Here is a 55757-nt window from a genome sequence, read left to right as displayed (position 1 = left end):
CGCCACCCCATTCATGCCGCGGTCGTCTGCTGCCGTTCAACAAGCCGGCCGCGTTCGAAGCGGGCTCCGGCGCGGACAAGGGCGACGAGGTGGGGTGCGTTCACGGCCCGCCACCGCTGCTGCGCGGACTCGACGAGCTTGAAGACCATGGCCAGGGCAGCGGTGCGGGAGCCGGCGCCTCGGGTGACCTTGGTCCGCAGGCGGACGGTGGCGAACGTGGACTCGATCGGATTCGTGGTCCGCAGATGGATCCAGTGCTCGGCTGGGAGGTCGAAGAACGCCAGCAGTTCCTCTTGATCGTCAGTGATCTTCTTGACGGCCTTGGGGAACTTCGCGCTGTAGAGCTGGGCAAATGTCTTGATCGCGGCCTCGGCGTGGTCGCGGTCCTCGGCGTTGTAGATGTCCTGGACCGCCTTCTTCGCCCCCGGCTGCGCGGACTTCGGCATGGAGTCGAGGACATTGGCCGTCTTGTGAACCCAGCACCTTTGCTCGCGGGTGTCGGGGAACACCTCGGCCAGCGCCTTCCAAAAGCCCAGGGCACCGTCCCCGACCGCCAGGACCGGGGCGCGCATGCCCCGGCGGGCGCAGTCGCGCAGCAGGTCCGCCCAGGACTCGCCCGATTCGCGGTAGCCGTCCTTGAGCGCGACCAGCTCCTTGGAGCCATCCGCGCGCACGCCGATGAGTACGAGCACACATGCCTTGGCTTCCTCCAGGCGGACATTGAGGTGGATGCCATCGGCCCACACGTACACGTACACGTAGTCGACCTCGGACAGGTCGCGGTCCATGAAGGCGGCGTGGTCGGCCTGCCACTGCTGGGTCAGGCGGGTGACCGTGGCCGGCGAGAGCCCGGCCGAGCTGCCGAGGAACTGTTCGAGTGCGGGCACGAAGTCGCCGGAGGACAGGCCGTGCAGGTAGAGCAGGGGCAGTACCTCGCTGATCTTCGGGGACTTACGGCACCACGGCGGCAGGATCGCGGAGGAGAACCGGTTGCGCTCGCCGGTTGCGGCGTCGATGCGCTTGTCGTTCACCCGCGGGGCCTTCACCTCGACCGCCCCGGCCGCGGTGGTGACCTTCCGGGGCTGGTGGTAGCCGTTGCGCACGCGTCCTTGCCATGCACAGCGCGCGTGCGACACCTATACATGCGGCCTCGGTTGCCGCCAGGAACGTGGTGTGCGGACCTGAAAAGGGGAGGAAGACAAGGGGAAACCCTTCACAAGGGTGGCCCCGGCACGCGCACGCGGGCGCGGAGGAAGTGGAGAAGGTCAGCCGGAGACCACAGGAGTGGACGTGAACGTGATGAAGTTCTGGATGAGAGCACCGCTCATCGACTCGACAGCCATCAGTCACACACCTCCTGGTTCTGCTACGACTGGACACAGCGGCATCGGCCGCAGTGAGGAACGCGGTTACCGTAGCCGCCCCGGTAAACGGTGCCAAGTGCTTTCCAGAGTCGCGGTGTTGGCGCCCGTCGCTGGTACAGCCTGCCGTAGTGTGCGGCCCTCGGCCCGTCCCGCAGACTCTTCACATGCGTGAGCGATGCAGAGAAGCGTGGCGGGGCAGTCGGTACCTCCTGGTCGGCCTGGTCTCGGCGATGGCGACGATGCTCGTACCGGCCCTCCTGGCCGTTGGGGCGTTGTCGTCCGCCTTCGGGCTCGGGCTGGTCCTGTTCCCCCGGATGATGATGGGCCTGCGGCAGTGGACCGAGTGGCACCGGCGGCGTGCCGCCGCGCTGCTCGGGGTCTCCGTTTCGGCGCGCCGTACGACCCTGCCCAAGGGGATACGCGCGCAGTGGCGGCAAGTGGTGAAAGACCCCGAGAGCAGGCGCGACGGCCGGTGGGTGCTGCGGCACATCGCGACGGGCATCCCGGCAGGGCTGGCCGCGCTGCTCTGTGTCGTTACGGTGGTGTACACGGCGGTCGCGACTCCGCTGTGGTGGGCGTTTCCGGACGGGGAGTTCCTGCTGCTGGGCTACACCGTGACCGGGTGGGGCAGCGCGCTCACCCTCGGCGCCGTACAGACTGCCGCCGCCTGGGCGGCGACCTCGTGGGCGTTGCCCCGGCTGGCGCGCGCCCACGCGCGTAGGTGTGTCGCCGCGCTGGAGCCGTCCGTGGAGGACCGGCTCACCGAACGCGTCGGCGAACTGACCGAGACCCGGGCCGGGGCGCTCGATGCCCATGGCGCCGAGCTGCGGCGTATCGAGCGTGATCTGCACGACGGCACGCAGGCCCGGCTCGTGGCCATCGCCATGCAGTTGGGTATCGCCCGGGAGTCGCTCGACGACGAATCGGGAGCGCTGCCCATGCTGCTCAAGGCGGCTCATGAGGGGGCCGAAGAGGCCATGACGGAACTCCGCGATGTCATCCGCACCATGTATCCGCCGATCCTCGCCGACCGTGGTCTGGAGGGCGCGCTGGCCGCGGTGGCCGCGCGGGCGGGCATCCCGGCGGAGGTGGAGCTGGGCGAGCTCGGCCGGCTGCCGGCCGCCGTCGAGGCCGCCGCATACTTCATCGTGACCGAGACGCTCACCAACGCCACCAAGCACAGCTGCGCGACCCGCGTACTGGTGCGGCTGAGCAGGCAGGACGGCAGCCTGCTGATAGAGGTCACCGACGACGGGCTCGGCGGGGTGGACGAGAGCCTCGGCACCGGCGTCATCGGGATCCGGCGACGGGCAGCGGCGCTGGACGGAACCGTGCTCGTCGCCAGCCCGGCCGGCGGGCCGACCCTTGTCACGGTGGAGCTGCCGTGCGCGTCGTGATCGCCGAGGACAACGTCCTGCTCTCCGCGGGCCTGGAACTGCTCCTGGGCACCAAGGGCATCGAGGTGGCCGCCGTCGTCACCGACGGGCCCGGACTGATGGCAGCCGTGGAGTGCGAGCAGCCGGACGTCGTCATCGCCGACGTACGGCTGCCCCCGTCGTTCCGCGACGAGGGCATCAGAGCGGCGCTGGAGCTACGGCGGGCGCATCCCGGACTGCCCGTGCTGGTCCTGTCGCAGTACGTGGAGAAGGTGTACGCCCGCGAACTGCTCTCCGACGGATCCGGCGGCGTCGGCTATCTGCTCAAGGACCGGGTGAGCCGGGTCGGCGAGTTCGTCGACGGTCTGCGCCGGGTCGCCGCGGGCGGCACCGTCATGGACCCCGAGGTCATCACCCAGCTCATGGCCGAGGCCGGCAGGAACGGCGTCGCCTCCCTCACCCACCGCGAGCGCGAGGTGCTCGGGCTGATGGCGCAGGGCCTCGGCAACAGCGAGATCGGCAAGCGGCTCTTCGTCACCGACAACGCCGTGCACAAACACGTCGGCAATATCTTCGCCAAGCTCGGCCTTCCCGTCGCCGACGGAGGCCACCGCCGGGTGCTGGCCGTGCTCGCCTTTCTCAACAGCGGGCCCTGACGCCTGACCCCTGTGGATGGGATCATGGGACTCTCGAACAAGGAGTTACGACGCGTGTCCCCTTCTTCCTTTCCGACACTCTTTCCGGCACTCTTTCCGGCCCTTGTCACGGGCTCGCGACAGCCCGCCCTCCGCTTCGGTGACCGGTCCCTGAGCCACGCCGAGCTGGCCGCGGCGGCGGGCGCGCCGGCCGCCCGGATCGCCGGCGCGCGGCGGGTCGCCGTGTGGGCGACCCCGACCCTGGAGACCGCGGTGGGGGTGGTGGCCGCGCTGCTGGCGGGTGTGGCCGCCGTACCGATCAATCCGAAGACCGGCGAGCAGGAGCTGGCGCACATCCTCGCGGACAGCGCGCCGTCGCGGGTGCTGGCCGAGCCGGGGGCCGTACTGCCCGCGGCACTGGGCGATCTGATCCGTACGGACATCGAGATCGGCGCGGCGGCGCGTACGGCCCCGACGGCGTTGCCCGCGGAGCCTTCGCCCGAGGCGCCCGCACTGATCGTCTACACCTCGGGGACGACGGGCCCGCCCAAGGGCGTCGTGCTGCCGCGCCGCGCGATCGTCTCGACGCTGGACGCGCTGGAGGACGCCTGGCAGTGGACCGCCGGCGATGTCCTGGTGCACGGCCTGCCGCTGTTCCATGTGCACGGTCTGATCCTGGGCATCCTCGGACCGCTGCGGCGGGGCGGGGAGGTGCGGCACCTGGGGAGGTTCACGGTCGAGGGCGTGGCGCGGGAGCTCACGGCCGGTGGCACGATGCTCTTCGGCGTACCGACGATGTACCACCGGCTGGCCGAGGCCCTCGACACCGATCGCGAGTTGGCGAAGGCACTCGCGGGCGCGCGGCTGCTGGTGTCGGGGTCCGCCGCCCTGCCCGTGCGCGACCATGAGCGGATCGCGGCGGCCACCGGGCGCCGGGTCGTCGAGCGGTACGGGATGACGGAGACCCTGATGAACACCTCCGTACGCGCCGACGGCGAGCAACGTCCCGGGACGGTCGGCGTACCGCTGAACGGCGTCGAGCTGCGGCTGGTGGACGAGAGCGACGGCATCGGCGAGATCCAGGTGCGCGGGCCGAACCTCTTCACGGAGTATCTGAACCGGCCCGACGCGACCGAGGCGGCCTTCGACGGCGACTGGTTCCGTACGGGTGACATGGCGAGCCTCGACCCGGACGGCTACGTACGGATCGTGGGCCGTAAGGCCACCGACCTCATCAAGAGCGGCGGCTACAAGATCGGCGCGGGCGAGATCGAGAACGCGCTGCTGGACCATCCGGGCGTGCGCGAGGCGGCGGTGACCGGGGAGCCGGACGCGGACCTGGGCGAGCGGATCATCGCCTGGATTGTGCCCGCGGATGCCCAGTCCCCGCCGGGGCAGCGGGAGTTGGCGGACCATGTGGCCGCGCAGCTCGCCCCGCACAAGCGGCCGCGCGAGGTGCGCTATCTGGAGGCCCTGCCCCGTAACGACATGGGCAAGATCATGAAGCGGGCGCTTGTTCCATGACCGATCGGGCGAGCGCGCGTGAGGCGATTGCCTCGGTGACCGACATCGAGGCGTTCAGGGAACTGGCCGCTCCCGGGGGTGCGTACGCCGCTCCTCCCGATGGGCCGATCGGCTGGGCCGGGTACGACGCGCTGCGGGCGCGGGCCGCGGCTCGTACGGGCGAGACGGAGTCCGTCGTCTGCGGGACCGGGCGGATCGGGGCCACCGAGGCGGTGCTGATCTCCTTCGAGTTCGGCTTCCTGGGCGGCTCGCTGGGCGAGCGGACCGGCGACCGGCTGGAGGCGGCGCACACGCATGCGCGGGAGCGGGGGCTGCCCGTCGTCTCGCTGATCGCGACGGGCGGCAGCCGGATGCAGGAGGGGATGCGGGCGCTGGTCCAGCTCCAGCGGGTGGCGCGGCAGTCCACGCTGACCCGGGACGCGGGCCTGCCGCAGCTCGCGGTGGTGCGCGACCCGACGACGGGCGGCGGCTGGGCCACGCTGGGCGCGGGCGCGGACGTCATCCTGGCACTGCCCGGCGCGCAGATCGGCTTCGCGGGGTCACGGGTGCGGCCGGCGGACGCGGACCCGGCGGCGTACACGGCGGAAGCGCAGCTGGCGGCGGGCGCGATTGACGCGGTGGTACGCGAGGAGGAGCTGGCCACGACGCTCGACGGCTGGCTGACGCTGCTGACGGGCGGGCCGGGGGAAAGGGGCGCAGGGCTTGGCCCCGAGCATGTGCGGGTTACGGACGCCACGGAGGGCGCGGACGCGGTGCGGGCCGGGCACACGACCGAGCCCCCCGACCCCGGCCGCGACCAGACCGCCGCAGAGGCGATACCCGAGGGCCGCACGGCCCAGACGCCCGGCGCGGGCCCCGCCCGCCTCCCCGCTCCGCCGCCCCGCGGCCTCGGGCGGGCGCGGCTTCCGGGCACTGGCTGGGATGCCGTCCTCCAGGCCCGTTCCCCCGAGCGGCCCCCCGCCACCGCCTACCTCGACGCCTACTTCACCCACCGCCAGGCCATCTCCGGCGACCGCTGCGGCTCCACCGACCCCGGGATGCTCTGTGGCTTCGGGCTGCACGACGGACGTACCGTCGCCTACGCCGCGCAGTGCGGCACCGCCACCCTCCCGGCCGGGTACCGGACCGCCGCCCGGCTCATCCGGCTCGCCGAGCGGCTCGGCATACCCGTACTGACCCTGATCGACACGCCGGGCGCCGCCAACGGCGCCGAGGCCGAGCGGGCGGGCGCGGGTGCGGCCATCGCCGAGGTGTTCGCCGCCGTGGCCGCCGCCCGTGTCCCCGTCACCTCCCTCGTCATCGGCGAGGGCGGCTCCGGCGGGGCGCTCGCGCTCGCCGCGCCCGGCAACACCTGGGTCACACCCGACAGTTACTTCTCCGTCATCGCCCCCGAGCTCGCCGCCGCGATCCTCAAGCGCGGCCCGCAGGAGACCCGCGCCACCGCCGGGCAGCTCCGGCTGCGCCCACAGGACCTCGTGGATCTCGGGGTGGCCCGTGGGGTCGTACCGGTCGTGCAACCGGAGGAGTGACCCCGCGCCACGCCCCTCAACCGAACCGCGTACGGAAGGTATCCATCCGCTCACTCCATGTGGCGAGCCGCGATGATCGCCCCTAGCTTCGGTTTTATGACGAAACGACAGATCACCTGCCTCGCATGCATCGCAGCCGCCACCATTTCGGGACTGGGGGCCGCCGCGCCGACCGCCGGCGCGGACTCCCCTGTGGTCCGTCCGGGGCAGTCCATCCAGCGGGCGGTCAACGCCGCCAAGCCCGGTGACACCATCACCATCGCGCCCGGCGTCTACCGCGAAAGCGTCCTTGTCACCAAACCCGGCCTGACCCTGCGCGGGTCGGGCACGGAAACCGTGATCATCCCGGCGGCGAAGCCACCCAAAGGCACGCCCAAGGCCAAGAGCACCTGCGCGCAAGGCGCCAACGGCATCTGCGTCATGGGTACGGCGGACCGGAACCTCAACCACGTCACCATCCGCTCACTGACCGTTGCGGGCTTCAAGGAGAGCGGCATCTGGGCCTCCCGCACCGACCGGCTGACGGTCCTGAATGTAACGGCCCGGAACAACGGCATCTGGGGCATCGCCCAGGAGAGATCCACCCGCGGGCAGTTCCGTAACAACACCGCCCGCGTCAACGGAGACGCCGGGCTCTTCCTCGCGAACAGCATCGACCAGGAAGGCGGGGCGACCGACACCAACCATGCGCTGATCAGGGGAAACGAGCTGTCAGGAAACCGCATCGGCGTCACGGTCAGGCGGCTCAGAAACCTCGACCTCAGCTACAACACCATCACCGGGAACTGCGCCGGGGTGTTCGTCGTGGGCGACGAGTCGAAACCCGCGGCCGGGGCGATGACCATCACCGACAACAAAATCGTCGAGAACAACAAATCCTGCCCCGCCACCGAGCGCCTTCCTGCGCTCCAGGGCTCCGGCATCGTCCTCACCGGCTCCGAGTCCACCCTCATCCACTCGAACCGGGTCATGAAGAACGCGGGCCGCTCGCCGCTCTCGGGCGGAATCGTGCTGTTCCAGAGCTTCGTGGGCGCGGTCAACAGCGCCAACGTCATCCGGGACAACGACGTACGCGGCAACAGCCCGGCCGACCTGGCCAACCGGGGCAAGGGAACGGGCAACACGTTCACCGGCAACTCGTGCGCGGCTTCCGAACCCGCCGGGATGTGCTGACCGGCGTTCCCTCACCACTCGTCAGGAGAATCGAGACGGTATGACCACCGTAAGCGCCAGACCACCCACCCACTCCTCCCCGTCCACTCCACTGGCCGCCCCGCTGACCACCACCACTCCCCCCAACGGCGGCGGCACACAGTCGGCCATGCGCCTGCGCGAGCTCGTCTTCGGGGCCGCCTGCGCCGCTTCCGTACGGGCGGTGGCCCGGCTCGGCGTCGCCGACGCGCTCGGCGAGTCGCCCGCCACCGCCGAGACGCTCGCCGCCGCGGTGACCTGCGAACCGCAGCCCCTGCGCCGGCTGCTGCGCGCCCTGTCCTGCTACGGCGTGTTCACCGAGACCGAAGACGGTACGTTCGCCCACACCGACATGTCGCGGATGCTGCGCGACGACGCCCCCAACAGCCTGCGCTACATCGCCCTGTGGTGCACGGAGCCGTGGACCTGGGACGCCTGGCCCCGGCTGGACGAGGCGGTGCGTTCCGGCGCGAGTGTCTTCCCCGAGCTGTACGGCAAGGGATTCTTCGAGTATCTGCACCAGGAGGCGCACGAGTCGGCGCAGGTGTTCAACCGCGCCATGACCACCTCCAGCAAACAGTCCGCACTGGACGTCGCGGAACACCTCGACCTCAGCGGAGTGTCCGTGGTCGCGGACATCGGCGGCGGCCAGGGACACGTACTGGCGAGTCTGCTGGAGAAATACCCGGACGTCCGGGGCACGCTGCTCGATCTGCCCGATGTGGTGGCGAAGGCGGATCCCCGGCTGCGTAACGGCGGCTCGCTGGCCGAGCGTGCGCGGATCGTTCCCGGGGACTGCCGCCAGGACATCCCGGTCGAGGCGGATCTCTACATCATCAAGAACATCCTGGAGTGGGACGACGACTCCACTCACCGGACTCTGCGCAACGTCGTCGCGGCGGCCCGGCCGGGGGCCAGGGTCGTGGTCATCGAGAACCTCGTCGACGACACTCCCTCGATGAAGTTCACCACGGCCATGGACCTGCTTCTGCTGCTCAACGTCGGGGGCGCGAAACACACCCGCGCGAGCATGGAGGAGAGGACGACGAAGGCGGGGCTCCTGCTCCGCGAGGTCCGGCCGGTCAATCCGTATCTCCACGCCTTCGAATGCGCTGTTCCTTAACCGGTCGCGACAACGCCCCGGGTCCGCCTCACAGGAGGCGGACCCGGGGCGTTGTTCGCGCGTCTACCGGCTGGAGCCTTCGCGGTCCCACCGGTAGAACTCCCGGGCCATCGCGTCCTTCGGGCTCCGCCACGTCTCCGGGTCGTACGGGCTGACGTAGGCGGTGAGCTGGTCGCTGATGTCCCGGAAGACCGGGTGCTCCGCCACCTTCGCGATCGCGGGGCCGGGCGGCATCTCGGACTCGATCATGTGCATGTATACGTCGCCGAACTGGAAAAGGCGCCGCCGGGTGACTCCGACGAGGTGCGGCAGTTCGCCGGCGTCGGAGGCCGCGAAGATTTTGGCGATGTCGGGCGCCGACTCCGGCGCCATCCGGGCGACGATCAGGGCGTGGTGCATCAGAGGGTCTCCTTTCCGTAGGAACTCAGACAGGCTCAGAGGAGCTCAGAGGGAGCCGACGGCGGCTGTGCGGCTCTCGCGGTCCCGCTGCTCGATCTTGCTCCGGATGAGTTCCATCTGGATGCGGGAGTTGCGGTTGATGTTGTCGGTCATCCACGCGTCGTCGACCGGGGCGTCCGACTTCATCGCGAAGTCCTGCGTCCACCGCATCAGCGTGCCTGCCGGGACCTGCGAGTACTCCCACACGATGTCCATGTACTCGAAGGGACCGGTCTCGACCCGGCGGGCCGTCACCTTCGCCGCCTTGCGGTCGGTCGTGCGCTCCGAGACCCAGCTCCAGATCTTGCCGTTCTCGTCCGGGTGCATGGTCAGGCGGAAGGTCGTCGTGTCGCCGTCCCGCTTCATGATGTCGACGGACGCGTACTCGCTGAACAGCCGCGGCCAGTTCGCCAGGTCGTTGGTCATGTCCCAGACCAGGTCCAGGGGAGCGGCGATGGTGACGTCGTTCTTGGTGTGTCCGGACATATCAGGCTCCAGTCATCAGAGTGTTGTTGACAAGGTCGAGGAACTCCTGCGGGGTCTTGCACCGGTCCGCGTCCGGAGGCAGCGGACGACCGTGCCGGTTCTCCAGCTCACCGACGATGCCGAGCAGCCCCAGCGAGTCGAGGCCGAACTCGTCGAAGCGGGCGGTGGGGCGGCCCGCCAGGTCAATGGGGTCGACCGTGAGACCCGCGCCCTTCTTCATCAGGGCGGCCAGGTCTTCGATGGTCAGTCGATCGTTCATGGGTGCTTCTCCTTCTCATCGCTCATCGCTCATCGCTTCTCACGAGGGGGTGGGGGTGGCGCCGCGCAGCACCAGCGCCGTGTTCGAGCCCATGAGTCCACGGCTCAGCACCAGGGCCGTACGCAGCTCGGCGGGCCGGGCCCGGCTGGTCACGACATCGAGGTCGTGGCACACCTCGAAGACGTTCGGGGTCGGCGGTATGAGGCCGTACTCCATGGAAAGTACGGCGGCGGCCACATCCAGCACGGGCCCGCCGCAGTACGCCCGTCCCATGCCGGTCTTGGGCGCGGTCACCGGCACGCGGTGGCCGTGCGCGCCCAGCGCGTCGGCGATCGCCAGCGCTTCGGCGCGGTCGGCCTCCGCCACGCCGAGGGCGTCCGCGAACACCACGTCGACGTCCTCGGGCGCGCAGCGGGCCTCGGCCAGCGCGCCCCGTATCGCCTGGGCCAGGCCGTCCCGGGACTCCGCCCACCGGGACGGCCCGGTGAATGTCGCGGTGTGACCTGCCACATAGGCGCGGGGGTTGGCGCCGCGGCGGAGGGCCGCCGTCTCCTCCTCGACCACGAGCATCGCGCCGCCCTCGGCGGGTACGAAGCCGCAGGCGTCGGCGGTGAAGGGCCGGTAGGCGCACGTCGGGTCCTCGCGGGTGGACAGGTCCTCGTAGCCGAGCTGGCAGACCACCGAGTAGGGGGCCAGCGGGGCTTCCGCCGCGCCGACGACGACCGCGTCGCCGCCGCGGCGAATGATCCTGGCGGCGTGCGCGAACGCGTCGAGCCCGCCCGCTTCGTCGCTGGCCACGACGCCGCAGGGGCCCTTGAAGCCGCCGCGGATGGATATCTGGCCGGTGGACGCGGCGTAGAACCAGGCGATGGACTGGTACGGGCCGACAAAGCGCGAGCCCTCTCCCCACAGCCGCTGCAGTTCGCGCTGCCCGAACTCGCCGCCGCCGGAACCGGCGGCGGTCACCACGCCCACGGCGAAGGGCGAGCCTTCGTAGTCGGCGCGGCCGAGCCGCGCGTCGTCCATCGCGATATCGGCCGCGGCCATCGCGAAGTGCGTGAACCGGTCGGTCTGGACGAGGAAACGCTCCTCGATCAGCTCGCGGGGCTGAAAGTCGCGTACCTCTCCGGCGATGCGGAGGGGCAGATGCTCACAGCCCTCGCGGGTGACCCGGTCGAGGACGCTGACGCCCTCCTGGGTGGACTTCCAGAAGGCCTCGGTGCCCGCGCCGTTGGGGGCGATGACGCCGATGCCGGTGACGACAGCGCGCCGGTCCTGACCGTCCGCGCGCCGGCCCTGCCCATCGTGCAGGTCCTGCCCATCGTGCCGAGGCTGCCCATCGTGCCCATCGCGCCCATCGTGCCCAGAGGTCATGGTGTCGTCCTCCCACTCGGTCGGGTCATGACGACCGCGGACTGGAAACCGCCGAATCCGCTGCCGACCGAGAGCACACTGCTCAGCTTCCGGGGGCGGGCGGTGCGCGGCACATAGTCGAGGTCGCACTCGGGGTCGGGGGTCTCGTAGTTGGCCGTCGGCGGCACCACCTGACGGTCCATGGCCAGGACGCACGCCACGAGTTCGATCGCGCCGATCGCGCCCAGCGAGTGGCCCACCATGGACTTGATGGAGCTCATGGGGGTGTTGTACGCGTGGTCGCCGAGCGAGCGTTTCACCGCCGCCGTCTCGTGCCGGTCGTTCTGCTTGGTGCCGGAGCCGTGCGCGTTGACGTAGTCGATCTGTGAACGGTCGACACGGGCGTGGTCGAGCGCGCTGTCGATGGCCCGCGCCATTTCCAGGCCCTCGGTGGTCAGCCCGGTCATGTGGTAGGCGTTGCCGAAGGTGGCGTAGCCCCCTATCTCGCAGTACACGGTCGCGCCGCGGGCGCGGGCGTGTGCCAGCTCCTCCAGGACGAGGACCGCGCCGCCCTCGCCCATGACGAACCCGTCCCTGTTGGCGTCGAACGGCCGGGAGGCGTGGGCCGGGTCGTCGTTGTTCGGCGAGGTCGCCTTGATCGCGTCGAAGCACGCCACCGTGATAGGTGAGATGGGCGAGTCCGACGCGCCCGCTATACACACATCGACCCGGCCCTCCTCTATGGAGTGGAAGGCATAGCCGATCGCGTCGAGTCCCGAGGTGCAGCCCGTCGAAACGGTCTGTACGGGGCCGTGGGCGCCGACCTGTTCGGCGACCGCCGAGGCGAGTGAGCTCGGCGAGAACGCGCGCTGCAGATGCGGCCCGGCCGGGCGGTGGTCCACGTCCCAGCGGGCGCCCGAGCCGCTGACGGCGACGTAGTCCTGTTCGAGGCGCGTGGTGCCGCCGACCGCGGTGCCCAGCGACACCCCGATCCGCCAGGGGTCTTCCCGCTCCGGGTCGAGACCGGCGTCGCGTACCGCCTCCCGCGCGGCCACCAGCGCGAACTGGATGTACCGGTCGGACTTCGCCACCTCGTCCTGGCCGAGACCGTGGGCCGCGGGGTCGAAGTCGATCTCGGCGGCGATGCGGGAGCGGAAGCCCTTCGGGTTGAAGAGCGTGATGCCCCGGGTCGCCGTACGGCCGTTCGCGAGCAGGTCCCAGAAGGCCGGGACGCCGACTCCGCCAGGGGCGACGATACCGACCCCGGTGACCGCCACCCGCCGGTTCACGAAGCGGCCCCAGTCCGTTCCGGCGGCATGCCCTGAGCCGTGCCCGCGGCGTGCTCGATGACTTGGGCGACTCCGGTGACTGCGCTGTCTTCGCTGTCTTCTGTGTCTACGTGTCCGAGTTCGGGGCGTGGTGCGAGCGGGCCGAGGTGGAAGACCATGCGGGCCTCCACATCGCCGATGTTACGGAACCGGTGGCGCATGTTCAGCGGGATCAGCAGGCCCTGGTCGGGCCGCATCGCGTGCGTCTCCCCGTCCAGATCCACCTCCAGCCGCCCGCTCACGACGTACACGAACTCCTCGGAGTACGGGTGGTAGTGCTCGCCGATGCGTTCGCCCGGCTGCATGATGGCCAGGCCCATGAAGCCGCTGGTGGCGCCCACCGCTGTGGGCGTGAGCATGGCGCGCAGGTCGCCTCCGCGCCTGCGGTTGGGCTGGGTCTCGCTGAGGTCCACGATGCGTGGACGGTGCGTGGTCATGACTGCTTCCTCCAGGTGCGGTCAGAATTCCGGCGGGTCTCCGGCAATCGAGACCGGCGGTCAGGATTCCGGTGAATCCGGTGAATCCGGTGACGCGGACCGGTCGGTGATCGGGTCCATGTCGTATTGGTCGAGGAAACGCGAGATCCCCTCGTCGGTGGTCGGCATGGCACCCTTCTGGCCGGGCGCGAGCAGCCGGGCCAGCGTGGCCGCCTTCCGGGGCCCGTTGACGCCGAGCGCCAGGGCGGGCTTCGCGGTGAGCGGGCCGCTCACATCGATGAGCCGCACAACGATGTCGTCGCGCTGGAAGATGGTCGAGCTGTGGACGGGGCTTCCCGCGCCGTCGGCCGCCGCCACGTCCTGCTTGGCGAGCAGCCGGGCCAGCGTCATCCCGCAGCCCTCCTTGGCCGGGTAGTACAGCGCGTGTCTGTGTACGTCGGACGGCACCGGCCCGTCGGCCGACACATGGTGCACCGCGGGCAGCGCGGCCCGGGTGAAGAACATCCGGGCGGAGTCGGGGTCGTTGAGGTCCCGGTCCTGCTCCAGATACGGGTTGATGGCCTCCTCGACCTCCCTGACCTCGGGCTGCCGTGCGACGTGGCGCAGTGCCGCGAGGAGGTCGCCCTCCACCTCGATCGCCCGTACGACGCGGTTGCCGTGCATGAAGAGCGAGGTGCGGCGCAGCCGGGTCGACTCGTCGACCCTGGCCGCCGGGGAGGTGTACCCGGCCAGGATCTTCGCGACCTTGTCCTCCCTGCCGGGTTTGACGGTGAAGGTGAGCGCGTGCCGGACGACCCCGTCCCCGAGCCGGGGCGCGGTCTGGAGTCCGCCCTTGGTCACGCCGGGCACGGCGGCGAAGCCGCGTCCGGTCTCGCGCAGGACGCTGTACCGCAGCGACCGGGTGTCGCGTACGCAGTTGTGCAGCGGCTGCACTGTCTCGACGTGCTCCTCACTGTTCACCCAGGCCAGGAAGGGCGGCGCGCTCTCCCATTCGCTGGTGATGAGCCACTGCGAGGGGTTCTCGATCGACTGGCACAGCTGATCGCTGATGTGACCGGGAACCGACGCCACTTGGTTGCGGAGGTGCTCGTACGCCTCGAGGAACTGCTTCTGGGCACCGTCATAGAGGTCCAGCAGCAGAACGACCCGAAGCCTGGAGCCGTCGAAGGCGGACTGCGATATCCGTTCGGACAGGGTTGTCATCACTCTCACACTCCTTCACGACAGCGCGGCCGCCACCTGGCGTGGCCCCTCGTCAGTCGTCGGCGGAATCCGCCCGGGTCAACGACCCCGCGGATACGGACGGCCCGTTTCCCAGGTACGGGGGCGGGGCTCCCAGAATCGATCGTGGTCCGGTACCACGAGCAGCGCGAGAGGTGAGAACCAAGCGGGTGAATGCGCGAGGGAACCGCCTCCGCAGAGGGCATGGAAGTTCCGAGCAACGGGAGACAAAGAGGAACTGAAGCCACTGATGGTCTGGAGCAACTGATGGAAGCGAACGTCGACTACCGCGTACCGGTCCTCATCGTGGGCGGGTCCCTGGTGGGCCTGTCCACGTCCCTGTTCCTGGGCCGCCACGGCGTCAGACACCTGCTGGTCGAGAAGCACTCGGGCACCTCGACGCATCCGCGCGGGCGCGGCAACAACGTACGGACGATGGAGGTGTTCCGGAGCGCGCGGGTGGAGCCGGAGATCCGGGAGGCCGCGTCGGTCCTCGCGGAGAACCACGGAATCCTCCAGGCCGGATCGCTGACGGGCGAGGACGACCAGAACTGGCTGTTCAGGGAGATCGACCCCGGTGGCGCGCTGGCCCGCTTCAGCCCCACCAGCTGGTGCCTGTGCAGCCAGAACGACGTCGAGCCCGTGCTGCTCGCCCGCGCCCGTCAGCAGGCCGGCGCCGATGTGCGGTTCTCCACCGAAATGATCTCGTTCAGCCAGGACGCGACGGGTGTGAGCGCGGTCCTGAAAGACCGGAAGACCGGGGAGCAGTCCACTGTGCGCGCGGACTACCTCGTCGCCGCCGACGGGCCGCGCAGCCCCATCAGGGAACAGCTCCGCATCGGCCAGAGCGGCAACGGCGACCTGTTCCACAACGTCAGCATCACCTTCCGCTCCCGGGGGCTCGCCGACGTACTGGGAGAGAGGCGGTTCATCGTCTGCTATCTGACCAACCCGGAGGCGGACGGGGCCCTGTTGCCGGTGGACAACCGGGAAGCGTGGGTGTTCCACGCGCCCTGGCACCCCGAGCAGGGCGAGACGCTGGAACACTTCACGGACGAGCGCTGCGCCGAGCACATCCGCACGGCGGTCGGCGAGCCCTCTCTGGACGTCGAGATCACCGGCAAGGCACCGTGGCACGCCGCGGAGCGGGTCGCCGACCGGTACTCCTTCGGCCGGGTCTTCCTCGCCGGGGACTCGGCCCATGAGATGTCCCCCACCGGGGCGTTCGGCTCCAACACCGGCATCCAGGACGCCCACAACCTGGCCTGGAAGCTCGCGACGGTGCTGTCGGGCGCGGCGGGGCCGGGGCTGCTCGACACGTACGAACAGGAGCGGCAGCCGGTGGCGCGGGCGACGAGCGAGCGCGCGTCGGCACGGTCCGCGGAACACAGCCACCCCGGCTACGCGCCCACCGCCATGCCCGGCGGCGGGCGGCAGGGCGGGATGCTCACGGTCGCCATGGGCTACAGCTACCCGCAAGGCGCGGTCGTGGGCGCGGACCCGGACCGTCCCGTCGTGCCCGAGCGGATGCGGCTGAACGGCGAACCGGGCACGCGGGCACCGCATATGTGGGTCACCGGGCCCGAAGGGCGCCAGTCCCTCCTCGACCTGTACGAGCGGTCCTTCGTGCTGCTCAGCGGCGCGGGCACGCCCTGGCGCACGGCGGGGCGGAAGATCGCGGACCGGCTGGCCGTACGGCTGGAGGCGTACGCGATCGGCAGCGGTCCTGACGCGGACCTGGTTCCGGGGGGCGCGGGCGAGGCCGTGGCGGACTGGGCGGTGCTCCATGGCACGACACCCGAGGGCGCGGTGCTCGTACGCCCGGACGGTTTTGTGGCCTGGCGCTCGGAGGACGCGGTGTCCGATCCGGTGGCGACCCTCCAGAAGGTGATGACCAGCCTGCTGCACCGGAGCTGACCCCGCTGCTCCCGCTCTTCCCGCTCTTCCCGCTGCTCCCGCTGCTCCCGCCGTCGCGAATTTCCGCCCGGGCTCGGCAGACGGAGGCGTTGTCCGTATGGTGGCGTGCACATGGGGGCGTGCACGCGACCCCTCCGCCTTGCGGTGTGCGGATAGCCCGGCGTATGCGGGAGGTGTAGAAAGAGTCCATGGCCGCACGCTACGGCCGTCGGCGCTCGGTTCTGCGCATGCGAACTGTCGCCGGCCAGGTCTTTCTCCTGCAGGTGGCGATCGTGGTGCTGCTGGTCGCCGCCGCCATGACCGCGCTCGTGCTCCAGTCCCGCAGCGACAGTGAACGCGAGGCCCGCAACCGGTCCGTCGCCGTGGCGGAGACCTTCGCGAACGCCCCCGGCATGGAGGAAGCGCTGAACGCGCCGAACCCCACGGCGGTGCTGCAACCCCGCGCCGAGGAGGCCCGTAAACGGTCGGGCGTCGACTTCATCGTCGTACTGAACACCGACGGCATCCGCTATACCCACCCCCTCACCGACCGGATCGGAAAGAAGTTCGTCGGCAATCTCCGGCCCGCGCTGGCCGGCGGCATCGTCACCGAGAAGATCACCGGCACGATCGGGCCCCTGGTGCAGGCGGTGGTGCCCATCATCGGCGCCGACGGCAAGGTGGTGGGCCTGGTCTCCGCCGGGATCACCATCGAGAAGGTCAGCGGCGTCGTAGAAGAGCAGATTCCGCTCCTGCTCGGCGCCGCCGCCGGGATCCTCGCCCTCACCACGGGCGGGACGGCCCTGGTCAGCAGACGGCTGCGCCGCCAGACCCATGGCCTCGGGCCGTCCGAGATGACGCGGATGTACGAGCACCACGACGCGGTCCTGCACGCTGTACGGGAAGGGGTGGTCATCGTCGGCGGCGACGGGCGGATGCTCCTCGCCAACGACGAGGCGCGACGGCTGCTCGATCTGCCCCCGGAGGTGGAAGGGATCCCGGTCGCCGAGCTCGGTCTGGACCCGGCCACCGCCCGGCTGCTGGCCTCGGGGCGGATCGCCAACGACGAGGTGTACGTGGTCGGGGACCGGCTGCTCGCCGTCAACCAGCGGACCACCGACCAGGCGGGCGGGCCGCCCGGCACGGTGGCGACCCTGCGCGACACCACCGAGCTGCAGGCGCTCACCGGCAGCGCGGATGTGGCGCGGGGGCGCCTGAAGCTGCTGTATGACGCGGGCACGGAGATCGGCACCACCCTCGACGTCGTACGGACCTGTGAGGAACTGGCCGAGTTCGCCGCGGCCCGGTTCGCCGATTTCGTCACCGTTGATCTGGTGGAGGCGGTGCTGCGCGGCGAGGAGCCGACGGTCGCGGGCGGGGGCGCGGAGATGCGCCGTACGGCTTTCAGCGGCCTGCGCTACGACAGCGGGTTCTACCCGCTGGGCAAGCTCTTCCGCTTCAGTCCGGGCACCCCGGTCGGTTCCGGCGTCAGCGCGGGCGAATCGGTCCTGGAGCCGGATCTGGCGGCCCTCACCGGCTGGCAGGAGCAGGATCCGGAGCGGGCCCGGAAGCTGGTCGAGTACGGCATCCACTCGATGATCGCGGTGCCGCTGCGGGCGCGCGGCGTGATTCTGGGCGTGGTGGTGTTCTGGCGCTCTCAGAAGCCGCAGCCGTTCGAGGCGGAGGACCTGTCCGTCGCCGAGGAGCTGGTGGCCCGCGCAGCGGTGAGCGTCGACAACGCGCGGCGCTACACCCGCGAACACACCATGGCGGTGACGCTGCAGCGCAGCCTGCTGCCGCGCGGTCTGCCGGAGCAGAACGCCATCGACGTCGCCTACCGGTATCTGCCCGCGCAGGCGGGTCTCGGCGGGCTGGGGGGTGTCGGCGGGGACTGGTTCGACATCATCCCGCTGCCGGGCGCGCGGGTGGCGCTGGTGGTGGGCGATGTCGTCGGCCACGGGCTGCACGCCGCCGCCACCATGGGCCGGCTGCGCACCGCGGTCCACAACTTCTCCGCGCTGGACCTGCCGCCGGACGAACTGCTGTGGCACCTTGACGAACTGGTCGCCCGTATCGACCAGGACGAGGCGGCGGACGGCAGCGACACGGTGGTCACCGGAGCGACCTGCCTCTACGCGATCTACGACCCGGTGTCGGGCCGCTGCACGATGGCGCGGGCCGGACACCTCCAGCCGCTGCTGCTGCACCCGGACGGCAGCGCGGAGTTCGCGGAGGTACCCGGCGGCCCGCCGCTGGGTCTCGGGGGGCTGCCCTTCGAGACCCTGGACGTGGTGCTGGAGCAGGACAGCCACCTGGTGCTGTACACGGACGGCCTGGTGGAGGACCGGCACCGGGACATCGACGAGGGCCTGACCCTGCTGCTCCGCACCCTGGCCGACCACCCCGCGCGCACCCCGGACGAAACATGCGAGGCGGCCCTGCGCGCCCTGCTGCCGGAGAACCCGCGCGACGACATCGCGCTGCTGGTCGGACGTACGCGGGTGCTGGACACCGAGCGGGTGGCCGACTGGGAGGTGCCGCCGGAGCCTGCGGCGGTGTCACGGATACGGGCGGCGGTGGCCGGGAAGCTGGCGGAGTGGGGGCTGACGGAGGAGGCCTTCACCACGGAGCTGATACTCAGCGAGCTGGTGACCAACGCGATCCGTTACGCCATAGGCCCGATCCATGTACGGCTGATCCGTGACCGGAACCTGATCTGCGAGGTCTACGACCACAGCAGTACGTCTCCTCATCTGCGGCAGGCGGCGATCACGGACGAGGGCGGGCGGGGGCTGTTCCTGGTGGCGCAGTTCGCGGAACGGTGGGGCACGAGGTACACGGCGGCGGGGAAGGTCATCTGGGCGGAACAGCCGCTGCATCCGGCGCTGCCGGATCACCGCATACCGTAGGCAGTTGGACGTTCGTGACGCGGCATACCGTCCTGCCGCAGCAGAAGTCAGCACCCGTCGATGGTCGACCGGTGCTCCACATACTCGATGACCGTGCCGTCGGCATGGCGGGCGGTGAACCCGGCGCCGGTCGGAACCGAGTGAAGCGGATCAAGTATCTCCGCACCCTCGGCAGTCAGCCGGGCGAGGTATGTCTCGGCCGAGTCGACCAACAGCGTGCCAGTCGTACCCCGGAACGACTCCAGGGTCTCCTCCGTGCCCTCGATGAGGAGAAAGCCGCCTACGGCCGCGAGCGCCAGCTGCTTCGCCGGATACGTGAACCACATGTCGCGCTTCGTATCGAGCAGCCCTTCATAGAAGGTCGTGACGGACTCCAAGGTGCCGGGTCCGGTGAAGACCCGGATGAAGGCGCGCGGCTCGGCCAGGCCGGAGGAGTCGTTGCTGCGCCGCCAGACGACGGCGGTAGGGGTGCTGGGAGTACTGGGGGTGCTGAGGGCATCGCTGGTATGGCTCATGTGGACAGCTTCGCGGCCCGCCGCGTGCCCAGCCAGACAGGTATTTGTACGGTGAGCCAGAGTCATAGGCTGAGTTCATGGCGGCAGCGGTGGACGAGACGGCACAGACGGTCCTCCGACGTGAATTGGGCAGCTTTCTGCGAGCCCACCGCGAGCGCCTGACCCCCAGCGACGTCGGGCTGCCCAGCACTCCCCGGAGGCGCACCTCAGGACTGCGCCGCGAGGAAGTGGCGGCCCTGTCCGGAGTCTCGGTGGCCTGGTACACCTGGGTTGAACAGGGACGCGTGGACACCTCACGGCAGGTCCTGGACGCCGTGGCCCGCGCACTGCGGATGGACAGCACGGCCCGTCGGCATGCGCTGGCCCTCGCCGGATTTGTCACGGAGCCGCCGGAAGCGGGTACGGACGTCTCCTTCGACCCCGCCTTCCGTACGATGCTGGACAGCTGGCCGGACAGCCCGGCACTGCTGCTGGACTCCACGCTGGACATCCTCGCGTGGAACACGGCATACACAGCGGTGTGGCCCGACCCGACCGCCCTGCCGCCGGAGCGGCGCAATCTGCTGATGCTGCTGATTGGCGACGCCCGCCATCAGCGCCTGCTGCCTGACTGGCAACCGGTGTTCATGGATCTGTACCGGCACTTCCGCACCCGCGCCGACCAGCAGCCTCCAGCCGCCAGGAGCCGGCAGCTGACGGCCCGCATGCGCACCGAGCGGCCGGACCTGGAGGCGTGGTGGGCGTGCCGCTCGGTCGGCGACTTCACATCCCGCACCATCGAACTCCTACCGCAGGCGGGCCCGCCGCGCACCTACAGCATGACGCTGCTGCTCACTTCGGAGCCCCAGGGCGGGGCAGTCCTGGTGCAGACGCCGACCTGACCGGGCGTCCCAGGCGTCCCATGAGAGACCGTGCGATTGCGGGTGAGCCGACATCAGCTTAGCGTTCAGGTGCTCGGAGAATCCGACATGTGGGACATAAGTCACCATATCGGCTTCTCGTTGATGTCATTGTGCGGAGGATTCATGTCGATAATGACTGGGACGCAACCCCAGCAGCAGCTCGGCCAGCAGCAGGGCATGGGCCAGCCCCAGATCGCCCAGACGGTTCAGCAGGCGATTCAGCAGGCCTGTCAGCAAACGGCCCAAGAGGTCGCGCAGCGAGTGCAGCAGACACTCCAGCAGCTCCAGCAGATCCAGGCGCAGCTCCAGCAGCAGGGCCTCGCCCAGCACGCGCACCCGTACCTGGCTGTCGCGCTGCACCGGTCGCTGCACAGCGGTATCCGGCAGGCGGTGGAGCAGTCCGTGCAGCAGGCGCTGCCGACCGCGATCGTGGCGCTGGTTCAGCAGAGCCAGCAGGGCCAGGGTCAGGGCCAAGGCCAGCAGGGCATGGGTCAGCAGGGCCAGGGCCAGGGCCAGCCGGGTATGGCTCAGCAGGGCATGGGCCAGCAGTGGGGCGGTGGCTTCGGCCAGCAGCCTTACCAGCCCTACCAGCAGTTCCAGCAGCCCAGTTACGGCTTTGGTCAGATGGGGCAGCAGCCGTTCAACATCGGCTGACGCCTAGTCACGGTGCGGTGTGCCCGGAAGGAATGGTTCCGGGCACACCGCACCACCGTGGAGCGCGGCCCGCCCGGTCGCTGGATCAGAAGCAGAGGAACGACGTAGGCGTGGTGAAGGTGGACGTGATGGTCAAGAACAGGCCGGAAAACGGCACTGCCAGCGGGTCCGAGGGTGCGGCGGCGAGTGGACCCGGGCGTGCGCGCCGGGAAGAGGAGCCGTCCGAGAAAGGCGCCCGGCAAGCACACTCGGTGCGGTCGCGCCGGGAGCGGTATCTGGTGACGCCGCTGCCTCAGCATCTGCTCCCGCCCGGGGTGGCTGCGCTCAGCATGGACGCCGTGTGTGACCGGCTGAACCGGATGCCAGAAGTCAAGGTGACCCGTAGACTCCGGCCGTCGGAGAAGCTCGACTCGGCCGGGCTGTACCCCTCCTGCCCGGAAATCGCGGTGGTCGAGGCGGCCGGGGACCAGGTGCCGGCGATGCGGTCGGTACTCGTCCACGTGGAGCCGGACCTGCCGTTGGGCGGAACCGGCCCGGTCCCTTCGCCCGCCCTGGGGGGCCTGCCGCTGAGCGATCCGGGGCTGGTCGCGCCGCTGGAACACGCGGTGGAGATCTCGTTGCGTGTCTGCGGCCCGGAGGACGAACCGCTGGCCGGGGCCGGGGTGTTCCTGATCGGGTCGTCATGGCCGATCCAGGGCATCACCGGCGCCGACGGGACAGCCACCGTCGTACTCGCGACGGAGACCCCACAGTCCATCCAGGCCCTGTACGTCCGGCCCGCGGGCGGCTATGTGGACCGCTGGATCATCCGCCCGGATCTGTCGGTGACTCAGGAGAACCTGGTCACTCTCACGCCACTGGCCAAGGTGTACCCGGGACTTGACGAGCGGCAGCAGTACGGCTGGGGCCAGCAGGCCATGCGGCTGGACCGGCTGCCGCCCACGTTCCGCGCTTTCGGGATCAAGATCGCGGTCATCGGTTCGGGCATCGCCGCCGAGCACAGCGACCTGAAGGACCAGGTGCGTTCCGGGGTGGACATCGTCGGCGGTACGGAACGGGGCTGGGCCCACGACATGGTGGGCACCGGCACCCACGCGGCGGGCATCATCGCCGGGGCGGACACCGGCACGGGCGTCATCGGCATCGCCGTCGACGCCCAGATCGAGGCCTGCCAGGTGCTGCCCGGCGGCTCCTTCAGCGACCTGATCGCGGCTCTCGACCACTGCATCGAACACGAGGTCGACATCGTCCACATCGGCGTGGCCACCCCGTACTCTTCGGCGCTGGTCTCCCGCAAACTGGCCGATGCCACCGCGGCAGGGATCGCCTGCATCGCCCCGGCGGGTGACACCGCCGGCCCGGTCGCCTTCCCGGGCTCGCTGCCCACCGTGTTCACCGTCGGCGCGCTGGGAGCCTTCGGCTCCTATCCTCCGGACACATCCCAAGCCACCCACGGGGGCACGCCCTTGACCCCGGAAGGGCTGTTCGCCGCGCGATTCTCCTGCTACGGCCCGGAGGTCAACGCGGTCGCTCCCGGTGTGGCGGTGCTGTCCAGCTCACCGCACGGCGGATACACGGCATTGGACGGCACCAGCACCGCCTCGGCCCACATCGCCGGTCTGGCTGCCCTCGTTCTCGCCCACCACGAGGATTTCCGCAGCGAGCTGTCGCCACGCGGACCCGGCCGGGTGCAGCACTTGTTCGAGATCATCGCCGCCAGCTGCCGCCAACTGGCTTTCCCGGGCACCTTGGAGGCGTCCCGTACGGGACGCGGCCTGCCCGACGCCCTCGTCGCCCTCGGCCTGGCTCCCGGAGTGCAGCTCGCTCCGACCCTGTCGCCCTACGCTCACTCCATGGTCGGGTAAGGGCTCGTTCGCGCGGTAGGAGAGCCGAGCGGCGCCCTGTCCTGAGGGACCGGGGCGCCGCTCGGCTTCAACGCTGAGGTCGTCAACAGGGTTCAGCTACCGGCCACGGAGGACATGCGGCCGCGGGTGGCTGCGGCAGCGTAGTACCAGCTCGCAGTGGCAAGGAGCCCGAAACGTCCGGCGAGCAGGCTGCCACAGAGTCCGCCGACTCCCATGGCGGCGAGCATCCATCCGTAGAAGCCGGCGACCTCGGCGAACCGCGTGGTTGCCAGGACCAGGAGCCGAGCATCATGCGCCCGAGCGCGAGCATCGCCGCGCGGGTCACCGCCGGTTCGGTGACCCGCGCGGCAGGCGTTCCCCGTATCGCCCGGCAGGGACTCCAGCAGGCCGCCGACCCGCGCGCCCACGACGGTCAGCCGCGCGGCCCCGTCGTACCGCCTCCGCTCGATGAGCCGACGGTCTGGTAGATGGCCATCTTCCCGGACTCCACCGCCGCCCTGGCCGTACCCAGCGCCGCCCGCAGCAGGTCCAGGCGGTGGGGGCCTACGGGGGTCTGCGCCGCTGTGAGCATGGCCGCCGCTGCCTCCACCGCGTGGCGGGCGGTCCACCACATCGCGATCCGCTCCCGGTCGGACCGTTCACTCAGTGTCCGCAGCAGCCTGACGGCTGCGGACAGGCGGGCCTGCGCGGCGGCGACCGGCAAGGGCCCCGGCTGCCGTCTGCATCCGGCGAGGAATTCTCGTAGCTCCTCCGCGAGTTCGACGGTCCGCGTGAACTCGACGTACCGGACATCAACCAGCGGTGCGAGGTCGTGCAGCAGCGTGGACTCCATCGGGCAGCCGCGGTGGACGGCGAAGAAGACCGGTATCCGTGGGCCTGCGTGCACGTTGTAGGCGATCTCGTACGCCCCCGACTCGCTGGGGGCGGTCCGTATCACGAGCATGGCGTGCGCGCTGTCCAGCATCCGCAGCCGCCGGTCACGGAAGGCGCCGGGATTGCTGGGGTCGTCGGACGGCTGCAGCACCGCGACCGGACCGCCCGCGATGCCCGGGGCGCACACCAGGTCCACCACCGACCGGATCGTCTCACCGTGCTCGGGACCGGAACCGGTCGTTGATTGCCCGACGAAAAGCCGCAGGGCGCCGGGCCCATCGGAAATCCCGGATCCGGGGGAAGCCTGGGAATGCGGAGTCGGAGTCGGAGTCGGAACCTCGGTATCGCTGACCACACGGCCTCCAGGGCCTGCTGACGCCCCCACCGCCCACGAGCATAAACGTGCCTCGAACTGAGCGCCCCACGAGCGCCGCATACCGGTATGCGGCGATATGCGGTGGAGCTGAGCTGCTCTTATGGTGAACCCCATGACCGACGTGACTGGAATACGTCCTTCCACGCCTCTCATGGGCGTGGAGGAGGAATACTTTCTCGTCGACCCCCTCACTCGCGAAGTCGTCCCGTACGCGGTCGACGTGGTGAAGAAGGCCGCGGAGGACCTGGGCGATCTGGTGTCCCAGGAACTGGGCCAGTACCAGGTGGAGGCGCAGACTCCGCCGTGCGGGGAATTCGATGACTTGTACGGTGAGTTGCGGCGCATACGGGCGCGAGTCGCGACCGCTGCCGAGGCGTTGGGAGCCCGTACGGCCGCGGTCGGCGCGCCCCCGCTCGGCAACGCGACTCCGATGCCCGTCAGCGACGGCCCCCGTTGCCTGAACCAGGTACAGGGCTACCGGGGTCTGGTGCACGAACACGTCATCTGCGCGACCCATGTGCACGTGTGCGTCCCGGACCGGGAACGCGCCGTACTCGTGAGCAATCATCTGCGGCCCTGGATTCCACTCCTGGTCGCACTGTCGGCGAATTCGCCATTCTTCTCCGGCCGGGACACCGGTTACGCCAGCTGGCGCCGCCTGATGTGGCAACGGTGGCCGATTTCCGGGCCCCCGCCGTACTTCTCCTCTCCCGCGGAGTACGACCGTCTCGTCGTGGCGCTGTTGGAGAGCGGAACACTATTGGACCAACGGATGCTCTTCTGGGATGTCCGGCCCTCGTCCCGCTATCCGACCATTGAGGTCCGTGCGGCCGACATTCCCATGACGGCCGAGGAGAGCGCCCTGCTCGCTGTGCTGGTGCGGGCGCTGACCATCACCGCTCTGCGGGCCGTCGACCGTGGTGACCCGGGTCCCGACCTGCCCGCGGAACTGCTCCGGGCGGCGTGCTGGCGAGCGGCGCGCGACGGTCTGCGCGGAGAAGGGATGGATCCGCGCACCGGGCGGCTGACGGCGGCCGGCAGCCAAGTCGCCTCGCTGCTGGGCCACATCGGCCCCGCTCTGGAGGAGACCGGGGACCGGCAGACGGTCGACTCACTGCTTCGGCGGCTGACGGCTACGGGCACCGGCGCCGACCGGCAGCGCGCCGTCTACGCGCGCCGAGGTTCGCTCACCGATGTCGTGGACGCCGTGGTGGCACAGACACGGGACGGTGAGCTGGGCTGATCCAGGGGCCGGACCGACGTACGTACCAGAGCTGACCCACCCAAGAGGAAACAACGTGATCATCTGCGGCATGAAACTCACCCACGACGGCGCGGTGGCGCTGCTCGACGGCAGCGATCTTGTCTTCAGCGTCGAGATCGAGAAGATCGACAACAATCCCCGGTACAGCGAAGTGACCGACTTCGCGACGGTCGAGCGGATCCTCAGAGACTTCGACTACAAGATCGACGACGTCGACCGGTGGGTCGTCGACGGCTGGGACGGCCAGGAGACCGGGCAGACCACGCTGCACAACGCCGACGGGCCCGAAGTCCTCACCCTGGCCCCCTATCGGGAGAACAGCGCGATCACCAATCTGCTCCAGCCCGGCGTACGTGGGGAGTTCACCGTCAGGGAGCGCAGGATCGCGTACGACAGCTATGTCCACGTGGCCGGTCATCTGGCGAGCGCCTACTGCACGAGTCCGTTCGCCCGGGCGGGTGAGGAGTCGTTCGTTCTCGTCTGGGACGGCGGTTGCTTCCCCCGCCTGTACTTCGTGGACCCGCGCGCCGCGGACCCGCAGGACGGCGTGCAGAACGGCGGTGAGCTGTTCCCGCTGATCGGCCACGCCTATGCGATGGGCGCCCACCACTTCGGCCCGTACCGCCGCGAGTACGAGTCGGACGCCTGCGACGACCTGTCCGTGGCCGGAAAGCTGATGGCGTACATCGCCCTCGGCCATCCGAAGGACGACGTCATCGAGGTGCTGAGACAGGAATTCCACCGGCACTTCGAGGCCCCCACTCCCGAAGTCGCGCACTATCGCGAGACGATTGGCGGCTGGGGCAGCCACGCGGAGCCGTCGCACTCCTTCGTACACCGCTTCTACCGTGCTGTACGGGGCCGGCTGGAGGGGGCGGGTTTCCGTGACGAGGACGTACTGGCGTCGATCCACCAGTTCCTGGAGGACATGCTCGTCGAGCGTGTCACGGCGAAGGTGCGCCAGTGGAAGGGGGATGGGCCCTGGAACCTGTGCTTCGTCGGCGGCTGCGCGCTGAACATCAAGTGGAACAGCGCCCTGCGCGCCCATCCGCTCTTCCGGGACGTGTGGGTACCACCGTTCCCCAACGACTCCGGCGCCGCCATCGGCACCGCGGTGGCCCACCTGATCGCCTCGGAAGGCATCGGCCCGATCACCTGGCATCCGCGCCTGGGCCCTGCCGTCCAGCCGTCGGACCCGCTCCCCGGCTGGACGGCCGCGCCCTGCTCGCCGCAGGAGCTGGCGCGGGTCCTTCATGAGACGGGCCGGCCCGTCGTCGTCGTGCACGACCGCGCGGAGCTCGGCCCGCGCGCCCTGGGCAGGCGCAGCATCCTCGCCGCGCCGGTCGATGCGGCGATGAAGGATCTGCTCAACGAGGTGAAGGGCCGCGAGCCGTTCCGCCCCGTCGCCCCGATCTGCCTCACCGAACACGCGCCACAGATCTTCGCTCCGGGCACCCCCGACCCACTGATGCTCTTCGACCACCGGGTCCGCCCGGAATGGGCGGAGCGCATCCCCGCCGTCATCCACCTCGACGGCACGGCGCGCCTGCAGACGGTCGGCCGGGAGGACGATCCGACCCTCGAAGCGGTCCTGCGCGAGTACCACCGCTTGAGCGGCATCCCGGTGCTCTGCAACACGAGCGCGAACTTCAACGGCCGGGGCTTCTTCCCCGACGTCGCCTCGGCGATGCGGTGGGGCCGGATCGGCCGGGTGTGGAGCGACGGACTGCTCTACGAACGGCAGGACGGGTAGCCGGGCAGACGCAGGCGTCAGCGCCGAACCTGTGCTGATCGGAGCGCACCGCAAGCCCCAGGGCGTATTGCTGTACGTCGAGGCCAAGCCGGATGACGGATCCGTACGCCATGCCCAGCGGTGTGCTGCGCAAATAAGAGGTCGCGCAGATAGGCGGCCGCCGGGGCCGGGCGCGGCCTCCTTGATGTCGTACGCCAGCTTCAGCGCCTTCTCCAGCTCGGGCCGGGTCTGCGGCGGCGAGTGCGGCGAGGATCACAGCCCGTGCGGGGCATCGAAGAGGGCGGTCAGGAACCCGATCCTGTCACTCCTGACGCCGCCCTCGAAAGCCCGGTGTCTGCTTCGGTAGATTCCATGAGGCGATCGTGACACGTGGTCGTCGTCCCTGTTTCCGAGACGGGCAAGGTCAGTCCCGCGCCGGATCACTGGCCGACGTGAACCACCCGGGGTGCATCAGAGGCAGCAGGCGCGAGGCTCGACCAGAGCACCGACCGCTCAGCCGCCAGGTGAAGCGCTCAGTCACAAGCCATGAAGATCACGATCTACAGCTGGAGTACTAAGCAGGCGCTACACCCCGTTGGTGTTGAGCGTGGAGTTTGGCAATAGCCCGAAGTTGTCGCCGCTCGTACGCGGTGGCCGGTCGTACGTTGCCCCAACGTGATCGCCACGAAAAGCCGCTCGGGCGGGTCAGGCAGATCAACGGCCCCTGGAAATCGGCGACCGTCGCGGGCAGATCGTAAAACCGGTCATAGACCACGCTGCCGACCTTGAACCCGTGCGGGTTCATGTTCACGACCACCTCACACCACCCACCGAGTGCGGGAGTTCGCCTCAGCCACAGCCGGTCTGAGCGCATCGGACAGCGGCACCCGCACGAGATGCTCCGGCTCCGACTCCCACTCCTTGCCGCCATTGAGCGGCCGGAGCTGATAACGCGGCCCAACGTGGTCCATCACACGGCCCACTCGACCCGTACTGGAATCCCTGACCGTCTCACCCACAGCGGGCACATAAGCAGACTCCGGACCGCTCATCCCGCCACCCGCCTCAGCCCGGCCTCAACCGCCTTGAGAAGGTCCACCGTCGGCTCGGCATAACCGGTTCGCGGCACCCAGTCCGGAGCGAATCGCCAGAACCCGCCGGCCTCTATCAGCGGCGCAAGTTCATCCACGTCGCTAACCGGTGCGGGGGTCGTAGTCAGTTCTGCCATGGTCGCCATGCCCTTCGCTCTGTCGCGTGCTCTCCGTAACTTCGCCACTCACACCTTCGACCCCAACCGCTATGCTCAATAGGGTTTTCCAGACCGACCTGGGGTTTGGTCAGCCATGCATATGCCAAGCCGCTCCGACCAGCAGCGATACAGCGGGATCGACACATGACCAGTAGCACGGTCAAAGGGGGGATCCAATGTCCTTAGAACAAAATTCCGAGGACCCTATGAGTCCACGTCAGCTCTTCTCTGAGGAGCTGAAGACAGCCAGACACCTCTACTCAACTGATTTCGGAAGTAGGCCCCTGAGCCAGACCGAGCTGGCCAAGAAGGCTCGAACGTCGAAAAGCACAATCAGCCGTCTTGAGAACAGCGACGGCCCTATTCCGCCCGAACTGCCACCGCTTTTCGATCAGATCTTCACAACGGATGGCCTCTTCAAACGGCTCTATGAAGAGGCCATCACCACCGGTTCTTTCCCTGACCGCTTCCGGCGAAGGATGGCTCTTGAGCGGGGTGCCATCACGGTGTGGGAGTGGTCGCCCACGGTCGTGCCGGGGCTCTTTCAGACGGGTGGCTACGCCCGCGCCCTACTCGGGGCGGGGAAGCCGCGAGCAAGCGAACGAGAGATCGCCGCCGAGGTGGGGTCCCGGCTGACGCGGCAGGATATCCTCAGGGCGGCCGCTCCGCCTGATGTGCGCGTTGTCCTGTGTGAGTCGGTGATCCGGAGGAAGATCGCACCGGCAAACGTGATGCGGGACCAGCTTGCCGCGCTCTTGGCCCATGCGGAGCACCGGACCACCCGGATTCAAGTGCTCCCGCTGGACGCACCGCCACACCTGCTGATCGACTGGCCGGTGTCCTTCCTGACAGGGCCGAACCACCAGACAGCAGTGTGCGTTGAAAATTACCGTACTGCCGAGATCATCGAAGATCCGGAGCATGTTCGGAGAGCTGCACGTGCCTACGAGGACCTTGCGGCAGAGGCCTTGTCGGCAGGGCTCAGTGCTGACTTCATCCGAGACCACATGGAGAGCCTGTGAGCACCACCCCGCCCCGTCAGTGGTTCAAGTCCAGTTACAGCAGCCCAGAGGGTGGAAACTGCCTTGAGTGGGCTCCCGCCATCGCTGCTGCTTCAGGGCGTGTCCCCGTGCGGGACAGCAAGAACCCCACCGGGCCCATGCTCATGCTGGCCCCCCACGCGTGGGCAGAACTGCTGGACTTCGCCCGAAACTCCGACGTGCAACCGTAGTTGGATTCGGAAGCGAGCCTCACCACCCCGAGAAAGAAATAGCGGGGACCGGGGCCGCGAGCACCCCGTTCACTCACCCCCCGCACGCCCCAGCGGCCGACCGCACCGCAAGTTCCAGCGGCCGGCCCGGCCCGTGAGTTCCGTCAGGGTCAGGGGCGCGACGTCCAGTCGCCAGAACACCTCCACCGGGAGCCCCAGCGCGCGCACCATCGACGCGCGGATCACCGCCGGTTCGGTGACCGTCAGCAGGCTTTCCGTATCGCCCGGCAGGGACTCCAGCCAGCCGCCGACCCGCGCGCACAGTGCCGTAAGCGACTCGCCTCCGTGCGGGGCGGCCGACGGATCGGTCAGCCAGGCCGACACCGCCTCGGGTTCGCTCTCGCTGACCTCCGTCAGGCGGCGCCCGCGCCAGCGGCCCATGTCCCAGTCGCCGAGCGCCGGTTCGGGCTCCGCCCGCAGGCCCAGGCCCAGCCCCAGCGCCTCGGCCGTCTCGCGGCAGCGGAGCGACGGGGCGCTCACGCAGCGCGCGGCAGGAGACAGGGTGTTGGCCGCCGCCCGGGCCTGGCGGGCTCCCGTCGCGTCCAGCGGGCCGTCACCCTCGAATCGCGCCTCGCGCAGCGCCGCGTTCATCGCTGGTGAGACCAGCATCACCCGCACTGTCATCGGCCTCCATGCGCCGTAGCGTTGTCGTCCGCCAGGCGGTACCGTCGCGTGGACATGACGACGGTGTGACGGAAGTCCGGTGAGAATCCGGCACGGTCGCGCCACTGTGAACCCGTACCTGTGCGGGAAGTCAGACCCAGCACTGTCGTCTCAGGCACCACGATCGGGACGCGTGTTCCCCCAGGAGGTTCTGCCATGGCCCAGTCTGCTGCGCCCGCCACCGCCGCACCCGCCATCACCCCCATTTCGCTGAAGGCTATCGCCCCTTGGGCGGTTTTCGTCGGCGTTGTGATGCTCGTCCTGCTCTACTTCGTCGGCGCCGAACAGGGCGCCACCTCCCTCATCTCCGGTGAGGGCGTGCACGAGTGGGTCCACGACGGGCGTCACCTGCTCGGCTTCCCCTGCCACTGAGAAGCAGAACGCAGAATCAGGGGAACCCTCACTCATGAACTCCATTTCCGTCAGAGCTCTGCTCATCCGCGGCATGCTCGCCGGTCTGGCGGCCGGGGCCGTGGCCCTGGTCGTCGCCTATTTCCTCGGCGAGTCCTCCGTGGACGCCGCCATCGCGTACGAGGAAGGGCACAGCCATGAGCACGGCGGCGAGGAACTCGTCAGCCGTGCCATGCAGTCCACGGGCGGGCTCGCCACAGGTGTGCTCGTCTTCGGGGTGGCGATCGGCGGCTTCGCCGCCCTCGCCTTCTGTGTCGCGCTCGGCCGCATCGGCCGGTTCGGGCCGCGCGCCACGGCCGCCCTGGTCTCCCTCGGCGCGCTCCTCGCGGGGTACGTCGTGCCGTATCTCAAATACCCGCCCAATCCGCCGGCCGTCGGTGACCCGGACACGATCGGCCAACGCACGGCGCTGTACTTCCTGATGGTGGTGCTCAGCGTCCTGCTCGCGGTCGCCGCCGTGATCCTCGGGAAGCGCCTGGCCCCCAGGCTGGGCAACTGGAACGCGACCGTCGCCGCCTCGGCGGCGTTCATCGCCGCCGCCGGGCTCGCGTACGCCTTCCTGCCCTCGTTCAACGAGGTGCCGCAGGGCTTCCCGGGCGCGGTGCTCTGGGAATTCCGGCTGGCCACGCTCGCGATTCAGGTGACGCTGTGGACCAGCTTCGGGCTGGTCTTCGGCCACCTCGCGGAGCGGCTCCTCACGCCACGTACGTCGCACGTGGACGCCGACCCCTCGCGGGCAACCGTCGCCGCGAACTGACCACGACTGAAGAGCTGGAGCCCACGGCGGGCTCCAGCCTTCAGGAGGAGAGCGACAACGCCGCGGGCAGCCTCACCTCGAAGCGGCAGCCGCCGATCACATTGTGTACGTCGGCCCGCCCGGCGTGCGCCTCGACGATGCCGCGGACGATCGCGAGGCCGAGACCCGCGCCCCCCGGGGGCGTACGCGCCTGGGTGCCACGCCAGCCGGTGTCGAAGACACGCGGCAGGTCATCCTCCGGGATACCGCCGCAGCCGTCGGTGACGGAGAGGACCACCCACTCCTCGCGCCGTTCCGCGGCGACGGCGACCGTGCCGTCCGCCGGAGTCCGACGGATCGCGTTGACCAGCAGGTTCGCCAGGACGCGAGTCATCTCCTTGCCGTCCACATCGACCGGCACCGCGTCGACGACGCCACCCACCAGACGTACGCCGTGTTCACGGGCGAGCGGGTCCACGCCCGCGAGCGCCTCGCCGATCAGGTCGTACACCGACATCCGGGTGGGGCTCAGGGCCAGCGTGCCCGCGTGGATGCGGGAGAGCTCGAAGAGGTCGCCGACCATGGAGTTGAGCCGGTCGACCTCGGTGCTGATCTGGCGGTAGTAGCGCCGCGGGTCCTGCACGACACCGTCCTCCAGCGCTTCCGACATGGCGCGCAGCCCGGCCAGCGGAGTGCGCAGATCGTGGGAGATCCAGGCGACAAGCTCGCGACGGGAGGTCTCCAGGGCGCGTTCACGCTCCCGGGAGGCGGCGAGCCGGTCGCTCGTGGCGGCGAGCTCCCGGCTCAGTGAGGCGAGCTCCGCGGTGGAGGCTCCGCCGGGCGCGGCGAACTCGCCGCCGTCGCCGAACGAGCGCGCCGCCAGGGTGAGATCCCGGCTGCGCGCGACGACCCAGCGGCCCAGCAGCAGCGCGGTGGCGAGCGAGACGACCGCCGCCATCGCGACGACCATGGTGACGACCTTGAGGTCGTGCGGGGAGAGGAACATCGCCTGGGCGACCGCGAGCGTCCCGGCGAGCATCGCGGTGACCGTGACGGCGGCGACGACCGTGAGGGAGACCGCGACGGAGCGGTGGCGCAGCAGGCGCAGCACCACGGCTCCCGCCAGGCCCGCGGCGCCGGCGCCGAGGAAGGAGAAGAGAGCTATGAGAAGCATGTCGCGCACAGTGATCAGGCCTCTTTCCGGGGCAGGTCCGCGGTCAGGTCCGCGATCGGGTGCGCTGTCGCGTCCGCGGTCGGGTACGCGTCGAAGCGGTAGCCCACGCCCCACACCGTCTGGATCAGGCGCGGATTGGCCGGGTCGTCCTCGATCTTGCCGCGCAGTCGCCGTACATGGACCGTGACGGTCGACAGATCACCGAACTCCCAGCCCCACACGTCCTGCATCAGCCGTTCCCGGCCGATCGCCTCCCCCGGGTGGCGCATCAGATGCACGAGCAGGTCGAACTCCCTCAGCGTCAGCCCCAGCTCACGGCCGTCCTTGGTGGCCCGGCGGGCGGCCGGATCCAGGGTGATGCCCGCCGCCGCGAGGCCGGGGCCCGCGCCACGCTCCTGCGGCGTGCCGCCCCGGCGTCGCAGTACGGACTCGACCCGCAGCACCAGCTCACGCGGGCTGAAGGGCTTGGTCACATAGTCGTCGGCCCCGATCTCCAGACCCAGGATCCGGTCGTCCTCGTCGCCGCGCGCGGTCAGCATGATCACTGGTACGGAGCTGAGCACCCCGGCGCGAAGCCTGCGGCACACCTCCAGGCCGTCCATGCCCGGCAGCATCAGATCGAGAACGACCAGATCCGGGTGGCGGTCGGCGGCGAGGCGCAGCGCCTGCGGGCCGTCGGCCGCCCGGTACACGGTGAAGCCCGCGCGTTCGAGATAGCCGGTGACGACCTCGGCGACGGTCGGATCGTCGTCGACGACCAAAATCTTGTGCATACCGCCAGTGTCCACGTACACGGGCACACGGCACGGCCCGGGCCGCCTTACAGATTCATGACACCTCAGGCCGTGTACCTGACGGTGATCTTGTCCGGGGACTGGCCCGCCGCGCCGCGGCACTGGGCCGCCGAGCCCTGCGCGTGGCTGCCGAGCTTGCTCACGACGGCGGACAGGCACGTGCGGAGCGCCCGCTGACCGTACGCGTTGAGGTGGAGGAGCTCCTGCTCCTCGGTGGCGGGCAGCGTGTTCTTCGTACGGGGGAGATAGCGGGCCCACTCCGCCTTCGCGGCTGTCGGCTCGAAGACGCCGCCCTTGGGCGCGTAGTCCGTCTGGAGCGCGCCCTTGGCGCAGACCTCATGCCCGTCGAGCAGGTGCGTGAGATCCACGAAGTCGGCGCCGGCCTTGCGCGCGGCCTGCTTGAGCCCGAGGGTGACGGCCGGGCCCACCTCCTGGCTGAGCCACCGCAGGTCCTTGTTGTAGAGGGGGCATCCGTAGGTGCTCCAGCGGTCCCAGCTGTTCTCGTCGTGCTGGGGGGTGGTGGCGGGCTCGCCGGACGCCAGGGGCATCGGATACGACTGGAGGATGACGCGCGGGGGCGTCCCGCTGTCGCGGAAGACGTCCTGGACCTTCCGTACGAGCTTGAACACCCGGTCGCCGACCGCCTCGACGGAGTCGTTGAGCGGCCGGGTCAGCGCCGTGTCGGTCGAGCAGTACTTACTGTGCTTCCATGCCTCGGCGCAGGCCTTCATGGTCTGCGTGTACTTGACGTCGTTGCCGCCGACGGAGATGACGACGACCTTGATGCTGCCCTTCTTGGCGAGTGCCTTGAGCCGTTGCAGCTGGGGTGTCTCCTCCTTGAACTGTCCGCTCAGCACGTCCTGGGTCGTCGCGCCGGAGCAGGCCAGGTTGTGCAGCGCCAGGGGTGCGTCCTTGGAGTCGACGGCGATCCCGGCGAGGTCCGAGCGGTGGCAGCCGGGGCTCTTGCCGTCGCTGAGCAGATCGCGCGGGGTGTAGATCTGGTCCGCGGTACTTCCCGTGGTCCGCACCCGGTCGGTCCTGTCCCGCAGCTCCTTGGGGATGCCGCCATTGTTCTTGAGGCCGGTGGCGTTCCCCGCCCACCGGGCTCCCTCACCGGCGATGAAGCCGTCGCCGAGGGTCACCACCCCGAACTCGGGTTCCTTTGGCGCGGCGGCTGCCGTGGCTTGGACAGGGAGGGCGGTGAGCGCGCAGAGCACCGCGGCGGTGCGGAGCCGGGAGGAGGGTCTGAGGAGAAGGGGCATGGTCGTGTGTCCTTCCGATGTGCCCCCCTCGCGTATATGTGATCTATGGGTCTGGGGCGCGTAGCCATTCCTGCCGGGCACAGAGATCACTCGTACGGACACGACGTCCGATTCGTACAAGACCACGCGTCCCGGCCCCGCCTACCGTGAGGGCATGACTCCACGACTCGACGCGATCGGCCTCGTCGCCTCCGACATGGCCGCTTCTCTCGCCTTCTACCGCCGCCTCGGCCTGGACATCCCCGCCGACGCGGACTCCGCGCCCCACGTCGAGGCGACGCTCCCCAGCGGGCTGCGCGTCCTGTGGGATTCGGAGGAGACCATCCGCTCCTTCGACCCGACCTGGACCCCGCCCACCGGCGGCGAACGCATGGGCCTGGCCTTCGTCTGCGACAGCCCCGCCGAGGTCGACTCGCTCTACGCCGAGCTGATCGAGGCCGGACACCGCGGGCATCTCAAGCCGTGGGACGCCTTCTGGGGGCAGCGTTACGCGGTGATCCTCGACCCGGACGGCTGCGGTGTCTCGCTGTTCGCCAACCTCGCCGGCGTCGCCGACACCGCGGATGTCGCCGACGCCGCCACCGCCGAGTAGGCCCGCAGGGTCGTTCCCGCCAGGTCGCGCATCTCGCGGGCCAGGTGCGCCTGGTCCACGCAGCCCGCGCCGACTGCCGCGTCGGCGTACGGCACGCCTCTCCGTACGAGGGTGAGCGCCCGTTGCAGCCGGAGCACCCGGGCCAGCGTCTTGGGCCCGTAGCCGAAGGCGTCCAGCGAGCGGCGGTGCAGTTGCCGGGTGGACAGGCCGACCGCGTCGGCCGCGGCGGTGACCGTCGCGCCCGACTCCAGGCGGCGTACCAGCTCGCCCAGCAGCGGATCCGGCGGCCGGGTGCGCGCCGCCTGGCGCAGGGCCACGGCCTCCAGCTCGGCGACCGGGTCCGCGGCGGCGGCGAGCCGTTCCGCGAGCCGGCGCGCCTCGGCCCCGCCCCACAGGTCGGCGAGCCCGACCCGCCGGTCGCGCAGCTCGTGCGCCGGTACGCCGAGGAACGCGGGCGCGGTCCCGGGCGCGAAGCGCACTCCGGCGTAGGCGCGCCGGTCGCCCGTGGGCGTGTAGGCGTGGGTGTCGGGGCCGGCCACGAAGAGTTGGCCCGCTCCCCACAGGAGGTCCATGCAGCCGTCAGGGAGTACGGGGTAGACGGGGCCCGGCTGGGGAGTGCGCGTCCAGACGACGGCGCCTGCGAGTCGCGACGGCCGTTCCTCGTACATGTGGCCCAGGATAAAGGCCCTTGTCGGGGGCTCTGCCCCCGAACCCCCGCGCCTCAATCGCCGACGGGGCTTGGGTTGCCGGGCAATTCAAGCCCGTCCGGCGATTGAGGACACGGCCGAAGGCCGTACGGGGTCTGGGGCGGAGCCCCAGTTCGGGATGGGGGTACGCCCCCTCGGCCCAAAGGGCCTGGGGGGACCCCACCCACGCCGCTAGGCGTAGGGGGAGGGCGGGTAGGGGACAGCCCGCCGCAGGCGGGGCCGCTAACCCGCCGGAGGCGACCCGTCTCCCCGGGCCTCCCGCTCGCGCCCCGTATGCAGCCGCGACTTCACATCGTCCGGCGGCAGGAACCGCGACCACCGCTCGGGGAACTCCGAGGGCATGTCCGCGTCCCCGTCCTCGTCCTCGCTCTCGCCCTCCTCGTAGATCCGCCGCGCCTCCGCCCGCGCCAGCAGCTCCGCCGCGTTGACCGCGCGCAGGCGCTCGTTCGCCGCGCGCGCCGCCGCCGTGGCGACCGACGGCCAGACGCGGTCGATCGCGGCGTTGACCGCCGCGCCCACCAGGACCGCGAAGGCGGAGATGCCGATCCACAGCAGGACGGCGATGGGGGCGGCGAGGGAGCCGTAGATCGTGGGGCCCTCGACGGTGCTCGTGAGGTAGATACGGAGCAGGAAGCTGCCCAGCACCCACATCCCCAGCGCCATCAGCGCGCCGGGGACGTCCTCTATCCAGGGAGAGCGCACCGGGACGGACACGTGGTAGAGCGTGGTGAGGAAGATGATCGAGAGCAGGCTCACCAATGGCCAGTACAGGACGGAGACGACTTCCGTGCCCCACGGCATCAGCTCCACCACCCTGTCCGGGCCGACCACCGCGAGCGGCAGTACCACCGCTCCAATCAGCAGGGCCACGAGGTAGAGCAGGAAGGCCAGCAGCCGGGTGGCGACAATGCCGCGCTGCCCGTCGAGGCCGTACATCACGGTGATCGTGTCGATGAAGACATTCACCGCCCGCGAGCCCGACCAGAGCGCGATGGCGAAGCCGAGGGAGATGGCGTCCGGCCTGCCGCCCTGGGTGACGTCCTCCAGCAGCGGCTTGGCGATCTGGTTGACGCCCCGCTCGGACAGCACCGTGCCGACCGCGCTGAGGATGTTCTCCTCGATCGAGGCGACCGTGGTGGTGTCGGTCCATTCGTCGATGTAGCCGAGGAGACCGATCAGGCTGAGCATCAGCGGCGGCAGCGAGAGCAGCGTGAAGAACGCCGCCTCGGCCGCGAGGCCCAGGATGCGGTATTCGATGCACGTTCTGACGGTGTCTTTAAGCAGCAGCCAGGTCATCTTGCGCTTGGAGACGTTGCGGTAGACGACTCGGGCCCGGTGGAGCCGACCCGATGGCCGCTCGGGTGTTTCATTTGCTGCCTGCACCTCCTTACCGTATCGGCATGGCACCTACCACCCACACAGTGACCAACCAGGCTCCGCCCCTGGTGGGGTACGACGTCTACACCACCGACCGGGCGCTGACGGAGGCGGTCGAACAGCATGTCGACCCCGGGCTGATCGACGGCGTACGCGACGAACTCGCCGAGCTCGGCCGTACCGCCGGATCCGCGCAGGCACAGGAGTGGGGTGCGCAGGCCAACGAGAACCCGCCAAAGCTGCGTACCCACGACCGGTACGGAAACCGCGTCGACGAGGTCGACTTCCATCCGGCCTGGCACCGGCTGCTGGGCAAGGCGGTGTCCGCGGGCCTGACCAACGCCTGGGGCCGGCCGGCCGGCCATGTCCGGCGCGCGGCCGGGTTCCTGGTGTGGACGCAGGTGGAGGCCGGGAACGGCTGCCCGGTGTCGATGACCCATGCGTCGGTGCCCGCGCTGCGTACGGATCCGGCGCTGGCCGCCGAGTGGGAGCCGCGGCTGACCTCGCAGGTGTACGAGGAAGGGCTGCGGCCCGCCTCGGCGAAGGCCGGGGCACTGTTCGGCATGGGGATGACGGAGAAGCAGGGCGGCAGCGATGTGCGGGCCAATACGACCCGGGCCGAGCCGCTCGCCGCCGACGGGGAGTACGTGCTCACCGGGCACAAGTGGTTCTGCTCGGCCCCGATGTCCGACGGCTTTCTGGTCCTGGCCCAGGCGCCGGGAGGACTGACCTGCTTTCTGGTGCCCCGGGTGCTGGAGGACGAGACCCGCAACGTCTTCCGGATCCAACGCCTCAAGGACAAGCTCGGCAACCGGTCCAACGCGTCGAGCGAGGTCGAGTTCGAGGGGACGTGGGCGCGCCGGGTCGGTGAGGAGGGGCGCGGGGTGCGCACCATCCTGGAGATGGTGGCGGCGACCCGGGTCGACTGTGCCGTCGGCTCGGCGGCCCTGATGCGGCAGGCCGTGGCGCAGGCGATCCACCACTGCGCGTACCGCAGCGCGTTCGGCGGGGTGCTCATCGACAAGCCGCTGATGCGCAACGTACTGGCCGATCTCGCGCTGGAGTCGGAGGCCGCGACGGCGCTGGCGCTGCGGCTCGCCGCCGCGTACGACGCGGATACGGAGGAGGAGCGGGCGTTTCTGCGGCTCGCGGTGCCCGCCGCCAAGTACTGGGTGACCAAGCGCTGTACGCCGACGGTGGCGGAGGCCCTGGAGTGCCTGGGCGGCAATGGGTACGTCGAGGAGTCGGGGCTGCCGCGCCTGCTGCGCGAATCGCCGCTCAACTCGATCTGGGAGGGCTCGGGGAACGTACAGGCGCTGGATGTCCTGCGGGCGCTCCAGCGGGAGCCGCTGGCGCTGAACGCCTTCCTCCAGGAGGTCGGCAAGGCGCGTGGCGCCGATCACCGGCTGGACGGGGCGATCAAGGACCTGCTGACCGAACTGGCCGATCTGGACGGCATCGAGGCGCGGGCCCGGCGGCTCGTGGAGCGGATGGCGCTGGTGCTCCAGGGGTCGCTGCTGGTGCGGTGGGCGCCGTCGGAGGTGTCGGACGCGTTCTGCGCTTCGCGCCTCGGCAGGGACTGGGGTACGGCCTTCGGGACGCTGCCGCACACGCTGGATCTGGCGTCGATCGTGGAGCGGGCGCGAGCGGTGGTCTGAGCCGACCCGTCCGATGAGGCAGTCGGGGTGGTGCAGCGCCGACACGGCACCACCCCGAACGCCGTCACCCTCGTACATACGCACGCCTGTCCGCGAGGGTTGCAAAGGGTTGCAACAGGTCGCGAGGGGTCGCGAGGGGTCCCGGCGTTGCGGCACGATGGCAATGGCGTCGCCCAGGAGGACCCAGTGCAGAGCACCCCAGTTGACCTGACCAGGCTCGCCGCCATGGACACCGTGGCCGCCATCCGGCTCCTCCAGGGCGTACGGGAGGCCACCCTCGCCGGACGCCGCCCGCGGGTCGGGCCACGGGCCGACATCGGGGAGTCCTGGCAGCGGATGCTGCGCAGCGGGGTCGACCCCGACCGGCACCGCCCGGCCGGGCTGCTCCCGCGGGAGGAGCTGGAACGCCGCCGGGCCGCCTCGCCGCTGCGCGAGGTGCTGCCCGTCCTGCGCGACGGTCTGGTCTCGATCGCGGACGCGGCGCAGCACATCATGGTCGTCGCGGACGCCGAGGGACGGCTGCTGTGGCGCGAGGGCCAGACAGCGGTGTTGCGCAAGGGCGACGCGCACGGCTTCGTCCTCGGCGCCGACTGGAGCGAGGGCCTGGCCGGCACGAACGGCGTCGGCACTCCCCTGGTCTCCCGGCGGCCGGTCCAGGTGCACGCCGCCGAGCACTTCGTTTCCAGCAACCACAGCTGGACGTGCGCGGGGGCTCCGGTCACCGATCCGCGCGACGGCAGGCTGCTGGGCGTCGTCGATGTCAGCGGGCCGCTGTCCGCCCTGCATCCGGCGATGCTCTCCCTGGTCACCGCGGTCACCCGGCTCGCGGAGGCCGAGCTGCGCAACCGGCATTCGGCGGCGCTGGACGGGCTGCGCGCGGTGGCGGCCCCGCTGCTCGCCCGGCTGAACGGCCGGGCGGTGGCCGTGGACGTCAACGGCTGGCCCGCCGCGGTCATCGGTATGCCGCCCCCGGGGCGGGTGGTGCTGCCGAAGTCGGTCGGCGACAAACCGCTCTGGCTGCCCGCGCTCGGCATGTGCACGATCGAGCCGCTGCCCGGCGGCTGGCTGCTGCGGGCGGCCGAGGAGCCCGCCGCCGCCGCGACGCCGGGCCGGGTGGTGCTGGACCTGAGCAGACCGCGGCGGCCTTCGGTGACCGTCTCGGGGGCGGCGGGCAGCTGGGTGCAGGAGCTGAGCCCGCGCCATGCCGAGCTGCTGTACGCGCTGGCGCTGCACCGGGACGGGCGGAGCGCGGCGCAGCTGGCGCTCCACCTCTTCGACGACCCGACGCGGACCGTGACCGTACGGGCGGAGATGTCGCGGCTGCGGCGGCATCTGGCGCAGATCCTGGCGCACCGCCCGTACCGCTTCGTGGAGGAGCTTGAGGTACAGCTGGTGGAACCGGAACCGGACGTACCGCCGTTTGGCCGGGGCACCCCCTCGTGATTTCCTGGCTCGCATGAGCAACGCCGTGACCACCTGGTTCCTTCAGCAGACCGCGCCGACCGACCTGCGGCCGTCCGACGTGCCGGACGGGGATGTGCGGATCGTCCGCGCCGAGGTGCCTTCGCCCGAGTTCAGCCGCTTTCTGTATACGGCGGTCGGCGGCCACCACCGCTGGAACGAGCGGCTCCCGTGGACGTACGCGCAGTGGGAGCAGCTGCTCGCCCGGCCCGGCACCGAGACCTGGGTGGCGTACGAGAAGGGCACGCCGGCGGGCTTCGTAGAACTTCAGGCGCGGGAGGAGGGGTCCGTCGAGATCGTCAGCTTCGGGCTGCTCCCGGCGTTCCAGGGGCGGCGGATCGGTGGCCATCTCCTCTCCTACGGGACCGCCAGGGCCTGGGACCTGGCCGACCGCTGGCCGGGGCTCGCGCCGACGCAGCGGGTCTGGCTGCACACCTGCTCCCTGGACGGGCCGCACGCCATGGGCAACTACCAGCGGCGCGGCTTCGCGGTCTTCGACACCACCGTGGCCGAGCACCCCGAGGCCGCCGAGCCCGCGCCCGGCTCCTGGCCAGGAGCGCATCCCTGAGCGCATCCCTGAGCGCATCCCTGAGCGCCTCCCTGAGCGCACCCCCGTACCGCGCCCGCTGAGTGACTGAAAACACACCGTCTCGCGATGTGGGACAGTCTCGTCCACATCATGGACAACGGTGGACTGCCCTTGGATCGCCGTGACAGGCTTCCGTCATGTCTAGAGCTGGAATTGCCTTGGTGAGTCGACGCCACGTCGACCTCGGCCGCATGTCCAGCGCCATCTGTCCGGCCTGCTGACAGCCCAGCACAGCCGAGTACGGACAGCACAGACAGCCTCTCCCACGCTCCTCCCCTCCCTCCTGCGCATCGTTGCGCCATCGCGCGCGTATGTGCAGCTCAGAGCCGCCCTCCTGCAGTCTCGAAGGACGTATCGCCATGGCCGCCGCCACTCCGGACAACCCCGCCCCCGCCACGCCCCGCCGCAAGGCCGGACGCCACCGCGGCGAGGGCCAGTGGGCTGTCGGCCACATGACGCCCCTCAACGCCAATGAGCAGGCCAAGAGGGACGACGACGGTCTCAATGTGCGGACACGCATTGAGAATATTTACGCCCACCGCGGCTTCGACTCGATCGACGGAGCCGATCTGCGCGGCCGTATGCGCTGGTGGGGGCTTTACACCCAGCGCAAGCCCGGCATCGACGGCGGCAAGACCGCGATCCTGGAGCCGGAGGAGCTGGACGACAAGTTCTTCATGCTGCGCGTCCGCATCGACGGCGGCCGGCTGACCACCGAGCAGCTGCGGGTCATCGGCGAGATCTCGCAGGAGTTCGCGCGCGGCACCGCCGACATCACCGACCGGCAGAACATCCAGCTGCACTGGATCCGGATCGAGGACGTGCCGGAGATCTGGCGCCGGCTGGAGGACGTCGGCCTGTCCACCACCGAGGCCTGCGGCGACACCCCCCGCGTCATCCTGGGCTCCCCGGTGGCCGGTATCGCCGAGGACGAGATCATCGACGGCACCTCGGCCATTGACGAGATCCACGCGCGCTTCATCGGCACCAAGGAATTCTCCAACCTCCCGCGCAAGTTCAAGACGGCGATCTCCGGCTCCCCGCTGCTGGATGTGGCGCACGAGATCAACGACATCGCCTTCGTCGGCGTCAACCACCCCGAGCACGGCCCCGGCTTCGACCTGTGGGTCGGCGGCGGCCTGTCCACCAACCCCAAGCTCGGGGTGCGGCTGAACGCCTGGGTCCCCCTGGACGAGGTGCCCGAGGTGTGGGCGGGCGTCATCGGGATCTTCCGCGACTACGGCTACCGCCGGCTGCGCACCCGTGCCCGCCTGAAGTTCCTGGTCGCCGACTGGGGCCCGGAGAAGTTCCGCCAGGTGCTGGAGGGCGAGTACCTCAAGCGCGAGCTGGTGGACGGTCCCCCGCCCGAGCAGCCCATGCAGCAGTGGCGTGACCACGTCGGCGTGCACCGGCAGCGGGACGGGCGTTTCTACGTCGGGTTCGCGCCGCGCGTCGGACGGGTGGACGGCGCCACACTCACCAAGATCGCCGAGCTGGCCGGCGCGCACGGCTCGGGACGGCTGCGTACCACCGTCGAGCAGAAGATGATCGTGCTCGATGTTGAGGAGTCCCGGATCGACTCGCTGGTGGAGGGGCTCGAGGCGCTGGACCTGCGGGTCACGCCGTCGCCGTTCCGCCGGGGCACGATGGCCTGCACCGGTATCGAGTTCTGCAAGCTGGCGATCGTGGAGACCAAGGAGCGGGGTTCCACGCTGATCGATGAGCTGGAGCGCCGTATCCCCGACTTCGACCAGCCGATCACCATCAACATCAACGGCTGCCCCAACGCCTGCGCCCGTATCCAGGTCGCGGACATCGGCCTCAAGGGCCAGCTGGTCCTGGACGACGCGGGCAACCAGGTCGAGGGCTACCAGGTGCACCTGGGCGGCGCGCTCGGTCTGGAGCCCGCCTTCGGCCGCAAGGTGCGCGGCCTGAAGGTCACCGCGGCGGAGCTGCCGGACTACGTGGAGCGGGTCCTCAAGCGCTTCCAGGCGGAGCGCGAGGGCGACGAGCGCTTCGCGACGTGGGCGGCGCGCGCGAGCGAGGAGGCACTGGCATGAGCGAGCGAGCTGCCCCCTTCTACTGCCCGTACTGCGGCGACGAGGACCTGCGTCCGAACGAACAGGGTCACGGCGCCTGGGAATGCGGGGCATGCAATCGAGCCTTCCAGTTGAAGTTCCTCGGGTTGCTGACCCGCGGACTTCAGCGCAACGACGGTGGAGGGGACGAGATATGACGGTCAGTCAGGACATCACTCAGAACACCGGTACCAACGCCACCCGGACCGAAGACCTCAAGGAACTCGCCGAGCAGGCCGGACGCGACCTCGAAGAGGCCTCCGCCCTCGACATTCTGAAGTGGGCCGCCGAGACCTTCGGCCCGCGCTTCTGCGTCACCTCCTCGATGGAAGACGCCGTGGTCGCCCACCTCGCCTCCCGCGCGATGCCCGGCGTGGACGTCGTCTTCCTCGACACCGGCTACCACTTCCCCGAGACCATCGGAACCCGGGACGCGGTCGAGGCCGTCATGGACGTCAACCTCATCACGCTCACCCCGCGCCAGTCGGTGGCCGAGCAGGACGCCGAGTACGGCCCCAAGCTGCACGACCGCAACCCCGACCTGTGCTGCGCCCTGCGCAAGGTCAAGCCCCTCGAAGAGGGCCTGACGGCGTACGAGGCATGGGCGACGGGCCTGCGCCGCGACGAGTCCCCGACCCGGGCGAACACCCCGGTCGTCGGCTGGGACGAGAAGCGGCAGAAGGTCAAGATCTCGCCGATCGCCCGCTGGACGCAGGACGACGTGGACGCCTACGTCGCCGAGCACGGCGTCCTGACCAACACGCTGCTGATGGACGGTTACGCCTCCGTGGGCTGCGCCCCCTGCACCCGCCGGGTGCTGGAGGGCGAGGACGCCCGCGCCGGCCGCTGGGCCGGCCGGGGCAAGACCGAATGCGGGCTGCACGGCTGATGACGATTCTGGGAGACAAGCACATGACTGGGGCCACCGTCTGGCTCACCGGTCTGCCGAGCGCGGGCAAGACCACCATCGCCCACGCGCTCGCGGACCGGCTGCGCGCCGAGGGACACCGTACCGAGGTGCTCGACGGCGACGAGATCCGCGAGTTCCTCTCCGCGGGCCTCGGCTTCAGCCGCGAGGACCGCCACACCAACGTCCAGCGGATCGGCTTCGTCGCCGAGCTGCTGGCGTCCCACGGCATCAAGGCGCTGGTACCGGTCATCGCCCCGTACGAGGACAGCCGCGAAGCCGTCCGCAAGCGCCACCAGAGCGAGGGCACCGCGTACCTGGAGGTGCATGTCGCCACTCCGGTGGAGGTCTGCTCCGTACGCGATGTGAAGGGGCTGTACGCCAAGCAGGCGGCCGGCGAGCTCAGCGGGCTGACCGGCGTGGACGACCCGTACGAGGAGCCGCAGGACCCGGATCTGCGAATCGAATCGCACCGGCAGACCGTGCAGGAGTCCGCGGCGGCGCTGCATGCGCTGCTCACCGAGAGGGGTCTGGCCTGATGACGACTGTAGCCGCTGTCACTGACGGCACCGAAGGCACCGAGAGCACCGACAGCCCGTACGCCCTGTCGCACCTGGACACCCTGGAGTCCGAGGCGGTGCACATCTTCCGCGAGGTCGCGGGCGAGTTCGAGCGGCCGGTGATTCTCTTCTCCGGCGGCAAGGACTCGATCGTGATGCTGCACCTGGCGCTGAAGGCGTTCGCGCCCGCGCCGGTGCCGTTCACGCTGCTGCATGTGGACACCGGGCACAACTTCCCCGAGGTCCTCGAATACCGCGACCGCACCGTCGCCGCGCACGGGCTGCGGCTGCACATCGCCTCCGTACAGGAGTACATCGACGCCGGGAAGCTGCGCGAGCGCCCCGACGGGACTCGCAATCCGCTGCAGACCGTCCCGCTGACCGAGGCGATCCAGCAGCACCGCTTCGACGCGGTGTTCGGCGGCGGGCGCCGCGACGAGGAGAAGGCGCGCGCCAAGGAGCGGGTGTTCTCGCTGCGGGACGAGTTCTCGCAGTGGGACCCGCGCCGCCAGCGCCCCGAGCTGTGGCAGCTCTACAACGGCCGCCACGCGCCCGGCGAACACGTCCGCGTCTTCCCGCTCAGCAACTGGACCGAGCTGGACGTCTGGCAGTACATCGAGCGCGAGAAGATCGAACTGCCAGGCATCTACTTCGCGCACGAGCGCGAGGTCTTCAACCGCCACGGCATGTGGCTGACCGCCGGTGAGTGGGGCGGCCCCAAGGAAACCGAGAGCGTCGAGAAGCGGCTGATCCGCTACCGCACCGTCGGTGACATGTCCTGCACCGGCGCCGTCGACTCCGACGCCACCACCCTGGACGCCGTGATCGCCGAGATCGCCGCATCCCGGCTCACCGAGCGGGGAGCCACCCGCGCCGACGACAAAATGTCCGAGGCCGCGATGGAAGACCGCAAGCGCGAAGGGTACTTCTAGCCATGACCAGCACCTCCGAGCAGCTCGCCGGGATCTCCGCCACCACCCTGCTGCGTTTCGCCACCGCCGGGTCCGTCGACGACGGCAAGTCCACCCTCGTCGGGCGGCTGCTGCACGACTCCAAGTCGGTCCTCACCGACCAGCTGGAGGCCGTCGCGGCCGTTTCCCTGAGTCGCGGCCAGGATGTCCCCGACCTGGCGCTGCTCACCGACGGTCTGCGGGCCGAGCGGGAACAGGGCATCACCATCGATGTCGCCTACCGCTACTTCGCCACCCCGCGCAGGCGGTTCATCCTCGCCGACACGCCCGGCCACGTTCAGTACACCCGCAACATGGTCACTGGCGCGTCCACGGCCGAGCTGGCCGTCGTGCTGGTCGACGCCCGCAACGGCGTGGTCGAGCAGACCCGCCGCCACGCCGCCGTCGCGGCCCTGCTGCGCGTCCCGCACGTCGTCCTCGCCGTCAACAAGATGGACCTGGTGGAGTACGCCGAGCCCGTCTTCGCGGCGATCGCCGAGGAGTTCACCGCGTACGCGGCCTCCCTCGGCGTCCCCGAGATCACCGCGATCCCGATCTCGGCGCTCGCCGGTGACAACGTGGTGGAGCCGTCCGCGAACATGGACTGGTACGGCGGTCCGACCGTGCTGGAGCACCTGGAGACGGTCCCGGTCAGCCACGATCTGACCGGCTGCCACGCCAGGCTTCCCGTGCAGTACGTGATCCGTCCGCAGACCGCCGAACACCCCGACTACCGGGGTTACGCGGGCCAGATCGCGGCGGGCACCTTCCGCGTCGGCGAGCAGGTGACCGTCCTCCCCTCGGGCCGCACCTCGAAGATCACCGCGATCGACCTGCTCGGCGAGTCGGTGGACGTCGCCTGGACCCCGCATTCGGTCACCCTCCTGCTGGAGGACGACATCGACGTCTCGCGCGGCGACCTGATCGTGCCGAGCGGCGACGCGCCCCCCACCACGCAGGACATCGAGGCGACCGTCTGCCATGTCGCGGACCGGCCGCTCACCGTGGGCCAGCGGGTGCTGCTCAAGCACACCACCCGTACGGTCAAGGCGATCGTCAAGGAGATCCCGTCCCGGCTGACGCTGGACGACCTGTCCCAGCACCCGGAGCCGGGGCAGCTGGTCGCCAATGACATCGGCCGGGTGAAGGTCCGTACCGCGGAGCCGCTGGCGATGGACTCGTACGCGGACTCCCGCCGTACAGGATCGTTCCTGCTCATCGACCCGGCGGACGGAACCACGCTGGCGGCGGGCATGGCGGGCGACGCCTTCGCCGAGACCGCGCACGTACACGTACAGGCGCAGGCGGCCGAAGACGAGGACGGGTGGGACTTCTGATGACCACCACCGACTCCACCGGCTCCACCGGCTCCACCGACTTTTACGCCTCGTTCGCGAAGGAGGGGGGCCGTGTCGGCAGCGGCGCCCTCGGCGCGGGGACGGGCGGGGTCGCGCGATGTGCGCGATGACGTACGCGCACAGCATGCGCGCCCCCAGCCTCCGCACTCCGCACAGACGAAGACCGCCGACTTCCCGGCCGCGTCCCACCTGACGCACTGACCGGGCCAACGAGAGGACCACCTCCCGTGCCTGCCACCAGGACCCTCCTGCGACGCTCCATCGCCGCCGCCGTCGTCCTCCCGCTGCTCGCCGTGGCGCTCACCGCCTGCGGTTACGGCTCCCAGGCGCCGAAGAACGACAGCATCGCCCCCGTCGCCAAGGGCGCGAAGGTCGACGGCCTCGACACCGTCAAGGTCGGCTACTTCCCGAACCTCACCCACGCCACGGCGCTGGTGGGCGACGAGCAGGGCATCTTCCAGAAGGAACTGGGCGGCACGAAGTTCGCCCCCTCCACCTTCAACGCCGGTCCCTCCGAGATCGAGGCGCTGAACGCGGGCTCCATCGACATCGGCTTCATCGGCCCCTCGCCCGCCATCAACGGCTACGTCAAGTCCAAGGGCAAGAACCTGCGGATCATCGGCGGCTCAGCCTCCGGCGGGGTCAAGCTCGTGGTCAACCCGGACAAGATCAAGACCGTGGCCGACCTCAAGGGCAGGAAGATCGCCACCCCGCAGGTCGGCAACACGCAGGACGTGGCCTTCCTCAACTGGATCTCCGAGCAGGGCTGGAAGGTCGACGCGCAGAGCGGCAAGGGCGACGTCTCCGTGGTCCGTACGGAGAACAAGGTCACCCCCGACGCCTACAAGTCCGGCGCGATCGACGGCGCCTGGGTGCCGGAGCCGACCGCGTCCAAGCTGGTCAGCGAGGGCGCCAAGGTGCTGCTGGACGAGTCGACGCTGTGGCCGGACAAGAAGTTCGTGATCACGAACATCATCGTGTCGCAGAAGTTCCTCAAGGAGCACCCGGACGTGGTCGAGGCCGTGCTGCGCGGTTCGGTCACGACGAACGCGTGGATCAACGCCAACCGGGAGGCGGCGAAGGCGTCCGCGAACACCAAGCTCCAGCAGCTCACGGGCAAGCCGCTCCCGTCCGATGTGATCGACCCGGCGTGGCAGTCCATCCGGTTCACCGACGACCCGCTGGCCGCGACCCTGCGGGCGCAGGCGGACCACGCGGTCAAGGCCGGTCTGCTCAAGCAGCCCGACCTGGCCGGGATCTACGACCTGAAGCCGCTGAACAAGGTCCTGAAGGCGGCGGGCAAACCCGAAGTCGCCGACGCCTCGCTCGGCGTCAGGTAACTCCGTAACTCCGTAACTCCGCACAACTCCGTAATCCAAGCCAACCCAAGGAGGTGACGACCGTGGCCACTGCCATAGCCAAGGCCGAGGACCGCACAACGGTGGAGTACGCCGCCCGGATCGCGCACGTCTCGAAGTCCTTCGCCGGACCCGCCGGGACCCAGCTCGTACTGGACGACATCACGCTCGATGTCGCGCCGGGCGAGTTCGTCACGCTCCTGGGAGCCTCCGGGTGCGGCAAGTCGACACTGCTGAACCTGGTCGCGGGCCTGGACAAGCCGACCCTGGGAGCCATCGAGACGCCCGGCGGGCGGCCCGCCCTGATGTTCCAGGAGCACGCGCTCTTTCCGTGGCTGACCGCGGGCAAGAACATCGAGCTCGCGCTGCGGCTGCGCGGCGTACCCAAGGCCGAGCGGCGCCCGGAGGCGGAGCGGCTGCTGGAGCTCGTACGCCTGAAGGGTTCGTACGGCAAGCGGGTGCACGAGCTGTCGGGCGGCATGCGTCAGCGCGTCGCGCTGGCGCGGGCGCTCGCGCAGGACAGCCAGCTGCTGCTGATGGACGAGCCGTTCGCGGCGCTGGACGCCATCACCCGGGACGTGCTGCACGACGAGCTGACCCGGATCTGGCGTGAGACGAGCGTCTCGGTCCTCTTCGTCACGCACAACGTCCGCGAGGCGGTGCGGCTCGCGGAGCGGGTGGTGCTGCTGTCGTCCCGGCCGGGACGGATCGCGCACGAGTGGACGGTCGACATCCCCCAGCCGCGCCGTATCGAGGACGCCGCCGTCGCGGAGCTCTCCGTCGAGATCACTGAACAACTGCGTGGGGAGATCCGCCGTCATGGCCAGCACTGAAACCAGCACCGAAGCCAAGGCCGACGATCTCGCCGGCCTGGAAGCGGGCCTGGACGCGCTCGACGCGGTGCAGGCCACCCGCCGTACGCCGGTGCGCGAGGTGCTGCTGAAGAAGATCCTGCCGCCGCTGGTCGCGGTCGCGCTGGTGATCGTCGTATGGCAGGTGCTGGTCTGGGCGAAGGTCACCGACGAGTACAAGCTGCCCGCGCCGTCCGCGGTGTGGGACAGCCTGTCCGAAATGTGGTTGCAGGGCACGCTGCTGGATGTCGCGTGGACCAGCGTGTCGCGCGGTCTGCTGGGCTTCATGATGGCGCTCGCCATCGGTACGCCGCTGGGGCTGCTGGTCGCCCGGGTGAAGTTCGTACGGGCTGCCATCGGCCCGATCCTGTCCGGGCTCCAGTCGCTGCCCTCGGTGGCGTGGGTGCCGCCCGCCGTCATCTGGCTCGGTCTCGAACCGGAGATGATGTACGCGGTGATCCTGCTGGGCGCGGTGCCTTCGATAGCCAACGGCCTGGTCTCCGGTGTGGATCAGGTGCCGCCGCTGTTCCTGCGGGCCGGGCGCACACTGGGGGCGACCGGGCTGCGCGGCACCTGGCACATCGTGCTGCCGGCCGCGCTGCCGGGGTATGTGGCAGGGCTCAAGCAGGGCTGGGCGTTCTCCTGGCGCTCGCTGATGGCGGCGGAGATCATCGCCTCCTCGCCCGAGCTCGGCCTGGGCCTGGGGCAGCTGCTGGAGAACGGGCGCAACAACGCCGATATGCCCGGCGTTTTCCTCGCCATCATCCTGATCCTGATCGTCGGCATCGCCATCGACCTGGTGATCTTCAGTCCGCTGGAACGGTGGGTGCTACGCACCCGCGGACTGCTGGTCAAGAGCTGAGCCCGGCCATGTACCGTCCCGTCCCTCCCGTCCTTCTTGTCATCGCCCACGGCAGCCGCGACCCGCGGCACGCGGCGACCGTGCACGCCCTGGTGCGGCGCGTGCGGGCGCTGCGGCCCGAGCTGCGGGTCGAGACCGGGTTCCTGGACTTCAATGTGCCGTCGGTGGAGCAGGTGCTGGAACGGCTGGCTGCCGAGGCGGTACGGGGTGGAGTACGGGACGTGGTGGCGCTGCCGCTGCTGCTGACCCGCGCCTTCCACGCGAAGTCGGACATTCCCGCCGTACTGCGTCAGGCGCCGCCGGTGCTGAACATCCGCCAGGCGGAGGTGCTCGGCCCCTCCCCGCTGCTGCTCACCGCACTGGAGCAGCGGCTGTCCGAGGCCGGGCTCGACGCGTCCGACCCGTCCCAGAAGCGCTCGACGGGGCTGGTCCTGGCCTCGGCGGGCTCCACAGACCCGGAGGCGATCGCAGTGATCGCTCACATAGCGCGGGAGCTGCGGCACACCGGTTGGTGCGCCGTGCGGCCTGCGTTCGCCTCCGCATCCCTTCCGCGTACCGAGGACGCGGTGCGCCAACTGCGCGCCGAGGGCGTACAGCGGGTGGCGGTGGCCCCGTATGTCATCGCCCCCGGCTTCCTCCCGGACCGCATCGCCCATGGCGCGCGGGAGGCGGGAGCGGACGTGCTGGCCGAGGTGCTGGGCGCGTCGGCGGAGCTGGCGGGGCTGCTGCTGCGCCGGTACGACCAGGCGCGGGCGGCGGACCGGTTGGCGGTCAGTGCGTGACCGCCGGGCCGGGCGTGCTTCGCCCCTGACCGCCGTCGAAGCCGCGTCGAAGCCGCACGGCCTTCGGCCGTGTCATCAAACTCCCCCATAGCCTTCGGCATGGGTGGGGGTGCCCCCGGCGAAGCCAGGGGGAGTGCCCCCAGACGGGCTTGATGGGGCCGCTTCCGCGTCGACCAGCGCCGTCAGCTCGGCCACGGACATCGATCCCGCCCCACGGCCCTCGCGGGCGAAGCTGTTGGCGACGCGCTGCAAGGTGTCGTTCACCGGGGTCGGTACGCCGTGTATGCGGCCCAGCAGGACGATCTCGCCGTTGAGGTAGTCGGCCTCGATCGTGCCCGTACCGCGGTTGAGGCTCTGCCAGGACGAGCCCGGGGCGCGCTCCCCTCCGGCCAGCGGTTCAAACCGGATCTTGTCGTCCCTGAAGTCCGTCTCCTCCACCGCGCTCACCACCTCGATACCGGCCGCCGCGACCACTGCCCGGGCCTCGGCCCACGCGCGCCTGGCGAGGCCGACGGCGGCCTCGTCGCTGATGAGCCCGGTGGCGGCCTCGATGGCGTTGGCGGTATTGCTGATGAGCTTTGCGTACTTCCAGCGCATCACATCGGGGACGACCGGGGCGAGCAGCTTGGATTTGTCCAGGTCGGCGGAGATGCGCAGAGCGGTCTCGTCCGTGCCGGAGGGGTAGCGCCCCAGGTGCAGGATGCCGGTCAGCGGGGTGCCGGAGCAGGAGACCGATCCCGGCTCCAGGTAGCTGGCGGGCAGGAAGACGCACATGCCGTACACATGGCGGAAGCGGCGCAGCGCGAGGCGCTCGTTCTCGACGCCGTTCTGCGCGCAGACCAGCGGCAGCAGCTCACCGGCCGTGGAGCCTGCCCCGGAACCTGCCGCGAAACCTGCCCTGGAACCGCCGGCAACCGGCTGGGCTGCCCAGTCCTCCAGCGCGGCCGTACTGTCCTGGGTTTTCACGGCGAGGATCAGGACATCGTCCGGCCGCAGCTCGACCGCGTCCGGCCGGTCAACGACGGGCAGCTGGTGCGTACGGGTCCCGTCCGCGGTCGTCAGGCGCAGCCCGTGCTCACGCAGCGCCTCGAAGTGCGCACCTCGTGCCACGAGCACCACCTCGTGCCCCGCCTCGGCCAGCCGTCCGCCGATGGTTCCGCCAACTGCCCCTGCTCCAATGATGATGTAGCGCATAAGAACGAGACTGCCATACGGCGACGGCGTCGGCTCAGCTCGTGGTGAGGGCGTCGTCGAACGACGTGGCCTGGTGGAAGTAGAGCAGCCAGTCGCCGCCGGTCAGCAGCCACAGCGAACTGCGGTGGGCGCGCTGGGCGCCCGACTCGGTGTCGAAGGTCAGCAGCACCACGCCGGGCGCGAGCTGTACGCCCTTCATCCGCGAGGCGGTGATCGGCCTCGGCACGGGCGCGTCCGGCGCGGTGAGGTCCGCGATGATCGAATCCCGGTCCCAGACCCGCCCCGAGACGCCGAACTCCTCGAAGTCCGGGTGGAGCAGTGCGGCAAGGAGCTCGGGCGAGGAGCGCACGCCCGGGTCGAGGAGGCGGAATTCAGCCTCCATGGCCGCGTTGACGGCCACTGTGGGGTCCGTAGGTTCCCTGTGGTCCGTGGGGTCGGTGGGGTCGGTGGGGTCAGTCACGGGTCAGCTCCACCAGTTTGACGACGGTGTTCCAGTTACGGCTGGTGGCGACGGCGCCCGGGAACAGCCGGGGCTTGGCGAGCTCGGCGGCGAGCTCGGAGCGACCGAGGCCGTTCGGCACGTACAGATACAGCGCCCGGTCGCCGAGCCGGAACTCCTCCGGCAGGAACGCCGGGGCGTCGACCGAAGCGAACCGCCCCGGGTCCACGGGCTCGGAGAAGAAGGTGACGTGCAGCTGCTTGCCCTCCAGCGTCGCCGCGGGGAACGGGCAGGCGTCGGCGACCGCCCGCAGATACGCGCCGTCGCGCACCAGACAGTCGACGCCGAAGCCGAAGTGCTCCTCGATGGCGCGCTCCAGGGAGGCGGCGAGCGTCTTCTCGTCGCCGGAGTCGCTGCTGAAGACGGCGTTGCCGCTCTGCAGATACGTGGCGACGTCGCCGTGTCCCAGGCCGGTGAGCAGTTCGCGGAGTACGGGCATGGGGACCCTTCGATGGCCGCCCACATTGATTCCGCGCAGCAGGGCCGCATACCTCGTCATCGCCACACCATAAGCGGGTTGCCGCGTCCCGTGCGCGGGGGCACGGCGCCCTTTAGATGTAAGGGGCCTGAATCGTTCTTGTCGGGGATCCGACCGCTCCCCGAGGAGGAGAGAGCCACGCCGCCGCTCACCGGAGAGCAGGAGGAGACGGCCGGAATCCGCCGATAGCTTCGAAACGGAGACGACGGCGAGGCGCCGACGTCATAGCGAGGGGGCAGGACCGTCATGAGGCAAGCACGAGGCGGCTCACGCGGGATAGCCGCGCGGGCCGGCAGCTGGAGCGCGCGGCACCGCTGGACCGCGGTAGGGATCTGGGTGTTGTTCGTCGTGCTCGCCATGGCGGCAGGCGGGGCGGCGGGCCAGGTCGACGTCAAGCAGGACGAGCAGCTGAAGGGCGAGACCACGCAGGCCGCCCGGATCATGAAGGACGCGGGCATCGAGGAGCCGGTCGGCGAATCCGTGCTCGTACAGCCGAGGGAGAACGGCGGCTCGGCGAAGGCGACCGACCCGGAGTTCCGGGCGGCCGTCGCCGATGTGATCAAGGCGGTCGGCGCCACGGGTGAAGTGACCGCGGTGAAGTCTCCGTACGACACGGAGTCCATCTCCAAGGACGGGCACAGCGCTCTTGTGCAGTTCGACATGCGCGGGGACCCCGAGACCGCGAGTGAGCGGATCGAGCCGGTCCTGGCCGCCGTGGCCAAGGTCCAGGACGCGCACAATGAGCTGCGGATCGAGGAGATCGGCGGCGCCAGCATGAACAAGACGTTCGACGACGCCTTCGGCGACGACTTCAAGCAGGCGGAGTTCTCGGCGGTGCCGGTCGCGTTCGGCATTCTGCTGATCGCCTTCGGCGCGCTGGTGGCGGCGCTGCTGCCGATACTTCTGGCCGTCACCGCGATCATGGCGACGATGGGGCTGATGGGTCTCGTCAGCCATCTCATGCCGATGGGCGAGACGGCGAACTCGGTGATGCTGCTGGTGGGACTCGCGGTCGGCGTCGACTACTGCCTGTTCTATCTGCGGCGTGAGCGCGAGGAGCGCGAAGCGGGGCGTGACCGGGAAACGGCGATGGAGATCGCCGCGGCGACCAGCGGGCGCGCCATCATCGTCTCCGGTGTGACCGTGTGTGTGGCGATGGCCGGGATGCTGTTCACGGGGATCGGCGACTTCGAGTCGATGGGCCTGGCCTCGCTGATCGTGGTGGCCGTGGCGATGATCGGCTCGGTGACGGTGCTGCCGGCGCTGCTCTCGCTGCTCGGCGACCGGGTGGAGAAGGGCCGGGTGCCTTTCCTGGACCGTATGAAGCGCGGCACGAACGGGAAGAACGGCGAGAGCCGCGTATGGACCCGGGTGCTGGCCACCGTACTGAAGCGGCCCCTGGTGTCGCTGGTGGTGGCCGGGGGCGCACTGGCGGCGATCTCACTGCCCGCGATCGGCATGAAGACCCAGGAATTCACGCTGGACCAGGAGTTCGGCGACTCGGTGCCGATCGTGGCGACGTACGAGCGGATGAATGAGGCATTTCCGGGCGGGGCGGAACCGGCGGAGGTCGTCGTCAAGGCGGACGACATCAACGCGGCTTCCGTACGGCAGGCGATCGACGACTTCCGTCAGCGAGCGGTGAGTTCGGGCGCGTCTCTGGGGCCGGTCGAGGTGGTGACGCACGACGCGGAGAACCTCGCCTTTGTGTACGTACCGCTGGTGGGCGGCTCCGACCTGGACAAGGCGGAGAAGAGCCTGGACCTGCTGCGCGACGAGGTCCGCCCTGCGACGTTCGGCAAGGTTGACGGAGTCGAAGCGCCGATCACAGGCCAGGTCGCGGGGTCGAAGGACTTCAACGACCAGCTGACGGGGGCGGTCGCGCCGGTCTTCGCCTTCGTGGTGGTGTTCGCGTTCGGGCTGATGCTGCTGTCGTTCAGGTCGCTGACGATCGCGATCACCTCGATCGTGCTCAACCTGCTGTCGGTGGGCGCGGCGTACGGGATCCTGACGGCGGTCTTCCAGTACGGCTGGGGGGCTTCGCTGGTCGGCGCGGAGGGGGTGGGCGCGATCATCACGTGGCTGCCGCTGTTCCTGTTTGTGATCCTGTTCGGGCTCTCGATGGACTACCACGTGTTTGTGGTGTCGCGGATCCGTGAGGCAAAGATGCAGGGGCGTACGACGCGGGACGCGATCACGCACGGCGTGGTGACGACGGCGGGGGTGGTGACGAGCGCGGCGGTGATCATGGTCGCGGTGTTCGCGATCTTCGGCACGCTGTCGATGCAGTCGATGAAGCAGATGGGGGTCGGCCTGGCGGCGGCGGTGCTGATCGACGCGACGATCATCCGGGGGGTGCTGCTGCCGGCGGTGATGGCGCTGCTGGACGAGCGGAACTGGTACTTCCCGAAGTGGCTGAACTGGCTTCCGGACATGACGCACGACGAGTCGGGCGTGGGGACGGCGACGGGGACGGGGACGGCAACGGGGTCGTCGTACCACCACGACGACCGCGACGACCGCCCGGAACCGGCGCGGGTCTGAGGCCAGCCGCCTGAGCCGGGGGTGTGGGGGGGGGGGGGGGCGCCCCCCCCCCCCCCCCCCCCGCCCCGCCGCGGCGCCGCACCCGCGGACCCGACGAACCCCACCCCAGACCAGAAGACCCCCGCCGCCCACGACCCCGCCCG

53 protein-coding genes and 1 pseudogene are annotated in these 55757 nt (G+C 70.1%); 35 read left to right on the top strand and 19 right to left on the bottom strand.

All coding sequences use genetic code 11. From position 1 onward, the window contains the following. Positions 1–11: 11 nt before the first annotated feature. Positions 12–1103: pseudogene (locus ACIHCQ_RS23155) on the bottom strand (IS256 family transposase); the annotation flags it as partial. Positions 1104–1528: 425 nt separating this feature from the next. On the opposite strand from ACIHCQ_RS23155, the gene ACIHCQ_RS23150 reads away from it, so the two are divergent. From ACIHCQ_RS23150 to ACIHCQ_RS23125, 6 genes are all read left to right on the top strand, one after another. Next, on the top strand, positions 1529–2761 hold the full coding sequence (locus ACIHCQ_RS23150; RefSeq protein ID WP_399665367.1) for a sensor histidine kinase: 1233 nt from the start codon (positions 1529–1531) through the stop codon (positions 2759–2761). Beyond that, entirely contained in the window at positions 2749–3396 is a 648-nt protein-coding gene (locus tag ACIHCQ_RS23145) for a response regulator (protein WP_399665364.1), read from the top strand. Before ACIHCQ_RS23150 ends, ACIHCQ_RS23145 begins: the two co-directional genes overlap by 13 nt. Positions 3397–3450: 54 nt before the next feature. Further along, complete coding sequence (locus ACIHCQ_RS23140) at positions 3451–4899, top strand: acyl-CoA synthetase (protein WP_399665361.1); 1449 nt, start codon at positions 3451–3453, stop codon at positions 4897–4899. Beyond that, on the top strand, positions 4896–6428 hold the full coding sequence (locus tag ACIHCQ_RS23135) for a carboxyl transferase domain-containing protein (RefSeq protein WP_399665358.1): 1533 nt from the start codon (positions 4896–4898) through the stop codon (positions 6426–6428). Before ACIHCQ_RS23140 ends, ACIHCQ_RS23135 begins: the two co-directional genes overlap by 4 nt. A 96-nt stretch (positions 6429–6524) precedes the next feature. Further along, positions 6525–7601, top strand: coding sequence for a nitrous oxide reductase family maturation protein NosD (locus tag ACIHCQ_RS23130; RefSeq protein ID WP_399665355.1), 1077 nt, complete (start codon positions 6525–6527; stop codon positions 7599–7601). Between the two features lie 40 nt (positions 7602–7641). Then, positions 7642–8742, top strand: coding sequence for a methyltransferase (locus ACIHCQ_RS23125; protein ID WP_399665352.1), 1101 nt, complete (start codon positions 7642–7644; stop codon positions 8740–8742). A gap of 63 nt (positions 8743–8805) precedes the next feature. Here ACIHCQ_RS23125 and ACIHCQ_RS23120 read toward each other — a convergent pair whose 3' ends face one another. From ACIHCQ_RS23120 to ACIHCQ_RS23090, 7 genes are read right to left on the bottom strand one after another with little or no spacing between them, the layout of a single operon-like run. After that, positions 8806–9141: a TcmI family type II polyketide cyclase gene (locus ACIHCQ_RS23120; RefSeq protein WP_399665349.1), complete on the bottom strand. Its 336-nt coding sequence runs from the start codon at positions 9139–9141 to the stop codon at positions 8806–8808. A gap of 45 nt (positions 9142–9186) precedes the next feature. Then, positions 9187–9666: an SRPBCC family protein gene (locus ACIHCQ_RS23115; protein WP_399665345.1), complete on the bottom strand. Its 480-nt coding sequence runs from the start codon at positions 9664–9666 to the stop codon at positions 9187–9189. 1 nt (position 9667) lies between these two features. Then, a complete protein-coding gene (locus tag ACIHCQ_RS23110) occupies positions 9668–9925 on the bottom strand; it encodes an acyl carrier protein (RefSeq protein ID WP_399665342.1) in 258 nt (85 codons plus the stop codon). A gap of 39 nt (positions 9926–9964) precedes the next feature. Beyond that, a complete protein-coding gene (locus ACIHCQ_RS23105; RefSeq protein WP_399665339.1) occupies positions 9965–11299 on the bottom strand; it encodes a ketosynthase chain-length factor in 1335 nt (444 codons plus the stop codon). Next, complete coding sequence (locus ACIHCQ_RS23100; RefSeq protein WP_399665336.1) at positions 11296–12567, bottom strand: beta-ketoacyl-[acyl-carrier-protein] synthase family protein; 1272 nt, start codon at positions 12565–12567, stop codon at positions 11296–11298. The genes ACIHCQ_RS23105 and ACIHCQ_RS23100 overlap by 4 nt, the downstream gene beginning before the upstream one ends. Then, positions 12564–13043 (bottom strand): cupin domain-containing protein, encoded by a 480-nt coding sequence (locus tag ACIHCQ_RS23095; protein WP_399665333.1) that lies wholly within the window; start codon positions 13041–13043, stop codon positions 12564–12566. The genes ACIHCQ_RS23100 and ACIHCQ_RS23095 overlap by 4 nt, the downstream gene beginning before the upstream one ends. 60 nt (positions 13044–13103) lie before the next feature. Next, a complete protein-coding gene (locus tag ACIHCQ_RS23090) occupies positions 13104–14246 on the bottom strand; it encodes a SchA/CurD-like domain-containing protein (RefSeq protein WP_399665330.1) in 1143 nt (380 codons plus the stop codon). Positions 14247–14531: 285 nt separating this feature from the next. On the opposite strand from ACIHCQ_RS23090, the gene ACIHCQ_RS23085 reads away from it, so the two are divergent. Continuing rightward, positions 14532–16181: an FAD-dependent oxidoreductase gene (locus ACIHCQ_RS23085; protein WP_399665327.1), complete on the top strand. Its 1650-nt coding sequence runs from the start codon at positions 14532–14534 to the stop codon at positions 16179–16181. 188 nt (positions 16182–16369) lie between these two features. After that, a complete protein-coding gene (locus tag ACIHCQ_RS23080) occupies positions 16370–19069 on the top strand; it encodes a SpoIIE family protein phosphatase (RefSeq protein ID WP_399665324.1) in 2700 nt (899 codons plus the stop codon). Positions 19070–19116: 47 nt separating this feature from the next. On the opposite strand, the gene ACIHCQ_RS23075 is transcribed toward ACIHCQ_RS23080, so the two are convergent. Next, positions 19117–19584 (bottom strand): VOC family protein, encoded by a 468-nt coding sequence (locus ACIHCQ_RS23075; RefSeq protein WP_399665321.1) that lies wholly within the window; start codon positions 19582–19584, stop codon positions 19117–19119. Between the two features lie 77 nt (positions 19585–19661). On the opposite strand from ACIHCQ_RS23075, the gene ACIHCQ_RS23070 reads away from it, so the two are divergent. The 4 genes from ACIHCQ_RS23070 (at position 19662) to ACIHCQ_RS23055 (ending at position 23472) form a co-directional block, all read left to right on the top strand. After that, the gene (locus ACIHCQ_RS23070) at positions 19662–20465 is read left to right on the top strand and encodes a helix-turn-helix transcriptional regulator (RefSeq protein WP_399665318.1); all 804 of its coding nucleotides are present in this window, start codon (positions 19662–19664) and stop codon (positions 20463–20465) included. A gap of 144 nt (positions 20466–20609) precedes the next feature. Next, entirely contained in the window at positions 20610–21140 is a 531-nt protein-coding gene (locus ACIHCQ_RS23065) for a hypothetical protein (RefSeq protein ID WP_399665315.1), read from the top strand. Between the two features lie 374 nt (positions 21141–21514). Next, entirely contained in the window at positions 21515–23005 is a 1491-nt protein-coding gene (locus ACIHCQ_RS23060; RefSeq protein WP_399665312.1) for a S8 family serine peptidase, read from the top strand. A gap of 290 nt (positions 23006–23295) precedes the next feature. Further along, the gene (locus ACIHCQ_RS23055; RefSeq protein WP_399665309.1) at positions 23296–23472 is read left to right on the top strand and encodes a hypothetical protein; all 177 of its coding nucleotides are present in this window, start codon (positions 23296–23298) and stop codon (positions 23470–23472) included. On the opposite strand, the gene ACIHCQ_RS23050 is transcribed toward ACIHCQ_RS23055, so the two are convergent. Next, the gene (locus ACIHCQ_RS23050; protein ID WP_399665306.1) at positions 23418–24077 is read right to left on the bottom strand and encodes a hypothetical protein; all 660 of its coding nucleotides are present in this window, start codon (positions 24075–24077) and stop codon (positions 23418–23420) included. The two genes, ACIHCQ_RS23055 and ACIHCQ_RS23050, sit on opposite strands and share 55 nt — an antisense overlap. Before the next feature lie 289 nt (positions 24078–24366). Here ACIHCQ_RS23050 and ACIHCQ_RS23045 point away from each other — a divergent pair, with 289 nt between their 5' ends. The 4 genes from ACIHCQ_RS23045 to ACIHCQ_RS23030 all read left to right on the top strand — a co-directional run bounded on the left by ACIHCQ_RS23045 (position 24367) and on the right by ACIHCQ_RS23030 (position 29730). After that, complete coding sequence (locus ACIHCQ_RS23045; RefSeq protein ID WP_399665303.1) at positions 24367–25497, top strand: glutamate--cysteine ligase; 1131 nt, start codon at positions 24367–24369, stop codon at positions 25495–25497. Positions 25498–25567: 70 nt separating this feature from the next. Continuing rightward, entirely contained in the window at positions 25568–27271 is a 1704-nt protein-coding gene (locus ACIHCQ_RS23040) for a carbamoyltransferase N-terminal domain-containing protein (RefSeq protein ID WP_399665300.1), read from the top strand. 1434 nt (positions 27272–28705) lie between these two features. After that, positions 28706–29521, top strand: coding sequence for a helix-turn-helix domain-containing protein (locus ACIHCQ_RS23035; RefSeq protein WP_399665297.1), 816 nt, complete (start codon positions 28706–28708; stop codon positions 29519–29521). Next, positions 29518–29730, top strand: coding sequence for a DUF397 domain-containing protein (locus ACIHCQ_RS23030; RefSeq protein ID WP_399665294.1), 213 nt, complete (start codon positions 29518–29520; stop codon positions 29728–29730). The genes ACIHCQ_RS23035 and ACIHCQ_RS23030 overlap by 4 nt, the downstream gene beginning before the upstream one ends. A gap of 69 nt (positions 29731–29799) precedes the next feature. Here ACIHCQ_RS23030 and ACIHCQ_RS23025 read toward each other — a convergent pair whose 3' ends face one another. Then, complete coding sequence (locus tag ACIHCQ_RS23025; RefSeq protein ID WP_399665290.1) at positions 29800–30393, bottom strand: histidine phosphatase family protein; 594 nt, start codon at positions 30391–30393, stop codon at positions 29800–29802. Between the two features lie 195 nt (positions 30394–30588). Here ACIHCQ_RS23025 and ACIHCQ_RS23020 point away from each other — a divergent pair, with 195 nt between their 5' ends. Beyond that, positions 30589–30804: a CbtB-domain containing protein gene (locus tag ACIHCQ_RS23020; protein ID WP_399665287.1), complete on the top strand. Its 216-nt coding sequence runs from the start codon at positions 30589–30591 to the stop codon at positions 30802–30804. A gap of 34 nt (positions 30805–30838) precedes the next feature. After that, on the top strand, positions 30839–31600 hold the full coding sequence (locus ACIHCQ_RS23015; protein ID WP_399665284.1) for a CbtA family protein: 762 nt from the start codon (positions 30839–30841) through the stop codon (positions 31598–31600). Positions 31601–31640: 40 nt separating this feature from the next. On the opposite strand, the gene ACIHCQ_RS23010 is transcribed toward ACIHCQ_RS23015, so the two are convergent. The 3 genes from ACIHCQ_RS23010 to ACIHCQ_RS23000 form a co-directional block, all read right to left on the bottom strand. Further along, positions 31641–32762, bottom strand: a complete 1122-nt coding sequence (locus ACIHCQ_RS23010; protein ID WP_399665281.1) for a sensor histidine kinase — start codon at positions 32760–32762, stop codon at positions 31641–31643. Between the two features lie 5 nt (positions 32763–32767). After that, entirely contained in the window at positions 32768–33526 is a 759-nt protein-coding gene (locus ACIHCQ_RS23005; protein ID WP_399665278.1) for a response regulator transcription factor, read from the bottom strand. Positions 33527–33591: 65 nt separating this feature from the next. Beyond that, positions 33592–34809 carry a GDSL-type esterase/lipase family protein gene (locus ACIHCQ_RS23000; RefSeq protein ID WP_399665275.1) on the bottom strand — a complete coding sequence of 406 codons (1218 nt, stop codon included), beginning with the start codon at positions 34807–34809 and terminating at the stop codon, positions 33592–33594. 154 nt (positions 34810–34963) lie between these two features. Between ACIHCQ_RS23000 and ACIHCQ_RS22995 the strand changes: the two genes are divergently transcribed. Continuing rightward, positions 34964–35401 (top strand): VOC family protein, encoded by a 438-nt coding sequence (locus tag ACIHCQ_RS22995; RefSeq protein WP_399665272.1) that lies wholly within the window; start codon positions 34964–34966, stop codon positions 35399–35401. Here ACIHCQ_RS22995 and ACIHCQ_RS22990 read toward each other — a convergent pair. After that, positions 35296–36069: a DUF6597 domain-containing transcriptional factor gene (locus tag ACIHCQ_RS22990; RefSeq protein ID WP_399665269.1), complete on the bottom strand. Its 774-nt coding sequence runs from the start codon at positions 36067–36069 to the stop codon at positions 35296–35298. The two genes, ACIHCQ_RS22995 and ACIHCQ_RS22990, sit on opposite strands and share 106 nt — an antisense overlap. Before the next feature lie 261 nt (positions 36070–36330). After that, complete coding sequence (locus ACIHCQ_RS22985) at positions 36331–37491, bottom strand: YihY/virulence factor BrkB family protein (RefSeq protein ID WP_399665266.1); 1161 nt, start codon at positions 37489–37491, stop codon at positions 36331–36333. 17 nt (positions 37492–37508) lie between these two features. Here ACIHCQ_RS22985 and ACIHCQ_RS22980 point away from each other — a divergent pair, with 17 nt between their 5' ends. From ACIHCQ_RS22980 to ACIHCQ_RS22910, 15 genes are all read left to right on the top strand, one after another. Continuing rightward, positions 37509–39143: an acyl-CoA dehydrogenase family protein gene (locus tag ACIHCQ_RS22980; protein WP_399665263.1), complete on the top strand. Its 1635-nt coding sequence runs from the start codon at positions 37509–37511 to the stop codon at positions 39141–39143. Positions 39144–39329: 186 nt separating this feature from the next. After that, positions 39330–40586, top strand: coding sequence for a GAF domain-containing protein (locus tag ACIHCQ_RS22975; protein ID WP_399665260.1), 1257 nt, complete (start codon positions 39330–39332; stop codon positions 40584–40586). A 13-nt stretch (positions 40587–40599) separates the two neighbouring features. Next, on the top strand, positions 40600–41172 hold the full coding sequence (locus ACIHCQ_RS22970) for a GNAT family N-acetyltransferase (RefSeq protein WP_399665257.1): 573 nt from the start codon (positions 40600–40602) through the stop codon (positions 41170–41172). A 158-nt stretch (positions 41173–41330) separates the two neighbouring features. Continuing rightward, on the top strand, positions 41331–41414 hold the full coding sequence (locus ACIHCQ_RS22965; RefSeq protein ID WP_323180923.1) for a putative leader peptide: 84 nt from the start codon (positions 41331–41333) through the stop codon (positions 41412–41414). 138 nt (positions 41415–41552) lie between these two features. Further along, positions 41553–43253, top strand: a complete 1701-nt coding sequence (locus ACIHCQ_RS22960) for a nitrite/sulfite reductase (RefSeq protein ID WP_399665254.1) — start codon at positions 41553–41555, stop codon at positions 43251–43253. Beyond that, the gene (locus tag ACIHCQ_RS22955) at positions 43250–43429 is read left to right on the top strand and encodes a hypothetical protein (RefSeq protein WP_307660468.1); all 180 of its coding nucleotides are present in this window, start codon (positions 43250–43252) and stop codon (positions 43427–43429) included. The genes ACIHCQ_RS22960 and ACIHCQ_RS22955 overlap by 4 nt, the downstream gene beginning before the upstream one ends. Beyond that, complete coding sequence (locus ACIHCQ_RS22950) at positions 43426–44160, top strand: phosphoadenylyl-sulfate reductase (RefSeq protein WP_399665251.1); 735 nt, start codon at positions 43426–43428, stop codon at positions 44158–44160. Before ACIHCQ_RS22955 ends, ACIHCQ_RS22950 begins: the two co-directional genes overlap by 4 nt. A gap of 23 nt (positions 44161–44183) precedes the next feature. Further along, positions 44184–44717 (top strand): adenylyl-sulfate kinase, encoded by a 534-nt coding sequence (cysC, locus tag ACIHCQ_RS22945; protein ID WP_399665248.1) that lies wholly within the window; start codon positions 44184–44186, stop codon positions 44715–44717. After that, a complete protein-coding gene (gene cysD / locus ACIHCQ_RS22940; RefSeq protein WP_399665245.1) occupies positions 44717–45670 on the top strand; it encodes a sulfate adenylyltransferase subunit CysD in 954 nt (317 codons plus the stop codon). Before cysC ends, cysD begins: the two co-directional genes overlap by 1 nt. Positions 45671–45672: 2 nt before the next feature. Further along, positions 45673–47025, top strand: coding sequence for a sulfate adenylyltransferase subunit 1 (locus ACIHCQ_RS22935; protein WP_399665242.1), 1353 nt, complete (start codon positions 45673–45675; stop codon positions 47023–47025). Then, complete coding sequence (locus tag ACIHCQ_RS22930) at positions 47025–47156, top strand: hypothetical protein (protein ID WP_399665239.1); 132 nt, start codon at positions 47025–47027, stop codon at positions 47154–47156. Before ACIHCQ_RS22935 ends, ACIHCQ_RS22930 begins: the two co-directional genes overlap by 1 nt. Before the next feature lie 117 nt (positions 47157–47273). Further along, entirely contained in the window at positions 47274–48386 is a 1113-nt protein-coding gene (locus ACIHCQ_RS22925) for an ABC transporter substrate-binding protein (protein ID WP_399665236.1), read from the top strand. A 53-nt stretch (positions 48387–48439) separates the two neighbouring features. Beyond that, a complete protein-coding gene (locus ACIHCQ_RS22920) occupies positions 48440–49237 on the top strand; it encodes an ABC transporter ATP-binding protein (protein WP_399665233.1) in 798 nt (265 codons plus the stop codon). Further along, positions 49224–50117, top strand: a complete 894-nt coding sequence (locus ACIHCQ_RS22915; RefSeq protein WP_399665230.1) for an ABC transporter permease — start codon at positions 49224–49226, stop codon at positions 50115–50117. Before ACIHCQ_RS22920 ends, ACIHCQ_RS22915 begins: the two co-directional genes overlap by 14 nt. 8 nt (positions 50118–50125) lie before the next feature. Further along, positions 50126–50899: a sirohydrochlorin chelatase gene (locus tag ACIHCQ_RS22910; RefSeq protein WP_399665227.1), complete on the top strand. Its 774-nt coding sequence runs from the start codon at positions 50126–50128 to the stop codon at positions 50897–50899. Between the two features lie 75 nt (positions 50900–50974). On the opposite strand, the gene ACIHCQ_RS22905 is transcribed toward ACIHCQ_RS22910, so the two are convergent. The 3 genes from ACIHCQ_RS22905 to ACIHCQ_RS22895 are packed head-to-tail and all read right to left on the bottom strand — an operon-like array spanning position 50975 to position 53091. Next, entirely contained in the window at positions 50975–52093 is a 1119-nt protein-coding gene (locus ACIHCQ_RS22905; protein ID WP_399665224.1) for a ketopantoate reductase family protein, read from the bottom strand. A gap of 34 nt (positions 52094–52127) precedes the next feature. Continuing rightward, positions 52128–52553, bottom strand: a complete 426-nt coding sequence (locus ACIHCQ_RS22900) for a DUF4440 domain-containing protein (protein WP_399665221.1) — start codon at positions 52551–52553, stop codon at positions 52128–52130. Beyond that, the gene (locus ACIHCQ_RS22895) at positions 52546–53091 is read right to left on the bottom strand and encodes a DUF1697 domain-containing protein (protein ID WP_399665217.1); all 546 of its coding nucleotides are present in this window, start codon (positions 53089–53091) and stop codon (positions 52546–52548) included. Before ACIHCQ_RS22895 ends, ACIHCQ_RS22900 begins: the two co-directional genes overlap by 8 nt. Positions 53092–53316: 225 nt before the next feature. Here ACIHCQ_RS22895 and ACIHCQ_RS22890 point away from each other — a divergent pair, with 225 nt between their 5' ends. After that, the gene (locus tag ACIHCQ_RS22890) at positions 53317–55614 is read left to right on the top strand and encodes an MMPL family transporter (RefSeq protein ID WP_399665215.1); all 2298 of its coding nucleotides are present in this window, start codon (positions 53317–53319) and stop codon (positions 55612–55614) included. The last annotated feature ends 143 nt before the right edge of the window (positions 55615–55757 follow it).

The organism is Streptomyces sp. NPDC052236 (assembly GCF_044548015.1).
In the GTDB taxonomy this organism is placed as follows: domain Bacteria; phylum Actinomycetota; class Actinomycetes; order Streptomycetales; family Streptomycetaceae; genus Streptomyces.
Note: the sequence above shows the minus strand (reverse complement) of the source record. Positions and strands in the feature narration are given on the sequence as shown.

Bases quoted from the DNA above. Each gene is read 5' to 3' on its own strand.
- ACIHCQ_RS23150 (WP_399665367.1), top strand. From the start codon at position 1,529: ATGCGTGAGCGATGCAGAGAAGCGTGGCGGGGCAGTCGGTACCTCCTG.
- ACIHCQ_RS23135 (WP_399665358.1), top strand. From the start codon at position 4,896: ATGACCGATCGGGCGAGCGCGCGTGAGGCGATTGCCTCGGTGACCGAC.
- ACIHCQ_RS23130 (WP_399665355.1), top strand. From the start codon at position 6,525: ATGACGAAACGACAGATCACCTGCCTCGCATGCATCGCAGCCGCCACC.
- ACIHCQ_RS23125 (WP_399665352.1), top strand. From the start codon at position 7,642: ATGACCACCGTAAGCGCCAGACCACCCACCCACTCCTCCCCGTCCACT.
- ACIHCQ_RS23120 (WP_399665349.1), bottom strand. From the start codon at position 9,141: ATGCACCACGCCCTGATCGTCGCCCGGATGGCGCCGGAGTCGGCGCCC.
- ACIHCQ_RS23115 (WP_399665345.1), bottom strand. From the start codon at position 9,666: ATGTCCGGACACACCAAGAACGACGTCACCATCGCCGCTCCCCTGGAC.
- ACIHCQ_RS23110 (WP_399665342.1), bottom strand. From the start codon at position 9,925: ATGAACGATCGACTGACCATCGAAGACCTGGCCGCCCTGATGAAGAAG.
- ACIHCQ_RS23105 (WP_399665339.1), bottom strand. From the start codon at position 11,299: ATGACCTCTGGGCACGATGGGCGCGATGGGCACGATGGGCAGCCTCGG.
- ACIHCQ_RS23095 (WP_399665333.1), bottom strand. From the start codon at position 13,043: ATGACCACGCACCGTCCACGCATCGTGGACCTCAGCGAGACCCAGCCC.
- ACIHCQ_RS23090 (WP_399665330.1), bottom strand. From the start codon at position 14,246: ATGACAACCCTGTCCGAACGGATATCGCAGTCCGCCTTCGACGGCTCC.
- ACIHCQ_RS23085 (WP_399665327.1), top strand. From the start codon at position 14,532: ATGGAAGCGAACGTCGACTACCGCGTACCGGTCCTCATCGTGGGCGGG.
- ACIHCQ_RS23080 (WP_399665324.1), top strand. From the start codon at position 16,370: ATGGCCGCACGCTACGGCCGTCGGCGCTCGGTTCTGCGCATGCGAACT.
- ACIHCQ_RS23075 (WP_399665321.1), bottom strand. From the start codon at position 19,584: ATGAGCCATACCAGCGATGCCCTCAGCACCCCCAGTACTCCCAGCACC.
- ACIHCQ_RS23070 (WP_399665318.1), top strand. From the start codon at position 19,662: ATGGCGGCAGCGGTGGACGAGACGGCACAGACGGTCCTCCGACGTGAA.
- ACIHCQ_RS23065 (WP_399665315.1), top strand. From the start codon at position 20,610: ATGTCGATAATGACTGGGACGCAACCCCAGCAGCAGCTCGGCCAGCAG.
- ACIHCQ_RS23055 (WP_399665309.1), top strand. From the start codon at position 23,296: ATGCGCCCGAGCGCGAGCATCGCCGCGCGGGTCACCGCCGGTTCGGTG.
- ACIHCQ_RS23045 (WP_399665303.1), top strand. From the start codon at position 24,367: ATGACCGACGTGACTGGAATACGTCCTTCCACGCCTCTCATGGGCGTG.
- ACIHCQ_RS23040 (WP_399665300.1), top strand. From the start codon at position 25,568: ATGAAACTCACCCACGACGGCGCGGTGGCGCTGCTCGACGGCAGCGAT.
- ACIHCQ_RS23035 (WP_399665297.1), top strand. From the start codon at position 28,706: ATGAGTCCACGTCAGCTCTTCTCTGAGGAGCTGAAGACAGCCAGACAC.
- ACIHCQ_RS23025 (WP_399665290.1), bottom strand. From the start codon at position 30,393: ATGACAGTGCGGGTGATGCTGGTCTCACCAGCGATGAACGCGGCGCTG.
- ACIHCQ_RS23020 (WP_399665287.1), top strand. From the start codon at position 30,589: ATGGCCCAGTCTGCTGCGCCCGCCACCGCCGCACCCGCCATCACCCCC.
- ACIHCQ_RS23015 (WP_399665284.1), top strand. From the start codon at position 30,839: ATGAACTCCATTTCCGTCAGAGCTCTGCTCATCCGCGGCATGCTCGCC.
- ACIHCQ_RS23005 (WP_399665278.1), bottom strand. From the start codon at position 33,526: ATGCACAAGATTTTGGTCGTCGACGACGATCCGACCGTCGCCGAGGTC.
- ACIHCQ_RS23000 (WP_399665275.1), bottom strand. From the start codon at position 34,809: ATGCCCCTTCTCCTCAGACCCTCCTCCCGGCTCCGCACCGCCGCGGTG.
- ACIHCQ_RS22995 (WP_399665272.1), top strand. From the start codon at position 34,964: ATGACTCCACGACTCGACGCGATCGGCCTCGTCGCCTCCGACATGGCC.
- ACIHCQ_RS22990 (WP_399665269.1), bottom strand. From the start codon at position 36,069: ATGTACGAGGAACGGCCGTCGCGACTCGCAGGCGCCGTCGTCTGGACG.
- ACIHCQ_RS22980 (WP_399665263.1), top strand. From the start codon at position 37,509: ATGGCACCTACCACCCACACAGTGACCAACCAGGCTCCGCCCCTGGTG.
- ACIHCQ_RS22970 (WP_399665257.1), top strand. From the start codon at position 40,600: ATGAGCAACGCCGTGACCACCTGGTTCCTTCAGCAGACCGCGCCGACC.
- ACIHCQ_RS22965 (WP_323180923.1), top strand. From the start codon at position 41,331: ATGTCTAGAGCTGGAATTGCCTTGGTGAGTCGACGCCACGTCGACCTC.
- ACIHCQ_RS22960 (WP_399665254.1), top strand. From the start codon at position 41,553: ATGGCCGCCGCCACTCCGGACAACCCCGCCCCCGCCACGCCCCGCCGC.
- ACIHCQ_RS22955 (WP_307660468.1), top strand. From the start codon at position 43,250: ATGAGCGAGCGAGCTGCCCCCTTCTACTGCCCGTACTGCGGCGACGAG.
- ACIHCQ_RS22950 (WP_399665251.1), top strand. From the start codon at position 43,426: ATGACGGTCAGTCAGGACATCACTCAGAACACCGGTACCAACGCCACC.
- cysC (WP_399665248.1), top strand. From the start codon at position 44,184: ATGACTGGGGCCACCGTCTGGCTCACCGGTCTGCCGAGCGCGGGCAAG.
- cysD (WP_399665245.1), top strand. From the start codon at position 44,717: ATGACGACTGTAGCCGCTGTCACTGACGGCACCGAAGGCACCGAGAGC.
- ACIHCQ_RS22935 (WP_399665242.1), top strand. From the start codon at position 45,673: ATGACCAGCACCTCCGAGCAGCTCGCCGGGATCTCCGCCACCACCCTG.
- ACIHCQ_RS22930 (WP_399665239.1), top strand. From the start codon at position 47,025: ATGACCACCACCGACTCCACCGGCTCCACCGGCTCCACCGACTTTTAC.
- ACIHCQ_RS22915 (WP_399665230.1), top strand. From the start codon at position 49,224: ATGGCCAGCACTGAAACCAGCACCGAAGCCAAGGCCGACGATCTCGCC.
- ACIHCQ_RS22910 (WP_399665227.1), top strand. From the start codon at position 50,126: ATGTACCGTCCCGTCCCTCCCGTCCTTCTTGTCATCGCCCACGGCAGC.
- ACIHCQ_RS22905 (WP_399665224.1), bottom strand. From the start codon at position 52,093: ATGCGCTACATCATCATTGGAGCAGGGGCAGTTGGCGGAACCATCGGC.
- ACIHCQ_RS22895 (WP_399665217.1), bottom strand. From the start codon at position 53,091: ATGACGAGGTATGCGGCCCTGCTGCGCGGAATCAATGTGGGCGGCCAT.
- ACIHCQ_RS22890 (WP_399665215.1), top strand. From the start codon at position 53,317: ATGAGGCAAGCACGAGGCGGCTCACGCGGGATAGCCGCGCGGGCCGGC.